This is a genomic window from Clostridium neuense, assembly GCF_045310695.1.
Lineage (GTDB): Bacteria > Bacillota > Clostridia > Clostridiales > Clostridiaceae > Clostridium_S > Clostridium_S neuense.
In genome coordinates, this window is record NZ_JBJIAA010000009.1 from 1 (window position 1) to 57,671 (window position 57,671).

49 protein-coding genes (1 of these 49 running past the window's edge) are annotated in these 57,671 nt (G+C 31.2%); 5 read left to right on the top strand and 44 right to left on the bottom strand.

Features of this window, described 5'->3' with window-relative positions:
- Positions 1 to 195: 195 nt before the first annotated feature.
- The 8 genes from ACJDT4_RS11535 to ACJDT4_RS11570 all read right to left on the bottom strand — a co-directional run bounded on the left by ACJDT4_RS11535 (position 196) and on the right by ACJDT4_RS11570 (position 13,859).
- Positions 196 to 1,425, bottom strand: coding sequence for a deoxyguanosinetriphosphate triphosphohydrolase family protein (locus tag ACJDT4_RS11535; protein ID WP_406787724.1), 1,230 nt, complete (start codon positions 1,423 to 1,425; stop codon positions 196 to 198).
- Between the two features lie 231 nt (positions 1,426 to 1,656).
- A complete protein-coding gene (locus ACJDT4_RS11540) occupies positions 1,657 to 3,429 on the bottom strand; it encodes a glycosyltransferase (protein WP_406787725.1) in 1,773 nt (590 codons plus the stop codon).
- 180 nt (positions 3,430 to 3,609) lie between these two features.
- A complete protein-coding gene (locus tag ACJDT4_RS11545; RefSeq protein ID WP_406787726.1) occupies positions 3,610 to 7,368 on the bottom strand; it encodes a beta strand repeat-containing protein in 3,759 nt (1,252 codons plus the stop codon).
- 90 nt (positions 7,369 to 7,458) lie between these two features.
- Entirely contained in the window at positions 7,459 to 8,775 is a 1,317-nt protein-coding gene (locus tag ACJDT4_RS11550) for a nucleotide sugar dehydrogenase (RefSeq protein ID WP_406787727.1), read from the bottom strand.
- Between the two features lie 102 nt (positions 8,776 to 8,877).
- Positions 8,878 to 11,217: a glycosyltransferase family 4 protein gene (locus ACJDT4_RS11555; protein WP_406787728.1), complete on the bottom strand. Its 2,340-nt coding sequence runs from the start codon at positions 11,215 to 11,217 to the stop codon at positions 8,878 to 8,880.
- 12 nt (positions 11,218 to 11,229) lie between these two features.
- Positions 11,230 to 11,799 carry an acyltransferase gene (locus tag ACJDT4_RS11560; RefSeq protein ID WP_406787729.1) on the bottom strand — a complete coding sequence of 190 codons (570 nt, stop codon included), beginning with the start codon at positions 11,797 to 11,799 and terminating at the stop codon, positions 11,230 to 11,232.
- Complete coding sequence (locus ACJDT4_RS11565) at positions 11,780 to 12,901, bottom strand: DegT/DnrJ/EryC1/StrS family aminotransferase (RefSeq protein WP_406787730.1); 1,122 nt, start codon at positions 12,899 to 12,901, stop codon at positions 11,780 to 11,782. The genes ACJDT4_RS11560 and ACJDT4_RS11565 overlap by 20 nt, the downstream gene beginning before the upstream one ends.
- Positions 12,894 to 13,859, bottom strand: coding sequence for an NAD-dependent epimerase/dehydratase family protein (locus ACJDT4_RS11570; RefSeq protein ID WP_406787731.1), 966 nt, complete (start codon positions 13,857 to 13,859; stop codon positions 12,894 to 12,896). Before ACJDT4_RS11570 ends, ACJDT4_RS11565 begins: the two co-directional genes overlap by 8 nt.
- A gap of 1,207 nt (positions 13,860 to 15,066) precedes the next feature.
- Here ACJDT4_RS11570 and ACJDT4_RS11575 point away from each other — a divergent pair.
- A complete protein-coding gene (locus ACJDT4_RS11575; RefSeq protein WP_406787732.1) occupies positions 15,067 to 16,779 on the top strand; it encodes a methyl-accepting chemotaxis protein in 1,713 nt (570 codons plus the stop codon).
- A 76-nt stretch (positions 16,780 to 16,855) separates the two neighbouring features.
- Here the strand turns inward: ACJDT4_RS11575 and ACJDT4_RS11580 are convergent, their stop codons facing one another.
- From ACJDT4_RS11580 to ACJDT4_RS11590, 3 genes are all read right to left on the bottom strand, one after another.
- On the bottom strand, positions 16,856 to 16,993 hold the full coding sequence (locus ACJDT4_RS11580) for a hypothetical protein (protein WP_406787733.1): 138 nt from the start codon (positions 16,991 to 16,993) through the stop codon (positions 16,856 to 16,858).
- A 206-nt stretch (positions 16,994 to 17,199) separates the two neighbouring features.
- Entirely contained in the window at positions 17,200 to 17,700 is a 501-nt protein-coding gene (locus tag ACJDT4_RS11585) for a GNAT family N-acetyltransferase (protein WP_406787734.1), read from the bottom strand.
- 22 nt (positions 17,701 to 17,722) lie between these two features.
- The gene (locus tag ACJDT4_RS11590) at positions 17,723 to 18,619 is read right to left on the bottom strand and encodes an MBL fold metallo-hydrolase (protein WP_406787941.1); all 897 of its coding nucleotides are present in this window, start codon (positions 18,617 to 18,619) and stop codon (positions 17,723 to 17,725) included.
- Between the two features lie 111 nt (positions 18,620 to 18,730).
- Between ACJDT4_RS11590 and ACJDT4_RS11595 the strand changes: the two genes are divergently transcribed.
- The gene (locus tag ACJDT4_RS11595; RefSeq protein ID WP_406787735.1) at positions 18,731 to 19,816 is read left to right on the top strand and encodes an acyltransferase family protein; all 1,086 of its coding nucleotides are present in this window, start codon (positions 18,731 to 18,733) and stop codon (positions 19,814 to 19,816) included.
- A 151-nt stretch (positions 19,817 to 19,967) separates the two neighbouring features.
- Here the strand turns inward: ACJDT4_RS11595 and purD are convergent, their stop codons facing one another.
- The 8 genes from purD to ACJDT4_RS11635 all read right to left on the bottom strand — a co-directional run bounded on the left by purD (position 19,968) and on the right by ACJDT4_RS11635 (position 27,893).
- Positions 19,968 to 21,218 (bottom strand): phosphoribosylamine--glycine ligase, encoded by a 1,251-nt coding sequence (gene purD / locus ACJDT4_RS11600; protein ID WP_406787736.1) that lies wholly within the window; start codon positions 21,216 to 21,218, stop codon positions 19,968 to 19,970.
- A 21-nt stretch (positions 21,219 to 21,239) separates the two neighbouring features.
- Complete coding sequence (gene purH, locus ACJDT4_RS11605; RefSeq protein WP_406787737.1) at positions 21,240 to 22,739, bottom strand: bifunctional phosphoribosylaminoimidazolecarboxamide formyltransferase/IMP cyclohydrolase; 1,500 nt, start codon at positions 22,737 to 22,739, stop codon at positions 21,240 to 21,242.
- A 36-nt stretch (positions 22,740 to 22,775) separates the two neighbouring features.
- Entirely contained in the window at positions 22,776 to 23,390 is a 615-nt protein-coding gene (gene purN / locus ACJDT4_RS11610; protein WP_406787738.1) for a phosphoribosylglycinamide formyltransferase, read from the bottom strand.
- Entirely contained in the window at positions 23,378 to 24,376 is a 999-nt protein-coding gene (gene purM / locus ACJDT4_RS11615; RefSeq protein ID WP_406787739.1) for a phosphoribosylformylglycinamidine cyclo-ligase, read from the bottom strand. Before purM ends, purN begins: the two co-directional genes overlap by 13 nt.
- Positions 24,377 to 24,398: 22 nt before the next feature.
- The gene (purF, locus tag ACJDT4_RS11620) at positions 24,399 to 25,826 is read right to left on the bottom strand and encodes an amidophosphoribosyltransferase (protein ID WP_406787740.1); all 1,428 of its coding nucleotides are present in this window, start codon (positions 25,824 to 25,826) and stop codon (positions 24,399 to 24,401) included.
- A 95-nt stretch (positions 25,827 to 25,921) separates the two neighbouring features.
- Entirely contained in the window at positions 25,922 to 26,629 is a 708-nt protein-coding gene (gene purC / locus ACJDT4_RS11625; protein WP_406787741.1) for a phosphoribosylaminoimidazolesuccinocarboxamide synthase, read from the bottom strand.
- A gap of 1 nt (position 26,630) precedes the next feature.
- Positions 26,631 to 27,110 carry a 5-(carboxyamino)imidazole ribonucleotide mutase gene (gene purE / locus ACJDT4_RS11630; protein WP_406787742.1) on the bottom strand — a complete coding sequence of 160 codons (480 nt, stop codon included), beginning with the start codon at positions 27,108 to 27,110 and terminating at the stop codon, positions 26,631 to 26,633.
- 321 nt (positions 27,111 to 27,431) lie between these two features.
- Complete coding sequence (locus tag ACJDT4_RS11635; RefSeq protein WP_406787743.1) at positions 27,432 to 27,893, bottom strand: chemotaxis protein CheX; 462 nt, start codon at positions 27,891 to 27,893, stop codon at positions 27,432 to 27,434.
- Between the two features lie 157 nt (positions 27,894 to 28,050).
- Here ACJDT4_RS11635 and ACJDT4_RS11640 point away from each other — a divergent pair, with 157 nt between their 5' ends.
- On the top strand, positions 28,051 to 28,383 hold the full coding sequence (locus tag ACJDT4_RS11640; RefSeq protein ID WP_406787744.1) for a hypothetical protein: 333 nt from the start codon (positions 28,051 to 28,053) through the stop codon (positions 28,381 to 28,383).
- Between the two features lie 104 nt (positions 28,384 to 28,487).
- On the opposite strand, the gene ACJDT4_RS11645 is transcribed toward ACJDT4_RS11640, so the two are convergent.
- The 15 genes from ACJDT4_RS11645 to ACJDT4_RS11715 form a co-directional block, all read right to left on the bottom strand.
- The gene (locus ACJDT4_RS11645; RefSeq protein ID WP_406787745.1) at positions 28,488 to 29,069 is read right to left on the bottom strand and encodes an ECF transporter S component; all 582 of its coding nucleotides are present in this window, start codon (positions 29,067 to 29,069) and stop codon (positions 28,488 to 28,490) included.
- A 168-nt stretch (positions 29,070 to 29,237) separates the two neighbouring features.
- Complete coding sequence (locus ACJDT4_RS11650) at positions 29,238 to 30,215, bottom strand: ABC transporter substrate-binding protein (RefSeq protein ID WP_406787746.1); 978 nt, start codon at positions 30,213 to 30,215, stop codon at positions 29,238 to 29,240.
- 126 nt (positions 30,216 to 30,341) lie between these two features.
- Entirely contained in the window at positions 30,342 to 31,070 is a 729-nt protein-coding gene (locus ACJDT4_RS11655; RefSeq protein ID WP_406787747.1) for an ABC transporter ATP-binding protein, read from the bottom strand.
- Positions 31,051 to 31,821, bottom strand: a complete 771-nt coding sequence (locus tag ACJDT4_RS11660; protein WP_406787748.1) for an ABC transporter permease — start codon at positions 31,819 to 31,821, stop codon at positions 31,051 to 31,053. Before ACJDT4_RS11660 ends, ACJDT4_RS11655 begins: the two co-directional genes overlap by 20 nt.
- Positions 31,822 to 31,943: 122 nt before the next feature.
- Positions 31,944 to 32,177 carry a hypothetical protein gene (locus ACJDT4_RS11665; protein WP_406787749.1) on the bottom strand — a complete coding sequence of 78 codons (234 nt, stop codon included), beginning with the start codon at positions 32,175 to 32,177 and terminating at the stop codon, positions 31,944 to 31,946.
- Positions 32,178 to 32,424: 247 nt separating this feature from the next.
- Entirely contained in the window at positions 32,425 to 33,417 is a 993-nt protein-coding gene (dapF, locus tag ACJDT4_RS11670; protein WP_406787750.1) for a diaminopimelate epimerase, read from the bottom strand.
- Between the two features lie 85 nt (positions 33,418 to 33,502).
- Positions 33,503 to 34,285 carry a hypothetical protein gene (locus ACJDT4_RS11675; protein ID WP_406787751.1) on the bottom strand — a complete coding sequence of 261 codons (783 nt, stop codon included), beginning with the start codon at positions 34,283 to 34,285 and terminating at the stop codon, positions 33,503 to 33,505.
- Between the two features lie 108 nt (positions 34,286 to 34,393).
- Positions 34,394 to 35,140 (bottom strand): elongation factor P 5-aminopentanone reductase, encoded by a 747-nt coding sequence (ymfI, locus tag ACJDT4_RS11680; RefSeq protein WP_406787752.1) that lies wholly within the window; start codon positions 35,138 to 35,140, stop codon positions 34,394 to 34,396.
- A gap of 130 nt (positions 35,141 to 35,270) precedes the next feature.
- Positions 35,271 to 35,906, bottom strand: coding sequence for a tRNA (guanosine(46)-N7)-methyltransferase TrmB (trmB, locus tag ACJDT4_RS11685; RefSeq protein WP_406787753.1), 636 nt, complete (start codon positions 35,904 to 35,906; stop codon positions 35,271 to 35,273).
- 221 nt (positions 35,907 to 36,127) lie between these two features.
- Positions 36,128 to 36,793 (bottom strand): site-2 protease family protein, encoded by a 666-nt coding sequence (locus ACJDT4_RS11690; protein ID WP_406787942.1) that lies wholly within the window; start codon positions 36,791 to 36,793, stop codon positions 36,128 to 36,130.
- Between the two features lie 444 nt (positions 36,794 to 37,237).
- Positions 37,238 to 38,419, bottom strand: a complete 1,182-nt coding sequence (locus tag ACJDT4_RS11695) for a hypothetical protein (RefSeq protein WP_406787754.1) — start codon at positions 38,417 to 38,419, stop codon at positions 37,238 to 37,240.
- 15 nt (positions 38,420 to 38,434) lie between these two features.
- Positions 38,435 to 39,481 (bottom strand): phosphodiester glycosidase family protein, encoded by a 1,047-nt coding sequence (locus ACJDT4_RS11700; RefSeq protein ID WP_406787755.1) that lies wholly within the window; start codon positions 39,479 to 39,481, stop codon positions 38,435 to 38,437.
- 22 nt (positions 39,482 to 39,503) lie between these two features.
- On the bottom strand, positions 39,504 to 40,187 hold the full coding sequence (locus ACJDT4_RS11705; protein ID WP_406787756.1) for a L,D-transpeptidase: 684 nt from the start codon (positions 40,185 to 40,187) through the stop codon (positions 39,504 to 39,506).
- A gap of 198 nt (positions 40,188 to 40,385) precedes the next feature.
- Positions 40,386 to 41,432: a hypothetical protein gene (locus tag ACJDT4_RS11710; protein ID WP_406787757.1), complete on the bottom strand. Its 1,047-nt coding sequence runs from the start codon at positions 41,430 to 41,432 to the stop codon at positions 40,386 to 40,388.
- 11 nt (positions 41,433 to 41,443) lie between these two features.
- Positions 41,444 to 42,508: a phosphodiester glycosidase family protein gene (locus tag ACJDT4_RS11715; RefSeq protein ID WP_406787758.1), complete on the bottom strand. Its 1,065-nt coding sequence runs from the start codon at positions 42,506 to 42,508 to the stop codon at positions 41,444 to 41,446.
- A 436-nt stretch (positions 42,509 to 42,944) separates the two neighbouring features.
- Between ACJDT4_RS11715 and perR the strand changes: the two genes are divergently transcribed.
- Complete coding sequence (gene perR / locus ACJDT4_RS11720) at positions 42,945 to 43,367, top strand: transcriptional regulator PerR (RefSeq protein ID WP_406787759.1); 423 nt, start codon at positions 42,945 to 42,947, stop codon at positions 43,365 to 43,367.
- 73 nt (positions 43,368 to 43,440) lie between these two features.
- Positions 43,441 to 44,391, top strand: a complete 951-nt coding sequence (locus ACJDT4_RS11725; RefSeq protein WP_406787760.1) for a hypothetical protein — start codon at positions 43,441 to 43,443, stop codon at positions 44,389 to 44,391.
- 144 nt (positions 44,392 to 44,535) lie between these two features.
- Here ACJDT4_RS11725 and ACJDT4_RS11730 read toward each other — a convergent pair whose 3' ends face one another.
- The 10 genes from ACJDT4_RS11730 to carB form a co-directional block, all read right to left on the bottom strand.
- The gene (locus ACJDT4_RS11730) at positions 44,536 to 45,252 is read right to left on the bottom strand and encodes a CPBP family intramembrane glutamic endopeptidase (RefSeq protein WP_406787761.1); all 717 of its coding nucleotides are present in this window, start codon (positions 45,250 to 45,252) and stop codon (positions 44,536 to 44,538) included.
- Positions 45,253 to 45,317: 65 nt separating this feature from the next.
- Complete coding sequence (yihA, locus tag ACJDT4_RS11735) at positions 45,318 to 45,899, bottom strand: ribosome biogenesis GTP-binding protein YihA/YsxC (RefSeq protein WP_406787762.1); 582 nt, start codon at positions 45,897 to 45,899, stop codon at positions 45,318 to 45,320.
- Positions 45,880 to 48,162 carry an endopeptidase La gene (lon, locus tag ACJDT4_RS11740; RefSeq protein WP_406787943.1) on the bottom strand — a complete coding sequence of 761 codons (2,283 nt, stop codon included), beginning with the start codon at positions 48,160 to 48,162 and terminating at the stop codon, positions 45,880 to 45,882. Before lon ends, yihA begins: the two co-directional genes overlap by 20 nt.
- A gap of 144 nt (positions 48,163 to 48,306) precedes the next feature.
- Positions 48,307 to 49,995, bottom strand: a complete 1,689-nt coding sequence (gene lonB / locus ACJDT4_RS11745; RefSeq protein WP_406787763.1) for an ATP-dependent protease LonB — start codon at positions 49,993 to 49,995, stop codon at positions 48,307 to 48,309.
- A 138-nt stretch (positions 49,996 to 50,133) separates the two neighbouring features.
- Positions 50,134 to 51,429: an ATP-dependent Clp protease ATP-binding subunit ClpX gene (gene clpX / locus ACJDT4_RS11750; protein WP_406787764.1), complete on the bottom strand. Its 1,296-nt coding sequence runs from the start codon at positions 51,427 to 51,429 to the stop codon at positions 50,134 to 50,136.
- Between the two features lie 29 nt (positions 51,430 to 51,458).
- On the bottom strand, positions 51,459 to 52,040 hold the full coding sequence (gene clpP, locus ACJDT4_RS11755; RefSeq protein WP_406787765.1) for an ATP-dependent Clp endopeptidase proteolytic subunit ClpP: 582 nt from the start codon (positions 52,038 to 52,040) through the stop codon (positions 51,459 to 51,461).
- Positions 52,041 to 52,169: 129 nt separating this feature from the next.
- Positions 52,170 to 53,462, bottom strand: coding sequence for a trigger factor (tig, locus tag ACJDT4_RS11760; RefSeq protein WP_406787766.1), 1,293 nt, complete (start codon positions 53,460 to 53,462; stop codon positions 52,170 to 52,172).
- 119 nt (positions 53,463 to 53,581) lie between these two features.
- Complete coding sequence (locus tag ACJDT4_RS11765) at positions 53,582 to 54,367, bottom strand: sugar phosphate isomerase/epimerase family protein (RefSeq protein ID WP_406787767.1); 786 nt, start codon at positions 54,365 to 54,367, stop codon at positions 53,582 to 53,584.
- 17 nt (positions 54,368 to 54,384) lie between these two features.
- The gene (locus ACJDT4_RS11770) at positions 54,385 to 55,194 is read right to left on the bottom strand and encodes a hypothetical protein (protein WP_406787768.1); all 810 of its coding nucleotides are present in this window, start codon (positions 55,192 to 55,194) and stop codon (positions 54,385 to 54,387) included.
- Positions 55,195 to 55,549: 355 nt separating this feature from the next.
- On the bottom strand, positions 55,550 to 57,671 hold the 3' portion of the coding sequence (gene carB, locus ACJDT4_RS11775) for a carbamoyl-phosphate synthase (glutamine-hydrolyzing) large subunit (RefSeq protein ID WP_406787769.1). Its footprint extends 1,067 nt past the window's final position; the window shows 2,122 of its 3,189 coding nt (coding positions 1,068-3,189); the start codon falls outside the window, past its right edge — the gene reads right to left on this strand; it ends in the stop codon at positions 55,550 to 55,552.

Here is a 57,671-nt window from a genome sequence, read left to right on the forward strand (position 1 = left end):
TTTTTAGCAAAGTAATTTTTAAATCAAATTTTATATCACTTCAATTTATTGTAAGGTTTCTTAAGTTGATGACATTGGAAGCCCAAACCCCGTGTATATACTTTAGTGCTTTTCTAAATTTCCTGCCTTAATTTACAGAATTATTTATTATGGTTATAGAAGGATAATGGGCTGAAGCCCAAACCCCGTGTATGATTACTCAAATTTTATGAGTTCTTGGAAAATTTTTATGGCAAAATTATCGGTCATTCCGGTTATGTAATCAACAACTGCTCTTGTGTATCCTTCCTTAGTGTCAATGTTGTATATTTGCTTATTATTGTAGTTTTTAGGTCTAAGTATATTATCTTTACTAATAGAATACTTAATAAGCCAATCCTTAAAAGAATGGATGAGATTTGGATAGTCCCTTCTTGCTGCTTCAAGTTCTTTGAAAATATTAGAATCTGTATAAAAATTTATAAGCACACCGTATATAGATTTAATTATAAGCCTTACATATTCCTTAAAAGCTTGTAATCTTTTATTGTTATATATGTTTTCGTAATTAAATTCCTTTATAGAGTTTAAAAGTTGAAGGCATTTATTCGAAAACCTAAGCCCTTCTTCAATAGAACTATTTTCACACAGGTCTATAGTAAATTTATTCATAAAGAAGGTATTATTTATATTTTCTACATTAACCGTTGCAAATTCACTTACCATTTTTTTTAATTCCTTGATTTTTTTTATTGATAGTATTTTGAGGGTAAGTGCATCTTCTATATCCCTTCCAAGATAGGATATCTTATCTGATATTTTTACAACACATCCTTCCCAGGTATAAGGTGCATATTCATTTGGTCTTGATATTTCATTTAAATCAATATATTCTTGCCTTGGAAACAATGAATTTTCATTAACCTCACCGCAGTGACTTATGATTCCGTCCCTCACTGCATAAGTTAAATTTAGATTTTCTTCATTTCCCATTTGATCAGTTATTGTTTCAAGTTCATCTACAAATTTAAGACTATTTTTTTCATGCCAGTATGTACCGCTTATTTCTTTTTTTATTATATCTCGTAGTATTCTCTCTCCTTCATGTCCAAAGGGTGCATGTCCCAAATCATGTCCAATAGCAATAGCATTAGATAATTCTGTGTTAAGTCCCATAAATTTTGCTATACTGTAACTTACAGCAGCAACATGATTTACATGCTCTATTCTAGTACATATATGATCGTGATTTGTCGCAAAAAAAACTTGAGTTTTATGTTTTAATCTTCTATAAGCTGTACAATTTAAAATCCTACTATAGTCTTTTTCAAAATCACTTACTATTTCGGAACTCCTTCCATAAGCATCTTCACATCTTCTTACATAGTTATTCCATAAAGGATTTTCATTATTAGCGGCTACTCTTCTAAATTTACCTGATTGCAAAATTCATCCCTCCCTACACATGATTTTTCTATATATTAATAGTATACAAAATTATGTACTATAATATCAAATTAACTAAAGATAAACCACTCTGAAACTTGAAATTTATTTGTACCAAAATGCCATCTTTTGAACATTGAGGTTCACATGAATTTCAGTAACTGAAACGGTTTATCTATAGGTGAAAGATTTTATTTAAATAACTCCTCAAAACCTCTCACCTGTTTTTATTCATATTTCTCTCAATATATCTAGTCCATAATTATCATAAACATCAAAAATTTTTATAGATCTTAATATTTCATTTTTAGCCATTTCAACATACCCATGTTTGTAATATATCTTAGCCAAAATATTAAGAACATCCTTGTCGCTTATTAAATTTAGTAATTCCAGAGACAGTTCAAATTTGTCGAGCTCCTTATTTATTAGCAAAACTTCACAAATCTTAAAAATTGTATTTGTATATCCTTTTTCTTTTTCATCTTCTGACAATATCTTAGTTTCTTTTCCCATAAATAAATTTATAAACTGCTCATATACCTGCACTTCTTTTTTGCTTTCCTCACCTTTAATATTTTCTAAGACCTTTTTTGCCTCATCATACTGCTCTTTTAAAACAAATGCTATGACTTTATTAGTTAAGAATTGAAAATAATAAGGACTTTCTTGTGTTATGCTGTTCATTTTTACGCATTCATCATAGTTTTTAGTCCTTAAAAAGCAATTTGACTTAAACATTTTTAAATCTTCATTTTCTATTCCTGCGTCTTCACATTTTTTCTCATATTCAAGGGCATCCTCATAATATCCCTCATTAAAAAGAACATCTGCTATAATTTGATAAGCCTTAGGATATTCTGAAAAAAGACCCTCAATTATAGCTTTAATTTCTTTTATAGGGCGCTTTTCTTCTTTTAATATATGGCAAATGTTGTAAATACATTCTACAGAATCTCGCTTTACCCTTATTGTATCTTCATAGTATTTAAAAGCACTCGTATAATCCTTGAGCTTCATATAAATATTTGCAAGCTCATATAAAGATTTAAAGCTTTCTGTCCCATATATAAATTTATATTCAGAGGGCGGATTAGCTATTTTAATGCACTCTTCAAGAGCTCTTATTGCCAAAGTATACCTACCTTGAATTTCATATATAAGACCTTTTAAATAATATATATCTGTAGACATACTATAGTATTCTGCCGCCTTATCCGCTAATTTAAGAGCTTCATCATATCTTTTTAAATCTATATTTGCAATAATCATCTTAATCATTAATACAAATGAATATCCTTTATCTAAACTAAAATCCTCATAAGATTTTAGATAACACTCTAATGCTTTTTCGTTATCGCCTAAAGCGTAGTACTCATTTCCAAGATTAAAATAAGCATAGCTATCGTTGGGATCTTTACTTATTTGATCTTTTAAAAGAGTTATATTTCTATTTCTTTTGTCTTTATCCTTTACAGTACTTTCAAGATAACCATAGTGATATACTCTTATTGCACAACTTGCTCCACTACACACATGACTGTTATTCATAAGTTGATTATGAACTTTTCCCTCATAAAAAAAGCCATAATTATTTTTAAACAATCTAGGATTTAAATTTACACTAATATTAGAATTATTAGGTATATCGCCGCAGTAATTTAAAGTTTCAAAATAGTAAATCATATTTTCATTCAATTGCTGCAACAATTCTCTAAATTTAATCTTATCTTCATTACAAAATTCATCGTCAGCATCCATTATCAGTATCCAATCCTTAGTAGCATATTTTAAAGATATATTTCTCGCTTCACTAAAGTTATTATTCCATTTAAAATAATATAATTTTGCTCCAAAGCTTTTAGCTATATCTACAGTTTTATCAGTGGAGCCTGTATCAACTACAATTATTTCATCTACTATATCTTTTACACTATTGAGGCATTGTGACAAATACTTTTCTTCATTTTTTACAATCATGCATAAACTTATTTCATTTTTCATGAAATATACCCCTCCTTAAGCTATACACAATTCCTATAACTACTCTTAATAGAACTTTATAAAATATATAAAACCTAAATACCTCCATTTAAGTTACTCTAAAAAGTGGTACCTCACATTGTTATGTGAGGTATCGTAATTTAGTTAAAATGAATCAATTCTATAAAATTGCTTTTTTTATTAAACTCTACCATTAAATACAATAGTAACATTTTGAGGAGTACCTGCTGATGCTTCAGTGCTTGATGCTCTTACAGCAATATACTTCATATAATAATCGTTTGTTATAATTTTAGGAGTAGTACCAACAAGAGTAGCAGTCTCATTAATCAATGCTAAAGGATACGTTGTTGTAACATCACCATTACTTCTCATGCTAGGAGTTGCTCCAAGTCTTACAGTTACAGGTCCTACTGATGGATTTTTTGTAATATACCATGACGTATCTGAAAAACGTGATACATCAATTAATCCAAACCATGTCGGAGTAGCAGATGTCAAACTTCTAGTTTGAATAGTTGAATAAAATCCTCTGTTAATTAAATCAACTTGTACTGTTGAACTTATGCCACTCAAAGTTCCAACTGCACTTAGGGTACCAATTGCTTCTAATCTTGTTATTGTGCCAACTGAGCTTAATCTCGTTACTGTGCCGACTCCAGCTACTCTTCCAATTGTTGCTACTGATGCTAATCTATCTATTGTCCCTACTGAACTTAATCTTGCTACTGTTCCAACTCCAGCTACTCGTCCGATTGTTGCTACTGATGCCAACCTATCTATGGTTCCTACTGAACTTAATCTTGCTACTGTGCCTACTCCAGCTACTCTTCCAATTGTTGCAACAGAAGCTAATCTATCTATGGTGCCTACTGAACTCAATCTTGCTACTGTTCCGACTCCAGCTACTCGTCCGATTGTTGCTACTGAGGCTAATCTATCTATGGTGCCCACTGAACTCAATCTTGTTACTGTTCCGACTGCACCGATTCTACTTATTGTTGCTACTGAGGCTAATCTATCTATTGTTCCTACTGAACTTAATCTTGCTACTGTTCCGACTCCAGCAACTCTTCCGATTGTTGCTACTGAGGCTAATCTATCTATTGTTCCTACTGAACTCAATCTTGCTACTGTTCCAACTGCACCAATTCTACTTATTGTTGCAACAGAAGCTAATCTATCTATTGTGCCTACTGAACTCAATCTTGCTACTGTTCCGACTCCAGCAACTCTTCCGATTGTTGCTACTGATGCTAATCTATCTATTGTTCCTACTGAACTCAATCTCGTTACTGTTCCTACTGCACCAATTCTACTTATTGTTGCAACAGAAGCTAATCTATCTATTGTGCCTACTGAGCTCAATCTTGCTACTGTTCCAACTCCGGCAACTCTTCCGATTGTTGCTACTGAGGCTAATCTATCTATTGTGCCCACTGAACTCAATCTTGTTACTGTTCCGACTGCACCGATTCTACTTATTGTTGCTACTGATGCTAATCTATCTATTGTTCCTACTGAACTTAATCTTGCTACTGTTCCGACTCCAGCTACTCGTCCGATTGTTGCTACTGATGCTAATCTATCTATTGTGCCTACCGAACTTAATCTTGCTACTGTTCCGACTCCAGCTACTCGTCCGATTGTTGCTACTGATGCTAATCTATCTATGGTGCCCACTGAACTCAATCTCGTTACTGTTCCGACTGCACCGATTCTACTTATTGTTGCTACAGAAGCTAATCTATCTATGGTGCCGACCGAGCTTAATCTTGCTACTGTTCCGACTCCAGCTACTCGTCCGATTGTTGCTACTGATGCTAATCTATCTATGGTGCCCACTGAACTCAATCTTGCTACTGTTCCAACTGCACCAATTCTACTTATTGTTGCAACAGAAGCTAATCTATCTATTGTGCCTACTGAGCTCAATCTTGCTACTGTTCCGACTCCAGCTACTCTTCCAATTGTTGCTACTGATGCTAATCTATCTATTGTGCCTACTGAACTTAATCTTGTTACTGTGCCGACTCCAGCAATTCTTCCGATTGTTGCTACTGATGCTAATCTATCTATTGTGCCCACTGAACTCAATCTCGTTACTGTTCCGACTGCACCGATTCTACTTATTGTTGCTACAGAAGCTAATCTATCTATGGTGCCGACCGAGCTTAATCTTGCTACTGTGCCTACTGAGCTCAATCTTGCTACTGTTCCAACTCCGGCAACTCTTCCGATTGTTGCTACTGAGGCTAATCTATCTATAGTTCCTACTGAACTCAATCTCGTTACTGTTCCTACTGCACCGATTCTACTTATTGTTGCAACAGAAGCTAATCTATCTATTGTTCCTACTGAACTTAATCTTGCTACTGTTCCAACTCCGGCAACTCTTCCGATTGTTGCTACAGAAGCTAATCTATCTATGGTGCCTACTGAACTCAATCTTGTTACTGTTCCTACTGCACCGATTCTACTTATTGTTGCTACTGAGGCTAATCTATCTATAGTTCCTACTGAACTTAATCTTGCTACTGTTCCGACTCCAGCTACTCGTCCGATTGTTGCTACTGATGCTAATCTATCTATTGTGCCCACTGAACTCAATCTTGCTACTGTTCCAACTCCACCGATTCTACTTATTGTTGCTACTGAGGCTAATCTATCTATTGTGCCTACCGAACTTAATCTTGCTACTGTTCCGACTCCAGCAACTCTTCCGATTGTTGCTACTGATGCTAATCTATCTATGGTGCCCACTGAACTTAATCTTGTTATTGTTCCTACTGCACCGATTCTACTTATTGTTGCTACTGAGGCTAATCTATCTATTGTTCCGACTGAACTTAATCTTGCTACTGTTCCAACTCCAGCAACTCTTCCGATTGTTGCTACTGATGCCAACCTATCTATGGTTCCTACTGAACTTAATCTTGCTACTGTGCCTACTGCACCGATTCTACTTATTGTCGCTACTGAGGCTAATCTATCTATTGTTCCTACTGAGCTTAATCTCGTTACTGTTCCGACTCCAGCAACTCTTCCGATTGTTGCTACAGAAGCTAATCTATCTATTGTTCCTACTGAGCTTAATCTCGTTACTGTTCCGACTCCAGCAACTCTTCCGATTGTTGCTACTGATGCTAATCTATCTATTGTCCCTACTGAACTTAATCTTGCTACTGTTCCAACTCCGGCAACTCTTCCGATTGTTGCAACTGAAGCTAATCTATCTATTGTTCCTACTGAGCTCAATCTTGATACTGTTCCAACTCCACCGATTCTACTTATTGTTGCTACTGATGCTAATCTATCTATGGTGCCTACTGAGCTCAATCTTGCTACTGTTCCAACTCCAGCTACTCGTCCGATTGTTGCAACAGAAGCTAATCTATCTATTGTGCCTACCGAACTTAATCTTGCTACTGTTCCAACTCCACCGATTCTACTTATTGTTGCTACTGATGCTAATCTATCTATTGTGCCTACTGAGCTCAATCTTGATACTGTTCCAACTCCAGCTACTCGTCCGATTGTTGCAACAGAAGCTAATCTATCTATTGTTCCTACTGAACTTAATCTCGTTACTGTTCCGACTCCACCGATTCTACTTATTGTTGCTACTGAGGCTAATCTAGCTATTGTGCCTACTGAGCTCAACCTTGCTACTGTGCCAACCCCAGAAACTCTTCCGATTGTTGCCACAGAAATTAATCTATCTATTGTTCCTATCAAACTTAATTTCGCTACTGTTCCTACCGTTCCTAATTTGTCCACAGTTCCAATTCCACTTATTCTACTTAAGCTTCCAATACCAGAAACAATTAGTCTTCCATTTGCATCAACTTCTACCGGTGTAGCTTTACCGGCATTCAATCCATATATCTGTGTTTTTAGCTGGCTAGCAGAGTTTTGAAACACTATGCTATTTGCCATAGTTTATCACTCCCTATTTCTGTTCCAAGTAAAGCAATTTTTAGCTTCATTATATTATAGTTATTAATATACAGATGTGTTAAAATATTTTTATAATAATTCAATATTATATTTATCTAAAACATCGCTCGTTGCATTTCTGGTGTCAAAAACATACTTAGAGTATTTTTGTATAAAATTGTAGTCATAATTACTATGAGCAGTAGTTATAATTACAAGATCACTATCCTCCAAGACTTCTTTAGTAAGCTCTATTCCCGTATATTCTCCTCCGTTATATTTGTACATAGGAATATACGGATCATAAAACTCTACTTTAGCACCTTCTTCTTTAAATTTTTCTATTATTCTAATTGATGGACTCTCTCTGTAATCATCTATATCCTTTTTATAAGCTACTCCTAATATTAAAATCTTTGAATTAACTAAAGCTTTACCAAATTTATTTAATATTTTTACAGCCCTCTCCAAAATATACTGAGGCATATAGTTATTTATTTCACCAGAGGTTTCTATAAGCCTAGTATGATAATCGTATTCTTTAGCCTTCCAGGTAAGATAGTACGGGTCTAGAGGTATACAGTGTCCACCCAGTCCCGGACCCGGATAAAATGCCTGAAAACCATATGGTTTTGTTTTTGCTGCTTCTATAACTTCCCATATATTAATGTTCATTTTATTACAAATAATCGCCATTTCGTTTATTAAACCAATATTAATATTTCTATAGGTGTTTTCAAGAATTTTTTCCATTTCTGCAACCTTAGGGCTTGAAACCTTATAAACTTCACTTTCAAGTATATTTCTATAAAATAAAGCCGCTAGTTCAGTGCTTACACTACCTATTCCACCAACTACTTTAGGTGTATTTTTAGTTTTATACAGCAAATTACCCGGATCAACTCTTTCTGGAGAAAACGCAAGGTAAAAATCACTCTCACATTTTAATGTTAATTTTTGCTCAAGTGTTGGCATAACAAGTTCTTCTGTGGTACCAGGATAAGTGGTACTTTCCAGTATTATAAGCATATTTTTATGCATATTGGCTGCAACAGCTTCCGTTGAAGCTTTAACATAACTTATATCTGGCTGTTGATGTTTATCAAGAGGCGTTGGCACACATATTAAAATAACATCTGCATTGTCTATATATTTAAAATCAGAAGTAGCTGTAAGTTTACCACTATCCACTACTTCCTTAAACACTTCATTCTTTATATCATCTATATAATTTTCTCCTGAATTAACCATATCAACCTTCTTTTGTTGAACATCAAAGCCTATTACTTTATATCCTTTGACTGAAGTTTGTACAGCAAGCGGAAGTCCTACATAACCTAATCCTATTACACCAACTACTGATGTTTTATTCTTAATCTTGTTTATTAATTTTTCCTTACTTTGCAAAATAAAGCACTCCTTTAATAGAAAATTCAGTTAATACCCATATCATAGAATACATGGTATTATATATTATATTTATCTAAAGAGTTTTTGTTAAAAATTTTGCTATTTTCTACTATGCTCATCAATATATTTTTCAAATCTACTTACAAAACTACTAAAGCTTAATTCTTTATTATCAATGGCTCTATTGCTTTGAACATAATTTCTATATTCATCGTCCTTTATTAAATTTTTAGCAAAAGCAAATAAAGCTTCAAAATCATCTACCCTTGGAAATATTTTATCTGCATCCTTGTATAAATATGATATGGTGTAATATCCCGCAATCATTGAATCGAATGCCTTACCATCTTCTTCATTTTCGCAAAAGGTTATTATAGGCAGTCCTGCATAATATGCTTCTTCAACCGCATACCCACCTGGTATATTGTATGAATTCAAATAAAAATCACAGCTTTTTAAATAAGATGAAGCATTTAAATTAAATCCTAAAAAAAATATACTTTTATTTAATAAAAAAACTTCTGGTACATATTTTTTAAATTCACCATATTCACATCCAAAAACCGCAAAGCACACATTATCTATTTCAGAAACAAGCTTTATTACAAATTTCCAAAACAATTCACTTTTATACTTCATACTCCTTCCAACAGATACTATTACCTTCTTATCATTATCAACATGAAGTAAATCTCTTATATTAAGGTTGTTATCCACCTTATCTGTATTTATAGGTGATATAGCATCAAAAATATTTTTGCAGCAGTTATCCTTTTTCATATAGGCATAAACAAAATCAACCTTTCCATCAAAATATGGTTCCGGTTGTTGAAACTGCATCAGTCCTACAGCTTTACATAGCTTCTTTAGCAGTGGAAATATTAAAACACCTACTGGTGCATAATAAATGGACGAATAAACGCAGTAGTTAATATTATTCTCTCTTATAAAATTATAAAATTCTCTCATTTTATCTTCTATAGTCGTCCCTTTAGGCACTAATAAATTTATATTTAATTTAGAAAAACACTCTATGCTTTCCTTGGCATTATTAAACTCAGCTTTATTTAAAAGGCTTAATACTGAGTAGTTATATTCAGCTCCATCGATTTTATTTAAATAATTTATAAAAAACTGAATAACACTCTGCTTTAAATCCAACCCATTTAATATAAAAAGCGTATTTTTATTTTTTACATTTTTATCTGTATTTTTAAAATATTGGTCATAGTATTTGCTGCAAAATTCTTCTCCAATGAGCTCCATTTTCTTATATGAATCGTCATTTATATATTTAAATCTACCGTAGCTGTTAAACTTTCTATACATATTTCCATAATAATAGTTAAACTTACTGGTATAATCATATCTGCTTCTCACAAACCATTCTGATATGCACTTCATATATTCCTTCTCCATATTATTATCAAGCAGAAAATTAAATAGCCTTTCCGAATTTGCTATATCGTCGCAATTTTCTTTAAATTTATTTTTTAGTAGATCTATTTTATTATTGTCCTCAGCCTTTATTAGCTTTTTGATTTTCATGATTTGTCTACTTAAGGAATAATTATATTCAATAAAATCCCTGTATTCCTTAGAAGTATATTTATCCTCAAGAAACATTTGAACTGCTTCGCTTATGGTATTCCATACATATTCCTTAGGATATATTGTTTTAGCCCCAACAAAATTGTGCACTATAGGCTTTATACCTTTAGCCATAGCCTGCATAATGCTCATATTCTGTGATTCTAAAATACTGGTGCATAAAATATAATTCTTATCTTCCAGCCATTTATCTAAATCCTCCTGCCAACCATCATATATTACATTATTCTCAATTGAAAATTCTTTTATCATCTGCTGAAAATACAAGATATCTCTATAATCTTGAAAGTTTCCTGCAATATATAGTTTGTATTTATTATTCTTATCATAAATAGCTTTAAAAGAGTGTAAAAGCAGCATTGGTCCTTTTTTGTAATTAATATATCCTACATAAGCTATATTAAAGCCTGCATTTCTATTCTTAAACTTGTATTTTGATAAGTCTATTCCATTTTCAATTACTTCAGTTTTACTTATATCTAAATTAAATCTTTTAACAGAAAAATCCCTTATATAGCTAGATACAAATATAAGCTTATCTACATTCTTCCAATTTACATTTGAAGGATAGTCTGAAAATGCCTCATAACTATGGAGTCTACATATAATCTTTTTTTCTTTAGCTTCTTGAAGCTTACTTCCATATATTACGAGATCATCACACCATTCAAACCAACAAATGTCTGCCCACTGCACCCCCTCATTAATTTGATTATAAGCTGTAACAATGATTTTTTTAACTTCATATTCGCCTGAAATTTCTGCTATTATATCTGAAAGAAAACTGTCTAATCCTTCTTTAACAAAAAAAGCCACCTTTTTTTTCATTGAACTTCACCTTTAATCCTCACTATTAAAATATTTTATCTTATAGTCACCTGCTTCATTTATTACCTCACCTACAACTTTTATAGGTATACCAAAAGCAACACTATTATCTGGTATATTCTTGTTTACAAAACTATTTGCACCTATTATACAATTATCACCTATTATAATATTTTGCTTTATTACAGACATACTCCCTATATAGGTGTTCTTACCGATGTGCACATCACCTTTTTTAAATGGTAGCTTTCCACCACTCACTACATGCATTGAGGAATCATGGGTATATATATTAACTCCTGTACTAATATTACAATTATCACCTATTTCAACCTTCCCATTAATTCCTTCTATCATGGTGAAGGGTCCAATCCAGACATTTTTTCCAATGATAACCTTACCCATTATAATACTAGTATCATATATGCTGCTTCCCTCTCCACAATTTAAATATTTTGCTTTTTCCCATCTATCAAAAAATAACTCATTAGTTGGTAAAACCCTATTCCAGTTTTTATACATCTCTTCTCTTTTGCTGTGAGTATAATTTTTAAATTCATCTTCAAATTTTATTTTTATCACTCCATAATATTGATTTTTTTATACAGTCACATATAAATTTTATTTCTTTCAAATCAAGCTCCTGATACATTGGAAGTGCCAGACCATTTTCATATGCGTATATAGAATTTTGAAAATCCTTATCGTTAAATTTATACTTATTCCTATAATAGCTCTGGCAGTGTACAGCATAAGCTCCCAAATTGCTTTCTATTCCCTTCTCTTTTAATTTTCCCTTTACAAACTCCCTATTTATGCTCTTATTAAGAAGAATATGATAGGTTTGATAAATGTGTCTGCCATAATTCTTTTCACATGGAAAGGTTAGTAGGGCTTCATCCTTTAAAAATTTATTATATTCATAAGCAATTTGTCTTCTATAATCCATCATTTCTTTAATTTTTTTCATTTGTGCTATTCCTATAGCAGCCTGAATATCTGTCATTCTATAGTTAAATCCAGCTTCGACAAAATCCACTTTTCCATTTATAATTTCTTCTCCATGATTTCTCAAAATTTCAACCTTTTTTGCTATTTCTTCATCATTGGTTACAAGGATTCCACCTTCACCTGTAGTAATTGGCTTTCTTGCATGAAAACTAAAACATCCTATATCCCCTATAGTTCCTACCTTTTTACCTTTATACTCTGCTCCTAAAGCACAGGCTGCATCTTCTATTACCCTTAATTTATACCTGCGTGCTATATCCATTATTTTATCCATATCGGCACTCTGTCCAAATTCCTGCACAGGAATAATTGCTCTGGTTTTTTCTGTTATTTTTTCTTCAAGCTTATCTTCGTCTATACAAAAACTATCCAGATTTATATCCACAAATTTTGTATTTGCTCCTGTAAGCTCAACTGAATTTGCTGTGGCTGGGAACGTAAAATCCGGTACAATAATTTCATCTCCCTTTTTTATACCTATGGCTAAAAGTGCAAGGTGAAGTGCAGCTGTTCCACTACTTACAGCTATACAATACTTGACCTTAAGATAACTTGAAATAACTTTCTCAAATTGCTTTACCTTTTCTCCCTGAACCAGATACCTTGAATTTAAAACTTCTGTTACTTCTTTTATTTCATCTTCTGTTATATATGGAAGCGATAATCTAATCATCTTTCATTCTCCTATACCATTCTATTGTTTTGTTTAATCCTTTCATCAAATCATATTTAGGGCTAAAGCCAAGCAGCTTTACTGCCTTTTCTATACTTGGCACTCTTAACTCAACATCCTCATAATTTTTAGGCACATATATAATTTGGGATTTAGAATTTGCCACCTGTTTTACAAGCTGTGCTAACATACCTATGGTTATAGTACCTTTAGGATTACCTATATTAAATGAATTGCCTATTGCCTTATCATTCTGAAGGCATAATTTAATTCCATCTATAAAATCGTCTATATAGCACCAGGATCTTATTTGATCTCCATCTCCATGGACTTTAATTGTTTCATTTTTTATAGCTCTTGCCACAAATTCATGAATTGCTCCTTCTCCTACCTGACCTGGTCCATATATATTAAATGGTCTTACAGTTACAGTTTTAAGACCATATTCTTTATAATAACTATTTGTAAGATGCTCAGCAGCAAGCTTACTTACAGAATAGGTCCATCTAGCTTCCCCCACAGGTGCCAAGTTCGTTGTGCTGCTTTCATTTACTTTGTAAGCATAAACACCAAAAACTTCACTAGTAGAAAAATCAATAAAGCGCTCTATACTATTTGAGTATTCTTTAACAGCTTCCAGTATATTAAAGGTTCCTATCATATTAACCTTCATAGTATTTACAGGTTCTTTAATTACTGTATCTATACCGGCTATTGCTGCAAGATGAATGATAATATCCGGTTTAAATTTATCCACAACCTTTTTTAAAAATAGAAAGTCTAAGATATCTCCCTTAACCAAAGTTACATTCTTTTTACCAGCTAAAGCTGTGTTTTTTATTGCATTTCTTTTGAAACTATCATATATTAATATTTCATTATCCTCTGATAACTCTGTGCATAATTGTGATCCAATAAAGCCTGCTCCACCCGTTAATAATATTTTTTTGTTTTTCACCTTAATCACACCTTAAAAATAATTTTGCATACATAAGTCACTATATTATATTTAAGAATATATTTTTTTGTGATTTCATAAAAAATAGAGCATATAACATCAAACCTTGAGTTTGAGTTATATGCTCTACGCTTGTCATGAAAGACAATATAGATAAACCGCTTTAAATATTGAAATTCATGTGTACCATAATGCCAAGAAAACGACATTTTGGTACACATAAATTTCAAGTTTCAAAGTGGTTTATCTTTAGTAATTTTACTTACATAACTACTATATTGTTTTTTTCTGTAGCTTTGTAAAGATAACAGGGGTTTTGAATGCAAAAGATATACGACTCATTATCATTCTTATATTTAACTATACCGTATAAGCCTTTCCATTCATTATTATCTTCTATTCTCACAATGCTGCCAACGTTCAACGAAATACACCTCGCTTTATGTAGTCTATAAATATACATACTAACCATAAATACAAATGTTATACATTATCCTGAACTGGCTTAGCTGCATATTCTTATATATGAGGCTGCCATTTTAACTTATATGTTTTATAGCTCATGGGGATTATACTTAAATACTTATGTAAATTAAATTTCAATGTCAGCCATTTATTATAGATAGACAACTTGAAAGTTTGAAATGACTAACACCAAATTTATCCCATAAATCTAAAATTTCACTTAGAGTACAGAGTACAATTGACAGAGGACAGTTAATGATGATTTTTCTCCGTTATCGCTTGGAAAAATCTAAGACTTAATCCTTGCGCATGGCATAAAACATAGTGTTCAGCGCAGCTGAGGCTATTAAGTTCTATGATTTGCCTGAGAAAAATGAAAGGCAAATTCACCTTCACTGTACTCTGTCAATTGTGCTCTGGTATAAGCTATAATTTAACAGTATAAATTTAGTATTATGAATTTAAATCTTCCATGTTGTTTATATATAGCATAAAAAAGCAAATTCTTATTTTACACTTCTTATATTAACCCTTTATGTTTTACATAATTACTTAATTTTTTACCATTCGACATATATTTTAACATAAATATACACAAAAGTATAGTATATAGATATATATCTATTTTTTCCACCATAATATTGACAAAATAGAAGTTAAGCTATAAGATTTAAATGGTTGTAAACATATTTCATTGGTATAAAATTTTATCCCCATAAAAATTTAAGAGGTGTATTTACATATGTTAAAAAAAATCAAGATATCCCAAAAATTGATTGCCCTAAACATAATAAGTATTTTGTTTCTAATATTAGTTGGAATTATAGGAATTGTAAATATGAAAACAATGAACAATAATACCAACAGCATGTACAACAATAACTTGCTGAGCCTTGAAAATCTATATTCCATACAAAATAATATAAATTTAGGCTTATCGAATATGGAACACATTATAAACCCAAACTTTAAAAATGATATAAGTTCTTCTGAAAATAATCTTCAGAATCTTTTTGAAGTAAGCAGTAATACCTTAAATCAATTTGAGACAACTGGTAACCTATCTCAAAAAGAAAAAGAAGATTTAGCAGAAGTAAAAAGACTCTTATCTGACTATAAAGATGTTCGAGATAAAATATGCAAAGCCGCAGAAGGTGGTGACTATAGCTCTGCATCTGAAACATATTCTCAAGATTACATGGGCATAAGAGATCAGCTTATTTCTGCTTTAAATACCGTAATAAGGGATAATACAAATCTCGCCAAAAGCGTTTCAATTTCAAATAAAAAGGTTTATACATATTCCTTTGCTGTACAAGTTATAATTATAGTAATTGCCGCTGTGCTATTGTCCATACTAGGAACTATAATGTCTATATGGCTAAAAAAGAGAATAAACAGTGTTATAGATTTTGCCAATAGTTTATCTAAAGGAGATCTTACTCATAAAATAGAAGTAAACTATGACGATGAAATTGGAACTATGGGAAAATCCTTAAATATAGCTACTGAAAGCATGAGAAATCTTATTTTCGAACTTACAAATGATATGAAAGTTTTAGGATCCTCCAGTGAAGATTTAACTGCTTCAATGGAAGAGGTTTCTGCTAATATGTTCAGCATAAAAGAATCTGCTGAATTAATATCAAATGGCAGCATAAAGCTTAACACTGCTACAAGTGATGTAAGTTCATCCACAAATGAAATTAACAAGCAATCCATTGAACTTAGTAATAAAGCTGTAGATAGCAGTAAAATTTCCTCCGAAATAATGAATAGAGCCGCCGACATTAAAGCAAAAACGGATAGTTCATCAAAGAATGTAATGAATTTGTATTCTGCGAAAAAATCTCAAGTAAAAAAAGCAATAGCTGATATCAAAATTGTAAATGAAATAAACAATATGGCCCAAGACATTGAGGAAATATCAGAACAAACAAATTTGCTAGCCCTTAACGCATCCATAGAAGCAGCACGTGCTGGCGAAGCTGGAAAAGGATTTGTAGTTGTTGCTGAAGAAGTTAGAGCTCTTGCAGAGCAATCAAACAGCACTGTAGCCAAAATAAAATCAAATGTAGAGAAAGCTATAGCAGTTACAGATAATTTAGCCGGTCATGCTAACGATATACTTGAATTTATAAATTCACAAATTATGAGTGACTATAAAATGATAACAGATGTTGGTAATCAGTATGAAGAAGATGCTCAGTTTATATCTGAAATGTCCAATAAAATATCAACTTCGTCTATTTCTATAAAAGACAATATATCAAATGTAAATCCTATTGTTTTAAATATATCCTCTGCTTCTGAGGAATCTTCTTCAAATTCTGAAGAAATACTCGCAAGTATTACAGAAACTAGTCTAGCCTTAGAGCACATGGCCAAACAATCTCAAAAGGCTTCTGAGCTTTCTAAAAAAATTAATGAGATGGCTTCTAAATTTGAAGTTTAATAAAAACAATGCAAAGTAACAATACTTCGTCACATTAAAAAAGTTCTATAAATCTAAGATAAAAAATCCTAAAATCCTAAGATGTTTCAATAACTCGCTTTTGGCTCAAACAAATTGAAACATCTAAGGATTTTAGGATTTTTTTATCAAGATTTATTAGAGCTTTTTTAAACTGTTCCTTAAGCATTGTTACTTCGCTACCACAGTTGTGCAAGGAAAAAATTCCTCCGTACCTACGGAATTTTGGTGTGAATCTTTGTAGCCAATTAAATTTTTACACCATATATTACCTTTATTTTTTATTTATCAACTATGTTTACAACGAATTTCTCGCAGAGAAGCGGAGAAAAACTTTCCTTAAACACCGTGTAATGCGATGCACTTACTTCACATTTCTTAGTGTGGTTGGTATACTCCCTTTCACACATAAATCCAATATCTACAAATGCCATGAAATATATCCTGAAGCTTGCCATTGTTAATTTCTATAATTTTTCTTGATGGTATATTGCTTTCAATGCATGTTATAAATACTTTATCTATTCCCTTTTCCTTTGCCCTTTTTAAAAGTTCTCTTAAAATGATATTTCCATATCCTTTTCCACGTTCTGATGGTCTTATGGCATACCCTATATGTCCACCAACTTTTTTTAAGCTGTCATTCAAAGAGTGCCTAAGCTTACCCATTCCTACAGGTCTATAATCTACATAAAGCCAATAAATAGTCTGCGGCACATATCTTGAACTTAAATTTGTACCCTTTGATAACTCAAAATTTCCTTCCAAATAACTTCTAAATTCACTATAACTTATACGATATCCCTCGTTTATAAAACCATTCTCTCCAGGTCCAATTTCCTTAATCATTGCAAATATTTCTGTACTATCATAAATCGACAATTCCTTTAGCCTAATTTCCATGCCTTTACATTCCTATAGAACTTTATTGAGGCTTTTTAAAATAATATAAATTTCCATCTTCAAGAGAATATTCAAGCAAATTTTTATTGTACAAATACGAAATAAATGCAGATACTGATGCAAGATTTATATAATACTCATTAAAGTCCATAGTTAATTCATTTAAAACAGTTAAATTTTCAAGAAGATTTTCTTTGGTAAGCGGTTGATCTAAAAGCTCTAGTATTTGTTTTTCATATTCATTTATATTGCATAAATTTTTGTCTATAACAGCCATAAATTCTTCCTTTGTAAGAACTTTATCACTATGTCCTATTACAAAGTAATCACCATCAACTTCTCTCAAATAGTTTAAAGTTTCCTTTTCCAAATTCACATCATAAAGATATGGAAGTGAATGCTTCTTGATATTTTCAATAGAGAAAATACCATCTCCAACAAAACAAACCTTTTCGTGTGTAATTACTCCTATTAAATCTACTGTATGCCCTTTTAAGCTTATAACTTCAAATTTTTCATCACCTATTTTATTTTCCCCTTCATTTGTTACAAAATCCACCATAATAGCCTTATTACTCTTGTGCAGCTCTTTTACAGGACTTGCTCCAAAAAGCCCATAGGGATAAAGATGTGGGTTTTCCATATTTATTTTTTCTTTTTCCGAAGAATACACAATACATCCTGGATAGGTATTTTGAAAATAAATGTTTCCACCACAATGATCTAAATGATGATGAGTGTTTATTATGTATTTAGGGTGCAGCCCATTTTGTACTAAAACCTCATCTATTTTTCTAGCATCACTATTATCCTTTCCAGTATCTATAAGAAGACAATTTTTATTTTTAAACACGTATACCCCTATATTGGTTGGAGCATTTATATAATAAGTATTACCTTTTATTTTTGTTAATTCCATATGCTTATTGGACAATATATAAAGTCCAGTCCCCTCCTTTATAATTATTGACTTTTGTAATATATAACCATATAATTAAAATAATGTTAATTTAGAAAGTGAGATGTTACCATGCCATTAGATTTCAAGCTAAGCTTTACTCAAAATGCTTATATCTACTTATTGGCATTTTTAATTGTGCCTTTATTAGTGTTTTATAAATCAATAATATTTAGCACTAAAACCTATAATACTGAATTTCTATCTAAACCATTAACCGATTGTATAAAAGGCTTATGTATTACAGTCATAATTTTACACCACATTGCACTTAGAATACAACCTCCTAAACTGATGTTACCATACACTTTTTTTGGACATCTTGCAGTAAGTATTTTCTTTTTCTTATCAGGATATGGATTAACCATGTCTAAATTACAAAAAAATAATTATCTAAATAATTTCTTTTCCAAAAGGTTAACCAAAGTTTATTTACCATTCATTTTAGTAAACGCTATCACTCTAATATTTGCGTTATCCTTATTCAATTCTAAGTTTAGCCTAATACAAATATTACTTTATCTTTCCGGTTTAAACTTAATAGATTCTACTCAATGGTTTGTAATTTCAATTCTGCTATTTTATATAGTATTCTATCTATGCTTTAAATTTTTAAATGCAGAAGCCGCTCCAAAAGTAATTTTAATTTATTCTTTTGTATATTTCTTTACTTTAATCCTCTTTAGATTTGGTGAGTGGTGGTATAATACAGCCTTCTGCTTTCCTATAGGTGTTTATATAGCTTTAAATTATGATAAATTCATAAGTTTCATTAAAAGAAATTATGCTTTTTTTTCTACTTTAGCATTAATTTGTTTTGCTGTGACATTTTATTTGGGTCACTTCGTTCCATCTGTATTTTCTATTATACTTAACACAATATCCTCAGTATGCTTTGTTTTTGTTATGCTTTGCTTCTTATTTAAAGTAAAAATAACTTCAAAGCCACTTTTCTTTATTGGAGGTATAGCATATGAAATATACCTTATTCATATGAAAATTTTCATCTTATACTTTAACTGTATAAAAATAAAAGGAAGCTATACTGTTTATATTTATCTTGCACTTGTAATATTAGTATCCTTCCTGTTTAACAAATTATTTAAATTAATGCGAAAACCAATACTAACCTCAAACAATAAGATACAAAACATGTAAAAAACTTCAATAAATCTTGATAAAAAAATCGTAAAATACTTAGATATTTCAATTTATCCGAGCGTTTTTCCAGCAAGTTATTGAGATATCTTAGGATTTTACGATTTTTTCATATTAGATTTATTGAAGTTTTTAATGTTTCAAAGAAATGTTATTTCACTTTTCCTATATCATGCCTATAATACATTCCTTCAAACTCAACCTTTTTTATGTCGCTGTAGGCTTTATCTATTGCTTCATCTAAGCTCTTTCCTCTAGCAGAAGTACAAAGCACTCTTCCACCATCAGTTACGTAAGCATCATTTTTAAGCTTAACCCCTGCACAGAAAACTTTATCAGCTACATCATTTATACCTGTTATTTCATAGCCTGTCTTGTAGCTAGCAGGATATCCCTTGGAAGCAGCAACTACGCAGCATGCATTTCCTTCATACCATTGAAGATCAAAGTCTGATAATCTTTTATCTAAAGCTGCGTTTATAATATCTACTAAATCACTTTTCATTAGATAAAGCACAACTTGAGTTTCTGGATCACCAAGTCTAACATTATATTCAAGAAGATAAACTCCTTTTTTAGTTATCATAAGCCCGAAGAAGATTATTCCTGTAAAATCCATGTTTTCTTCTTGTATTCCCTTTAGAGTAGGCTTTAAAATATCCTTATCAAAGCTTTCAAGAACTTCTTTTGTACAATATGGGTTTGGTGCAATAGCTCCCATTCCACCTGTATTAGGTCCTTTATTATCATCAAAAATTTGCTTATGATCTTTAGCTGACACAAAAGGAAGTATAGTTTTACCATCTGTTATGGACAAAATAGAGGCTTCTACACCTTCTAAGTATTCTTCTATTACAACTTTTTTTCCTGAGCCTTTAAAAACATCATCAACCATAAAGGCTTTTATAGTTTCTTCTGCTACAGCATAATCTTCACAGATAACGACACCTTTTCCTGCAGCTAAACCATCTGCTTTTATAACTATAGGATAAGAGCATTTTTTTAAGTAGGAAAGCGAACCTTCTGCATCTGTAAACACCGCATATTCTGCTGTTTTCACATTGTACTTTTTCATGAAGTCCTTTGAGAAAGCTTTGCTTCCTTCAAGCCCTGCAGCATACTTACTAGGTCCAAATATTCTTAAGCCTTCCTTTTTAAATTCATCAACTATTCCTTCTACAAGTGGTGCTTCCGGTCCAACCACTGTAAGCGAAATATTATTTTCTTTTGCAAATTTTAAAAGTTCACAATTTTTATATAATTCTATATTCTCACATTTTCCTTCTTTTGCTGTTCCACCATTTCCAGGGGCACAATAAATTTTCTCCACTTCAGGGTTTTGTGCCATTTTCCAAGCCATAGCATGCTCTCTTCCACCAGCGCCTATAAGTAAAATCTTCATAATAAACCTCCAAAAACTTAATTAATGTTTAAAATGTCTTATGCCTGTCATAACCATAGAAATTCCATATTTATTGCATTCATCTATGGACTCTTGATCCCTTATGGAGCCACCAGGTTGGATTATAGCTTTTATACCGTATTTTGAAGCTTCTTCTACAATATCTCCAAATGGGAAAAATGCATCCGATGCAAGAACTGTAGCTCCATTTCCTCTTTCCATAGCATCCTTTGCTGGCCAGATTCTATTAACCTGTCCTCCTCCTATTCCTTTTGCAGCTCCATTTTGTACAACTACTATAGCATTTGATTTTACATACTTTACAACCTTCATACCAAAAATCATATCTCTTTTTTCTTCTTCAGTTGGTGCTTTTTCTGTAACAACCTTCATATCTTCTATAAGCTTATCATCTGAGCTTTGAACTAAAATAGCTCCGTCAACCTTCGCAAGTTCAAAGTTATCCGAGGGCTTCTTAACAGCTTTTATAACTCTTAAATTTTTCTTTCCTTTTAAAATCTCCAGAGCATCAGAAGTAAAATCAGGTGCTATTACTATTTCAAGAAATATTTTTACCATTTCTTCTGCAGCTTCTTTATCAACCGTTTGATTTAAAGCAACTATTCCTCCAAAAATAGAAGTAGGATCACAATCATAAGCCTTTTTATAAGCCTCATAAGAAGTTTCTCCCATAGCAACACCACATGGGGTATTGTGCTTTAAGGCACAGCATACAAGTTCATCAAATTCTGAAACTACCTTCCAGGCAATATCCATATCCTTTATGTTATTGTAAGAAAGTTCTTTTCCATTAAGCTGCTGAAAATCCTTCATAGCTCCACTTCCTGTTGCTGCTTCATAAAATGCAGCTGACTGATGAGGATTCTCGCCATATCTTAAATCCATTTTCTTCTTATATGGTATAGTCAAATATTCTGGATATTCATCTTCAAGAAGAAATCTACTTATAGCCCCATCATAAGCTGACATTAAATTAAAAACTTTACCTGCAAGCTTTCTTTTGGTAGCATACTCTACTTCACCACTTTTTTCAATTTGCTCCATTACTTCTTTATAATCATTTACATCTGTAAGTACTGTTACGTCCTGAAAATTTTTAGCTGCTGCTCTTATCATTGTAGGCCCGCCGATATCTATAAATTCTACTTTTTCCTGAAATGTAATATCGCTATCTACTTTATCAAAGAAAGGATATAAATTTACAACCACCATATCTATTGGCTTTATGCCTTTGTTATTAATGGCTTTTATATGCTCTTCATTGCTTCTTACAGCTAAAATCCCTCCATGTATGAAAGGGTGAAGTGTTTTGACTCTTCCATCAAGCATTTCATCAAACCCTGTTACCTCTGAAACTTCAACTACAGGAATTCCATTTTTCTTAAGGTATTTAAAGGTTCCTCCTGTTGAAATTATTTCTACTCCCTTTTCATTTAAAAACTGTGCAAGTTCTAAAACTCCATCCTTATTAAAAACACTTATAATTGCTCTTTTTATCATAATTAACTCTTACTTCCTTTCTGTATATAGGGTTAATCAAGCTTTTAACGATACATGTCTTCCAACCTTGTTTATTTTTCCTTCAGCTATAAGTTTAACTGCCATAGGTAACAGTTTATGTTCCTCAACTAAAACTCTCTTTTGTAAAGTTTCAGCAGTATCCTCATCAAGAACCTCTACAGCTTTTTGAAGTATTATTGCTCCTGTATCAGTTCCTTCATCTACAAAGTGAACCGTACAGCCTGAAATTTTAACTCCATACTCTATGGCCTTCTCATGAACCTTAAGCCCATACATTCCATTTCCGCAGAAGGACGGTATAAGTGATGGGTGTATATTTATTATTTTATCCTTAAATTCATGAAGTAAATCACCATTTAATATAGAAAGAAATCCAGCAAGAACTATTAAATCTACTTTGCCCCTAAGTAAATTTAGCACTTCATCAGAAACCCTGCCTTTATATTCTTTTCTATCGAAAACATAAGTTTTTATTCCATGTTTCTTAGCACGTTCTATTCCAAAAGCCCCTTTTTTATCGCTTATGACAGCCGCAATTTTAGCGCCCACTATTTCCTTATTTTCAATTGCATCTATTATAGACTGAAGATCTGTTCCACCACCGGATATTAGAACAGCTATTTTAAACATACTCCATTACCTCCAGCTTTTACACATCCTATCTCATATGCTTTTTCTCCCATTTCCTTAAGAGCAGAAAGTACATCACCTGCTTTATCTTTAGAAACACACAATACAAACCCTATACCCATGTTGAAAGTGTTAAACATATGGTCTTCATCAACTCCAAGAGACATTATATGCTTAAATATTGCCGGAACCTCAAAGCTGTTTTTGTTTACTACAGCTGTAAAATCTCCTTTGAACATTCTAGGTATGTTTTCATAAAAACCGCCCCCAGTTATATGAGCCATACCTCTTATTTCAAACTTTTCTAAAAGCTTAAGCACTGGTTTTACATATATTCTAGTTGGAGTTAAAAGAACTTCTCCCATTGTTTTTCCTTCAAATTCTTCATCAAAGTTAGTTATAAGCTTTCTAACTAAAGAGTATCCGTTACTGTGAATTCCTGATGATGCAATTCCTATAAGAACATCCCCATCCTGAATTCTGCTTCCATCAATTATGTCCTTTTTATCAACTACTCCAACAGCAAAGCCCGCAAGATCGTATTCTCCTTCTTTATAAAAACCAGGCATTTCAGCTGTTTCTCCGCCTATAAGGGCGCACATTGCATCGCTGCAGCCATCAGAAACTCCTTTTACAAGATCCGCTGCTACATCAGCTTCAAGCTTTCCACATGCTATATAATCAAGGAAAAATACTGGCTTTGCACCATGGCATAATATATCATTTACACACATTGCAGTACAATCTATACCAACAGTATCATATTTTTTAGTTGCAAAAGCTACTGCAAGCTTTGTTCCAACTCCATCAGTTCCAGATACTAAAACTGGGTTTTCATAACCTTTTCCTATTTCAAACATGCCTGCAAAGCTGCCAAGATTATTTATAACTCCTGGTATAAAAGTTTTTGAAGCATATTCCTTCATTAACTTTACTGATTTATAGCCTTCCTCAATATTAACTCCACTATCTTTATATGTTACCATTCGTACACAACCTTTCAAAATATTATTCTTCAAGTCTGTCTTTTGCTGCTTCCATAGGTGCAGATACAGGATAAACTCCATTAAAGCATCCAAGACAAAATGTTCTATCTTTATCAAGGGTTTCTAAAAGTGATTCTATACTTAAATATCCAACACTATCAGCCCCTATAAAATCACGTATTTCTTCTACTGACATATGTGAACCTATAAGATCTTTTCTATAAGGTGTATCTATTCCAAAGTAGCATGGGAATTTTACAATTGGTGAAGAAACTCTAAAATGAACTTCTTTTGCTCCCGCTTCCCTTATTAAATCCACAAGTTTTTTACTAGTTGTTCCCCTTACTATAGAATCATCTATAAGCACAACCCTTTTTCCTTCAATCATTGATTTTACTGGATTAAGTTTTACAGACACAGCTCTTTCGCGAAGTTCCTGAGTCGGAGCTATAAAGGTTCTTCCAACATATTTATTTTTAATAAGTCCTAAATCGTATGGTATTCCTGAAGCCTTTGCATAACCAAGTGCTGCTGGTATACCTGAATCCGGAACTCCTATTACAAGATCAGCTTCAACTGGTGACTCTTCATAAAGCTTTTCTCCTGCACGCTGCCTTGCTTTATAAACATCAATTCCATCAATTACGCTGTCTGGTCTTGCAAAATAAATGTACTCAAAAGAGCAGGTTTCACATTTAGTTCTTTCTGCAAAATTTATACTCTTAAGGCCATCTTTATCTATTATAATAATTTCTCCAGGTTTTACATCACGTACAAATTCTGCTCCAATAGTATCAAGTGCACAGCTTTCAGAGCAAAGTACATAGCTTTCGTCATATTTTCCAATACAAAGAGGTCTTATACCATTTGGATCTCTAACTCCTATAAGCTTATCCTTTGTAAGAATTACAATAGCATATGAGCCTTTTACAGCTTGAATAGCATCAACTACAGCATTTTCTATTCCCTTTTTAGCACTTCTTGCTATTAAATTTAATATTACTTCAGTATCTATTGAGGTTTGAAACATAGTTCCACAGTCCTGAAGAAGTTCTCTTATAACATCTGCATTTACAAGATTTCCATTATGCGCAATAGCAATAGAGCCAAGTTTAAAATTGCTTAATAAAGGTTGAGCATTAGCAGCTGTGCTCCCACCTGTTGTAGAATATCTAACATGCCCTATTGCAGCATTTCCGTTCATGGAATCCAAAATTTCAGTATTAAATACATCCGATACAAGACCCATATCTTTATAAACTTTGATTTCATCACTATTAGAAACAGCAATTCCAGCACTTTCCTGCCCTCTATGCTGAAGTGCATACAATCCATAGTATGCTAAATGCGCTACATCAATATTTGTATTTGAAAAAATACCAAATACACCGCATTCTTCTTTGAACTTATCTATATCTTCATGTTCAGCTGTATACTGCATATTTTTCATACCTATCTCCTTCTTACAATTTATAGTCAAGCCTAATATAGACTGAAGTACAAAAATAACTTCAGCCTATAACAAAACAGATAGAGCAATCTATTCTATTTACCGCTTATTCTCTTTAATATTTCAACATATGCTTCCTTTACATTTCCTAAATCTCTTCTAAATCTATCTTTATCAAGTTTTTCATTTGTTTTTTCATCCCATAATCTGCAAGTATCAGGGCTAATTTCATCTGCAAGAACAACTTCATCATGAAATCTTCCAAATTCAATTTTAAAATCTATTAGTTTTATTCCTTGCTTATGGAAAAATTCTTTAAGTACATTGTTTACAGTTTCAGTCATTGCATAAATTTTCTTTAATTCATCAAAAGTTGTAGCTCCGATTGCTACTGCATGAGTATCATTTATAAGTGGATCACCAAGTTCATCATCTTTATATGAAAGTTCAAAAACTGTTGTTTTAAGCTCTGTTCCTTCTTCAAGTCCAAGTCTCTTAGCCATGCTTCCTGCTGCTACATTTCTTACTATAACTTCAAGAGGTACTATTGAAACTTTTTTACAAAGTTGTTCTCTATCGTTTAATTTCTCCTCAAAGTGAGTTTTAACTCCATGTTTTTCTAAAAGTTCAAATAACATTGAAGTAATAGTGTTATTAAGTACTCCCTTTTCATCTATCTGACCTTTTTTTTCTCCGTTGAAAGCTGTTGCATCGTCTTTATAATATATAACTACTTTATCCTTATCATCTGTAGCGTATACCTTTTTAGCTTTTCCTTCGTATAACATTTCTCTTTTTTCCATGTTAAAATTCCACTCCCTCTTCATTGTCTTTTATAAATTTTTCTTTCATATCTTTTCTGAACTTTATAAGCTTTTCTTTAATCTCTGGATATTTTAAAGCAAGCATCTCAACTGCAAGCATGCCTGCATTATAACTATTATTAATTCCTACAGTAGCAACTGGTATACTTTTTGGCATTTGAACAATTGAAAGCAAAGCATCTAATCCATCTACTGCAGCATTTATAGGAACTCCTATTACTGGAAGTGTTGTTTGAGAAGCAATAACTCCTGGAAGATGTGCAGCAAGTCCTGCCCCTGCAATTATACATTCAAAATCTTTTTTTTCTAGCTCATTAATAACTTCACTTAATTTTTCTGGCACTCTATGTGCTGATAAAACATATGCTTTATATTCTATTCCAAATTCACTAAGTGCATTAGCCGCACCCTTCATCTTATCGGTATCTGATTTGCTACCAAATATTATAGCAACTTTCATTACAATTGCCTCCTTATATGAATTTCCTTTGTCACTTTAATTTCATGTTAGCATAATATTTTTCATAAGTCAATAACATTATCTCTATATATTTTATTAATGTTCGTACTATATCAGTTATGTAAGCATATTTTGTTATTATTGTTCGTGTTTTTATGTATATAGAAAACTCATCTCTCCTCTTTCAACGTTCCATTATCAACTGATATATATTCACACAACCAACATATTCAAAAACAGATTTCAGCTAATTACAATAGTTGAAATGGTTTATTTATATAAAAAAAAAGCCGCAAAAGAAAACTTTTGTGACTTTTTTTATTAAGCTATAGAAATGTCAAGTTCAAGTGTACCGCCGATATCAAGCGTTAATGGTATACATATTGTTTGATTAATATAATTCATCTTTGCATCTGGTCTATTTATTTGCATAATTGGAGGTGTTATATCTATCTTTGTATTTTGATGTGAAAAATGTATACCCGACTGACCAGCTATCATATTACAAACTTCTGAAACAGCACTGGCTGTAATTTCGTTAAGCTCGTCCACAGGAAATCCTCCCATCATTCTCGACGCAATGCTCATGGCTGTACCTTTATCAAAGCCTAAAACAATATTACCCTTTACATCTCCTATAACCCCTATAGTTATAGTGATATCCTTAATCTCAGCAAAACCATGCTTTAAAAAAAGCTTTTCTTTATTTACGGTAATATTGCATACTTGTTTTAAAATGTCAACACTTGACATAACGAATGGATTTATGTATTCAACTTTCATAATTTATATATCACCTCTAAAATAATTATGCTTAATATAGTGATTATATTATATCAGATATCATCTGCATATACCAATTAAATATAATTTAAAAGTAACATTTTTACTTTTATTCAATATTATAATATAGTGTATTTAAATTATTTGGAGGTTACTTATGAATTCAGATAACGAGATTAGGAATGACAATAAAGGTAATGAACCTTGTGAACATGACGAAGAAGATTTAGAATTCCAGCCAATGCCATACTGCCCTTTTATGATGAGCAACATGGGCCCTGCAATGAGCGGTGAATATTCTAATCCCAATACTATGATGATGCCTTCCTACGATGATGACGATTCTGATTGGGAAGACGATAGTGATGATTCTGATGAATATAGACACAAACATCATCATCATCACCGCAGACCTTATTATCCATGTTTCTATCATAATTGTCATAAGCATGGAAATCATCATAATATGCCATGGTGGTGGATGTATTAGTTTATAGCAAGGTATACTTTAAATAATGGTAAAATTCAACCTTATTTAAAAAATCTATAATAAAAAATGCACTGGGCTTAGCTATACAGTGCATTTTTTTTACATTATATTTTAAGTTTTTTTGCAATCATAATAATAGGTAGTGATACAACCAAAGCAATTCCTGCAGATATAAAACCATTTAAAACCAAAAGCAAAAGTGTTTTTACTGCTGCATTATAGCTTATGTGAAACGCATTTGCATAAGCTTTCATATAAAAAATATATATCATACCTAAAACTCCAATAGTATTTGTAAAGGAACCAGCAACAATTCCTAAAAATGCGCCTACTTTTTCAGATTTTCGCTTAAATAGCACATATACATAATAAGCAACAACTCCAATTAATATTCTTGGTAAAACTGATACCACAGGATTAAAAAATATAAAGGACGCAGGTGTAGGTGTATTTATAGCCTGTATAATGCTAAAAACCCCAAACAACAGTCCTATAAACCCACCAACTATAGGTCCTCCTACTATGGCGCCTATTATAACTGGGATGTGCATAATCGTCGTATTAAATGGCGGTATTGGGATAAACCCCAGTCTAGTTGCCCCTAGCACAATTGTTACAGCAAACAACATTCCTATCATAGTAATTTGTCTTGTTGCAAGCTTCTTTCCATAGATTTTTTCCATCATTACTATTACCTCGCTCTCATTCCTTTTTTGGATATAAGTCGAAATCTTAAATATTTAATTTTGACTTATGGATATACTAATTTACGAAATAAATTTTAATTAAGCATATCCTTAGTTCAGTTTTATATAAATTAATAAATACTGACTTATAAAAAATATAAACTATGTTTACTTTATATTAACTATCAGACTCTTTATATCAATATTCTTCTTAAGCATACCATTTTTTACTAAAAAATCCTTTGTATCATTTAAATCTTTTATATCTTTATCGGTAACCTTAGGATTAAAATCATATAAATCATACATGGCTTTTACCTGCTCAAGAGATAATTTTGTTTCTTCACTAGTTAAGCTGTATGCTTTATCCTTACTGTTTTCCATAAAGCTTAAACTTTTATCATGAACTTTTAAGTATCTTTTTGCTATATCAGGATATTTTTTAAGGAATTTTCCAGATACACCTATTACTATAGTAGCATCAAGTATACCTTCTCCAGTAGTTACTACATGTGCACCGTTCTTTTTTGCATTATCAACAGATGGACCAGCTACCAATGCCGCTTCTGCACTGCCAGACAACAATGCTGATACACCATCAGGTATGCCCATGTTTATAAACTGAACATCGCTTGCTTTAAGATTTTCTTTTTCAAGTGCACCTAAGAGAAGTTGATGAAGTATTGTGCCTTTAGGTCCAACTACCTTTTTTCCTTTTAAATCCTTAACACTCTTTATAGATGGATCCTTTGCCATTATTGTAAATGCTTTTGGCGCTCTACTATAAACACCTATTATTTTAATATCAACACCATTTGCTGCTGCCAAAATAACCGAAGTTGCCCCTATTGCATTACAAAAATCAAGTGAACCTGCTGCAACTGCCTCCGTCATTTTAGAACCTTCTGTTATTTCTGGATAAGTGATTTTCATATTGTCTTTTGAAAACTCATTTTCAAATAGCTTTTCCCTTTTCTCAACTATAGAAGGTACGTTTAATGGTGATTTTACATAAGATATGCTTATGCTTTTTGGAACATCTTTCTTGGATCTCGTCTCGGAATTTTGAGTAGTACCGCATGCACTAAATAAAGTTGCTATCATTGAAACTACAAGCAGCATACTCAACTTTTTTAAAATCTTCATACTTAATCCTTCCTCCTTATATTATATATATAATGAAACCATATCCAACAAACCTCAAAGGAATTGAAGGATTGGATAACATACAAGCTCTATGTATAAGTAAACAACTTTTTGCACCCAAGTAATTTATTTATAGATATTTAAAATACTTTTTTTATATTCTAAAAACTTAGCATCCTCAGGATTTCTATAAAAATCTAGGTCAATTTGAATTTCTTCTGTTATTATTCCATTATTCATAACAGCAACTCTCTGCCCTAAATATACAGCTTCTTCTATGTCATGAGTTACAAATATAAATGTTTTACCACTCTTAATAAAGATATCTACAAGCTCATTTTGAAGTTTCTTTCTTGTAAAGGCATCTAATGCTCCTAGTGGCTCATCCATAAGTATAATTTTCGGATCAAAACACAAGGTTCTTCCAAGCGAAACTCTTTGAGCCATTCCACCTGAAATCTGGCTTGGATAAGCTTTTTTAAAATCAGCAAGTCCCAAAATTTCCAATGTAGCTTGAACTTTATCCTTAACATATGATTTATCCTTACACTTTATAAGGGAAAATGCCAAATTTTGTTCAACAGTAAGCCACGGCATAAGTCTTGGCTCTTGAAATACAATTCCTATCTTTTTCTTACTTCTATCTTTACAATTTATAAATTCAATTTGTCCCTCTGTTTTACTCTCCAGCCCAGCAACTATTCTAAGAAAAGTTGTTTTTCCACATCCACTTTTTCCTACCATAGTTATAAAGCTTCTGTCCGGTATATCAAGATTAATATCCTTTAATACTTGAATTTTTTTATTTTGAAATTCAAAGGTCTTTGATAAATTTTTAACTATCAACCCTGCCATAATCTATTTCCTTTCCATATTTGTTAACTAGCCTATACGTTACTTTCATAAGTATATAATCAATAGCATAGCCAAATATTCCTATAGATAATATTCCAACTATGACAATATCAGGTCTTGAAAGCTGTTCTGCATCAACTATCATATATCCAATGCCAGAAGAAGCGGCTATAAGTTCTGCTCCCATAAGTGCTCTCCAGCTATATCCAAGTCCAAGCTGAATGCCTGTCATTATTGATGGTAATGCCTGAGGAAATATAATTTTAAAAAATTTATCTTTATTAGTAAAACCAAATGAATCTCCCACTTCTAAAAGCTTTTTATCATAATTGGTAACACCATTTAAAGTATTAGAGAAAATAGGAAAAAAAGTAGCAAGAAAAATAACAAATAACTTTGAAGCTTCACCAATTCCAAACCATAATATGAGAATTGGTATAGTAGCAATAGGTGGAACGTGCCTCATAAATTCCATAAAAGGTTCTACATATGGAATAGCTTTAGGCTTGGCTCCAATAAGCACAGCTAATGAAAAAGAAATAGTAAATGTAATTATAAATCCTATAATTACTCTTTCTAAGCTTATTATCATATTTTTTGCAAGTTCGCCAGACTTTATCATCTCTAAAGCAGCTAAAAATACTTTTTGGGGAGATGGTATTATGTACTCATTAACTATATGTAAGTTACTTATAATAGTCCATATAATTATTAATATTGCAGGCAAAATTAAGCCCTTTAGCTTTTTCATGATTTTCTCCTAAATTCTTTGTTTAATATTTAACTTGCAGCTATATCTTACTACTAATACTTTCCTTTGTAAAGATTAAATTGCGAGGTAGAAATACTTCGATCCCACAATACTTTTACATATTAAATATTTATAGTCAAATCATTTCCTGTTAATTTTATTATAGTTCTTTTATTTACTTTTGAAACTCTAATTATTACAAGTCCACCACCTAATGTACATCCCTTATTTGCAACATATACACAAGGAGCATAAACTGTAATTTTCTTATCCTCAATATTAAAATCGCAATCTATTTTAGGGCTTATAATTTTATAACCATCTCTAATCATCCAATATACATTTATAAATTTCATATTTCCCCCTTTTAAACTACATCTATATACCGTTTTTTAATATGGTTTTAAGGCCTTTTTAAAAAATCATAAAAAAAAGCACTGACAAATAGCCAGTGTTTAAACATTTTATATAAGGGAGATCATTCTATACAACGATAGATTCTAAGAAAAAAATTAACTTCTTAGAATAATTTAATTATATAATAGAAATATTTATTTTGTGTTTATATTATGCAAATATTTTGTAAACAGTCTCTATATTAAATTATTGTTGCATGCACTTCCTTGTATATATAAAGAATTCATCATAATCTTTTGTTTCTTCAGCATACATTTTTCCATCGGTAGCAATATCACTTATTTTACCATCTTTAAATTCCATGGTGCCTTTAAATACAAATGTAGCATTTCCTATAAATTCAACCAAATAACCGCCGTCTTCCTTCTTATGAACTATAGAATTTATCATTCCACCATCATTAAATATAGAAATTTTCTTGTCAAATTCAACTTTTCCACTTAAGCAAGTTGCAACACTTGAAGCTGTCATAGCTGTTCCACAAGATTTTGTAAGCCCTACTCCTCTTTCATAGGTTTTAACATATATATCTTTTTTATCAAAAACCTTAACAAAACTTACGTTAACACCCTTTGGCAATAATGATTTTGTACTATTGCCCTTTAACCCAACCTCAACAAGTTCTTCTGTATCTATTTCATTTACCATAGAAATCAAATGTGGATTTGTTATACTTACAGCTGCAAACTTTAACTTCTCCGATAATTCCGGCAGCTTTTCAAAAATAACACTGTCCTTTTCAGAATTCATAGGCAACGATTTAGGATCGAGTGAAATGGAATCTATGAATATTTTTACAGTCTTTACTCCCTTATACACTTCTTCTTCTTTTTGAACTACATATTTTGCTTTCATAGTTTCTATTTGAACTTTATCCCTCTTAAGCATGTCTATAACATATCTTCCAACGCATCTTAATCCATTGCCACACATCTCCGCTTCAGAACCATCTGAATTGAATATTCTCATTTTTGCATCACTTACGGTACTTTTTTGAACAAATAAAATTCCATCACCACCGACAGATGCATCTCTATTGCATGCTAATATAGCTAATTCTTTTCTCTGAGCTTCACTAAAACTATAATCATTATTATACTCATCAATTAGTATAAAGTCATTTCCAGTTCCATGACACTTCAATATATTTATCTTCATATAAAACACGTCCTTTTTCATTAAATATACACAAAATATTATAGTAATTATTATATCATCATCACTACAATAAAACCATATAATATTATTTCAAACGAGCATATAGCTAGTTTTGAGCTTCAATGTGTATATTTATATCCAAATTACCAGCCTTATCGTGATTCAAACTTACAACATGCTTATCTATATCTGTTTTTTCAAGATAATCTTTAAAAGAATCGGCTATTAAATATGCATCACTGCCTTCATTAATTTTAAATGTCATATTAACAAAGGATGCTTCTCTTTCTATTTTAATAGCCATGTCATTAAATTTATCAACATCCTTTAGCTTTTTAGGAGTAGACTTAGTTCCTTTTACCGAATCTACTGCCTTAATTGCCTGAACTATCTTATCATTTATATTGTCATAAGTATAACTAACATCACTTATATTATATTTTTCAATTACATCAGCAGCATTTTGCGAAAGCTTGTCACTATTTGATGTTAATATAATAGAATTAATTTTCCCCAGCTTATAATTATCGACGGTTTTAAAAACATAATCAGACTTATTAATATCCTTTGGAACATCAATTAAAATATTTTTATTGTTATATTGGATTAAAACACTCTCTTCATTTTGAATACTGTAGATTTTTATCTTTTTTGAATCGTAATTCGCAGCTTCTGCCTTTTCATTTTTATTATAACTTTTATTATCAGAAGCATATTTAGGTCTATCAGGAGATACCATGCAGAATCCAGTAATTGCTCCAGCTAGAGATAAAATAATCACAGCAATAAATAGCTTTTTTACCTTTTTATTTAATATTTTAATTACAATAGATATCATGCTAAAAACTATAAAAATAAGTGAGCTAATTATAAATAAAATTACTGCCATAACCACACCCCTAAACTTGTAATGTTTACTATGATTATTGACAGTAATCACTAATTATATTCACTCACTCTACTTATTACCTTTTAAATATACTTACATAGCATCAAGTTATAAAAATCCACCATCAACAGTTAAAACTTGTGATGTTATATATGAGGCTTCACTGCTTACTAGAAATACTACTGACTTTGCAATTTCCTCTGTTTTTCCAAATCTCATCATTGGTATTTCATTTTTAAGTTCTTCTCTCTCTTCTTCTGAAAATACTTTATTCATCCTTGTATCTATAACCCCTGGTGAAATAGCATTAACCCTTATTCCAGATAAAGCCAATTCCTTTCCTAAAGCTTTCGTAAACGAATCAATAGCTCCTTTTGAAGCAGAGTATAAAACTTCACATGAGGCACCTACACTTCCCCATATTGACGATATATTTATTATAGAGCCCGATTTTCTTTCAAGCATATCTTTTACTACATAGCTTGTGCAATTATAGACACCTTTAAAATTCACATTCATTATTTCATCATAATCCTTTTCTGTCATATCCATAAAGAGTCCTATTTTTGATATTCCAGAGTTATTTACAAGTATATCTATTTTGCCAAAGCCTTTAATAATATCTTCAATCATATTTTTAACTTCACTATTTATACTTATGTCACATTTGAATATACTTCCACTTCCGCCTTTTTCTTTTACCTCATTTAAAGTTTCCTCTGCACCTTTTTTATCTTCTTTATAATTTATAATAACAATCACACCATGCTTTGATAGTTCTACAGCTATACTTCTTCCTATTCCTCTTGATGCTCCTGTAACAAGTGCAATCTTCCCTTTTAAATCTTCATACATAACAAAATCATATCCTTCAAACTTTAATTATTAAAGATAAACCACTGTGAAACTTAAAATTTATTTGTACTAAAATGCGGTCTTCTAGGTGCTATAGTACACATGAATTTCAATGGTTGAAGCGGTTTATCTATAAAAGTTTAGCTATTAAAAACTTTATTTTCACTCCCTGGCTTGAAAACTTCTTTTCGTATTCAGTTTCTATATTTCCTTCAAAATCACTATTATGCAAATCATAAGTACTATATTTTATCTCAAAACCACATTCTGAAAAGTAATCCAAGGATTCTGTAAATAATTCATCATCATCAGTTTTAAACCAAATTTCACTATTTTCTCTTAAGAATTCCTTGTATTTAGTTAAAAATTTAGTATGTGTAAGTCTTCTTTTCTTATGCCTATCTTTAGGCCATGGATTGCAAAAGTTTATATATATTCTGCTTATCTCGTCCTTATCAAACACATCATTTATAAATGCTATTTGAAGAGGAACTATTATAGCATTAGTTATTTCATTTTCAACTACTTTTCTAAGCGCAAGAACTAAAACTTCATCTTTAAGATCTATAGCTATAAAATTTTTATCTAAATTACTAGCTGCAATTTTAGAAATAAATTCTCCACGTCCGCAGCCAAGTTCAAGATATATATCATTATTGTTTTTAAAAACTTCCTTCCATTTCCCTTTATACTCACTTGGATCAGTTATGCATAATGGGCTTTCTTCCATCTCCGGTCTTGCCCACCATTTTTTCCTAAGTCTCATTTATCATTCTCCTTAATATATTTAGTACATAAAATTAAATCAAATTAAAATTTTCCGTAATATTTATTTTCAATAGGATATAAAGCTCCATATCCGCTGAATCACATTTGGAAACATATTAGTTATATGAACATCCCTTCAGTTGACAACTGATATATATTCATATAACCAACATGTTCCAAAATAGAATTCAGCTAATTTTAATATTCCAAGTTGTCTATCTATATTAATGCTCCTATCCTTAAAAATAAATTAGCTATATATTCAGATGGAATGCCTATAATAAAAGTTGCTAGTGACTCTCCCCCAAATATCGGCATGACTAGTGCAATTAATATAAGCATTTGATATCTATATAACGAATCTGCTATATTGTAGAAAGCTTTTGGGAATAAATCTCTTAAAACATGAAATCCGTCTAAGCCTGGTATAGGAATTAAATTAAACAAGAAAAACATACAATTTATTGAAACGACATACTTTGCCATCAAATAAATTATAACGACAATTTCATTAAAAGGTAAAAATCTATTAATTACCCCTACTATTAATGCGAAAATAAATGCAACTAAAACATTAGCTAACGGACCTGCTATTGATACCTTTAAATCATCCTTATAATAATTTTTATATGCATTAGGGTTAGTTTCAACAGGTTTAGCCCAACCAAAACCAACAAATACTATCATTATAAATCCAATTAAATCAATATGAGCTAATGGATTAAGTGTTATCCTACCTTGAAATTTAGGTGTTTTATCTCCTAATTTATCAGCTACAACAGCATGAGCATATTCATGAAATGTAAAAGCTATAAGTACTGCTGGCATCATAAGTAGCTTTGCAATTGCTATCTGCCTTAACGTATCCAAATCAAATCCCTCCATTCTCATTTGAATATAAAAATACATGTAATTAATTATATCAGATTAATTAGAAAATGAAAAATAAAATGCATGTATTTTAATTAAAAGTTCACGAAAATGAAGTAAAATAAAATTGATAGAGTTTATACCCCTACCAATTTTATTGCATTGCGTTTAGTTGATTCTTACTTATTAAAAAATATTTATTTCAATTCTGTGGCTTTATTTACAAAGCAGTTTATTTAGTTATAGAAGGATAATGGGCAAAGCCCATACCACTGATGCTATAAAAGTAGATATAGTTTTTTATTCATTAGAATTCACTCACTTAATATTTTCTACATTTAAAATTATATGTTAATAATATTAAGTAACTGTCATTTAAGCTTATATTAAAAATATATAACAAATCTTTCAAAATACAAAAAGAGTCCATATAACCAGACTCTTTTTGTATTTGTAATTTTATTTAAGTTTTGTCTCTATAAGTTTACCCTTATCTGCATCAAAACTAACAACATCGTCATCAGACATTCCTTCATATTTACCATCAAATTGAGTTTTCTTTTTGGTTTTAATATTTTCCACTTTACCCTTAAGATTATCTATAACATACATATTTCCGGTATTTGGAGAAATACTAATTGCTTTAGGATCTACAGGACTTGATAAATTAATTTGCTGCCAATCTGCTGTAAAAACATCATCATTTTCTCTTGATTTACCTGATATATTGCTGCTTTTAATTCTTGAACGCTTACTGCTAGTACCACTGCTATCATTACCGTCATCATCATCTTCTTGATTTCCAGAAGCTATAGATGCATAATAAATAGTACTAATCTTACCATCAACTAATTTTCCTATATATGCATATTTACCATAAACTGAAATAAGCTTATAATTATCCACACCATCTATCTTTATCTCTTTAGTTTCTGTATGTTCCCTATTCTCATCCTGCCTACTAATGTAAACTTTCTTATCAAATTCATCCTCGTATACAAGCTTACTTTCATCTTTAAATATATAATAATCACCTACATTTTTTATAGGAAGCTCCATTGGCTTCAAGCCATTAGTAGTATCTAAAGTACTAAAATATCTTCTTTCCGAGTTCTTACTAGATGCAGCTTTAATGTAAATAAGAGTTGTAATATTATTTTGCTTCATGCTTAATATTGCACTTTTATTAAGATAATATGTTCTCTTGGTATTATTTGAATCTCGATTTTCCTCTTTATCATTAGTATCTGGATAATATGTATACATTTTAAAACTTAAATTATCCTGATCAAGTTCAAGTACTACAAGAGAATCACTAGTGCTACTCCAATCAACGCAAGCATTGTCAATACCTACGTCTAGCTTTATAGCATTACTTTTTCCTGTAAGCATATTTACAACATAAATAGAATTTCCCGAATAATAATATGCATACTTTCCTGTATATGAAGGAGTTATATTTTGGGCATCTTTAGGAATTGATACTGAAATAATTTCATCCTTATGTTCAGGAATTTTTGCTACTTTATAGGTAACCCCTGCAGCACTTTTAAAATGATATTTATCAAAATAATATAGTACACCAGTTTGAACAATTATGGAAACAATTATCCATATAATCAAATTTCTAAGTTTTTTCATATGAAATCTCCTTTGCTAGGGTGCTACATAAAATATATCAGGGACTGCTCTCTCACCAGTAGCACTAGATGGTTTATTAATCACTTCACCATTATAATACATAGTAGATGATCCTCCACCGTCCATGCATACAGCATTAACAGCTCCAAGTTGTTTCATAAGCTGCTGAGCTTCTGGAAGTGTAGCTCCCATCTTCATAAACCCATGTCTACCATCTATAACTAGAAAAATTATACTTTTATCTGATCTCTGTCCTATAACAGTTCTTGGCTGAGGACCTACCATATTAGTTCCACTTTCAATCTTATCTTGTCCATCTTTAATTAAATATGGATCTGAAGATACCGCCTCAGTAACTCCTCTATCTATAAGCTCATTTGGAGATTCACTTGTTCCAACTTTCATATTCCCATCTTTATCTATGCTTACAACCCCATCCACTTTTTCATCTAGCTTCGTAGAATCTGTTGGATAAACTATCTTCCCATTAGAAATAACAACCCCTGCAGGAGTACCGCCTGGTCCATTTCCTGATGGATCTACAAACATACCTCCATTTACAGCCGCAGCAGCATTGTATTTCCTTGCCATGTCATGAGTGGTTTGTCCTACATATCCCATGTTGCCTGTAGCACCAACCTTTACTCTCCTAGGATCTGATATTATAAGAGCATAAGCATTAGTATAATTGCCACCCGATACCGGTTTAATATCTGTTACTAAAGCAATACCTGTCTTCTTATCTGGATTAACGTTTATAACCTTAGTTTTAGCATTTTTCATATCAGAAGCAGCAGCTTTACTTTGTTCTTTTAGTATTTCCGCTATGTCTTTATCACTAAAAAACAGCTTGGCTATATATTGCTTTGTTCCTGACCCCATTAAAATAGAAATGACATTATTTCTAAAATTTTTAAATGGTCCATAAAATCCATATGGCAAAATTGTCAACCCGGTAAATACGATCTCAAATATAATAAAAAATATAAATGTTTTTAAGAAACTTCTTTTCTTTTTTTTCTTTTTTTGGCCTCTTCTTTTTCTTTCTTGTCCCTTTTCCATTATATTTCCTTTCTAACTAATTCTACTTTATAGTAACCATAGTGCCTCTTGGTATATTATCATAAATCCATTTAGCATCTTTTATAGATAATCTCACGCACCCATGCGAAGCCTTAGTTCCAAGCTTTTGAATCTCATCAGTTTCAATAACTTGATTCTTATCGAAAGGTACACTATGAAATAGGTAATTGCCCATAAACTGAACCCAATAATACGCTCCCTCTTTATATTTTTCACTGTAAAAAGAATATCCTCGCTCTTTTATAGTGTATTCTCCCTTCGGAGTATCATATCCATTCAGACCTGATGAGCATATAAAATCTTCTACTGTTTTATTTTTTGCATCATATACATAAACTCTTTGTTTACTCAAATTAACTTGAATTTTAAGTGGCTTCTCTGCTTGATCTAACGCCACCAAACTTTTTTTATCATCAGCATCTTTATTTGCAGTGCTATCATTTCCTAACTGCTGAACACTTTTTAGTTTTACAGCTTTATCCTTTTGAATATCAACTTCAGTATTCTTATATACACTAGTGGTTTTAGATTTTAAGCTTCCACTTGCATACTTGTCCTTAAAAATTAATGCCTTACCTAAAAAATAGGATGCAGCATATATAATTGAAATTAAAATCATCCCGCTTAGCACAATAAATATTTTTTTACCTTTTCCTTTGTATTTACTATCAGCTTCGTTAACCAATTTATTAACTCCCCCTAACCCTATAATACATAAAAAGCCTTTATCTTACAAATATAGACTGCTTATTTTCCCACATATAATACAAAAAATTCCATTCTTATTACAGTACCAGACAATTAATATAATAATAACTATAAAACTCATTTAAGTCAAGATTAGATACACATTGTTACAAAAATGAAACATTCATATAAAATCCTAGTTTATACTCTTTAATACTATCTTAGAGTTACTTATAGAAGCAATTTTATCATCATATATTCCTATAAAGCTTCCATCATAAGTGGAATACTTTCCGTCTCTTAGATTTTTAACCCTACTGCTTACTTTATCTATAAAATATATCTTTCCATCACCCATGACCTGGAGATTTTGAGTGTCATATAGATAATCAAGATTGACTACCTTCCAAGTTCTCTGGGGTTCTGCAAGCTTGCCATAATAGATTTTGTTCACCTTTCCAGTTTTATTTCCAACATATATATTATTATCAGTATCAGTCCCTAAAAGACTAAAGCGAAGATTGCCATTAATATTTATAAATCTGCAACTTGTATTTGTTCTTACTCTAGAATTAATTGTATCCTCATAAGCAAGTTGATCATCTCTTGAGGCTACCTCTATTTTTCCTATTCTTTTAACGACAGTATTAAGCTTTGTCATAGTTTCATTAGCATCTATCCTGTAAATTGTGGACAACCCATTTGCATATGTAACCTTTGCATACATAACATTAGTTAAAGTAGACATGACCATAGACACCTCATTTTCACTAATTCCAGCTGGTATTGAATCAGTTCTCTGAGTGTTATAATCCTTTATTTCTTCTTTAAGCTGGCTTTCTGCGTCATAAGAAAAAAATCTTATGTTTCTATTCTCTCCTGCTTTTATTTTCTCTGCTATTATCATTCTATTGCTATCAGGAACCCATTTATATGATATACATTGAACCCCCTCGCCAAATGTTAATTTTCTATCCTTTCCTGTACTAGTATCAACCACCTTTATTACTCCATTATCAAAATAAGCTGTATAACTGCAATCATATGAGAGAGCTATATTCTTAGCATTTTGGGGAACTATTATATTTGGCTTTACTTCATTCTTTTTGTATATACTCATTCCTTCTGTTATCTCAACATTGTCTCCACTAGAAAGATAATATTTATCTAAATAAAAATATAAACAGAGCTGAAGAACAAGCGATATTATAATCCATTTAATAAATATTTTTGATGCTTTCATTGTTATTACCTCTACTTTTCAACATATATTGCTGTTGATATTGTCCTTTCCCCAAATTTATCGCATGGATTGTTTATTACCTTACCATTCGAATACATTGTAGTTGATGCACCGCCATCCAAATTCACTGCATTATAGGCGCCTTCCTTTGCCATTATTTTTTGTACATCCCTCATGGAAGCCCCCAGCTGAAGTCCCTGCCTTCCATCAATAACAAGTAAAAGAATGGCTCCATCCTTTTTCCTTTGGCCTATTGCTGTTCTTGGCTGTAATCCCTGACTATCTATACCATTTCCACTTGTATCATCTTTATTTTGTATTGCTCCATTAATAATTAAATCAGGTCCAAAATTAATAGCCTCAACAACTCCCTTTTGTCTTAATTCAGCTATTGAATAATTTCCAACAACTAAGATTCCACCTTTAGTTATGCCGCATATTCCAACATATTTTTGATTTTCATCTGCATTTTTAGGATATACAACCTTTCCTTTACTTATTATTATCCCTATTGGAAATGCTCCTGTTCCCGTCCATAACTTTGTGGAATTAGCTCCCTTATCTTGAAATCCACCGCCATTTATAGCTGCGACTGCATTATGATTTTTAGCAATTTCGCTGGTCTTTTCTCCTTGGATTCCAATTTTTGATGAATATCCTATTTTTACTTTATTGGGATTGCTTACTATAAGTAAAAGCCCATTAAATCCAGTTGACTTAATATTTTTAACTACTATACTATCATCATTCTTTTTTACATTAATTTGACTTAAGTCTTCACTCTGGTAATTTGACACTGCAGTACTATCTCCATTTAAAATTTTCTGTATTTTAGCATCTGATAAAAACATTGTAGCTAAAAATTGATGCGAAAAAGTACTCATTGCAGTTCCAACAATAGTTTTTTTCAAATTGCTAAAAGGACCATAGTACACTATCCAAGGTGCCGTTAAAAATGCAAATAATATTTGAAATATAAAGAAATATACAATAAACTTAGTTTTGCTTATCTTCTTTTTTAATTTTCTTCTTTTGAAGTTCTCATTCTCACTATATGATGATTTGCTCAAAGACATATTTATCCTCCTTATAGTTATATATCAGTTCACATCTTTAGTAATTTAATACATTTTATATTTTACAGCATTTTTTTATAAATTCCCAATAAAATTTTTTATATGAATCATAAAATTGATTTAAATAAAAAAAAGAACAGTTTAAACTGCTCTTATAAAGGATATATCTATTTATAATTTAAAGTTCTAAAAAGCTTTATATAAATAGAATACCTACAAAATAAAAATAAACATGGATTAATCTAATTGTTAAATAATTAACACTATCAAAATATATTTTATCATATTTTTAAAATAAATCAACTTATATATATGTAAAGTTTTATAATAAAAAATGTTTTTGCCTATAATATAACTTATTCTGCTGATTTTTCTTTTGACAGTCGATAATTTTTATTATATAATATTAATAACTAAAAGATAAAGGGTGGTGTTTATGAATAGCATAGCTGAAACATTCAAAGAAAAAAAACTTAAATTAACTCCTCAAAGAATAGCTGTATACAAATATCTACAATCTACTACTGAACATCCTTCTGCTGAAACAATTTACAAGGCCCTTCAAGAAGATTATCCAACTATGAGTTTAGCTACGGTATATAAATCTTTAAAGACTCTTGTTGACGTAAATCTTATACAAGAATTAAATGTTGGTGAAGGGAATTTTAGATATGATGGTAATGTTCATTCTCATCCTCATATACAATGTTTAATTTGTGGTAGAGTAGATGATATTTGTGATATAAGCTTTGAAGACTTAAATGAAAAAGTAACTTCCTATACTGACTACGAAGTCGTATCAAACCAAGTATACTTTTACGGAGAATGCAAGGAGTGCAAAGCAAAAAAAACGCTTTAATTAAAATTTCATGCAAAATATTTATTAACCCCGCATATAATTAAATATGTTAATTATATGCGGGGTGATTTATTTGAAGTTTAATGTTATTTTCTTTAAGCGAAAGCATCTGTACTACATAGTTTTTTTTGTTTCCTTAATTACTCTATTTATATTATTCATTTTGTCCAAGCAGTCAGTGTCAACTTTTAATATAACTTCTAAAAATACAGTAATTAAAGACTATGATGTAAATGGTGATGGCAGCAATGACATTATCTACATAAAAACAAACAACGATAAATATTTTATACAGATCAAATGCAAGGATAAAAACTATATATTAAAACCAAATAAACTTGTAAAAACTATGGGATCTTATAAAAACTACTGGCCTATTACCCTTACACTTGCTGATGTAACAAGGGACAAAGTAAATGAAATTTTTGTTCAAAGTTCACAAAATGATACTCCAATACAACATATGTTTATATGGGATAATAACACTTTTAAAGACGTACTTTATAATTACAATAATATAATTGGTTTAATAGACAGTCATAATAACGAAACACCTAAAATAATATCTGCTAACTTTTTTAATAATAAAATAGATTTTTCAAACTTTATTCTCATTAGAAACAAATTAAAAAATTACACAGCCAGCTACAAAGAAAATTTTATAGGGAAAGACACCATAGCAGCACTTATATGTAAAATACAGACTTTATCTCCTGATGAACTAAAAGATGAAAATAAAATCTTCTCTTCTGATTCCTGGAGCACATTTGTTCAAATATACAATAAACTAATTAAAGATAATAATACCTATGCCTTTGAAGATGGGTCATTTAAAGATACTCGTTATAACAAGGATGGAGAAATTTCTGAAATAAAATGGATTCTTAACTTTAAAGGCACCTCTAAAACAAATATAAACGAACTGAGAAATTATTCATTGAGCGTTACACTTAATGCTTCAGAAAAAGATAAAGAAAATGAATATTACTTTAAAATATCTAATCTAAGTTTAAGTTCAAATTAAACAATAAATCATTAAAAAGAAGGGACCGCAATCAAGCGATCCCAATGGGGATGGGGGGTTTTAGTATAAAATAATTTTTTATACTAATGGAGTTTCATTTCTCCATTCACTCTTTATGATAACCACTTTTACTAATTTTATTCACTATTTTATTTTATCAGCTAAAATCGATGCAACTGTTATAAAATTAAATAAAGAATGATTTAAAACAGAGTACCAAAAACCCTTTTTATGAATTAAGTAGCAATTCTCCACAGCAAGAGCAAATAAAACAGGAAATGCCTCCAAATTATAGTGTAAAATTGAAAACAATATGCTTGAAACTATACATCCCAAATATACTCCAATCTTGTTTTTAAAAATTTTTTCAAATAAAACAAATCTAAATATAAACTCTTCTAGTATTGGAGCAAAAATTACGCTTACAGGCACATACCTAATTAAAGCAAAGAGCCGCATATTTTCCATATCCTTTACAATTTCCTGCTGCTGTCCAGCAACATTAAATTTTGAAAAAACCCATTGAAAGATAATTACCACTGCAATGTTTATAACATAAAACAATATAAAATATTCAAAAGCTCTTATAAAATTAGTCTTTCTAGGACTAAAATTATAAATATTATAATCATCCTTATAACCATCAATTCTCAAAATTAATACAGATAAAACAACGAATATAAATGGAAAGAGGTTGTCCATAAAACTGGATGTCAAAATAATTCCTACAACATATATTATAATGAAGAAAAACTTCAGATAGTTTTTGCAGTTGGTATTACCTAAATACTTGATAAAAACCACTATGGGAAGAACATAAATAAAGGATATTATAAACACATCGACTAAAATTTCAACCATTTTAATACCTCGAAATAATAATTTAAATATAAAGCAGGAAATTATATAAATTCCTGCTTACAATTTTATTCTTCATCAAACAAATTATCTAGAACTTCTTGTTTCCCAGCTTTAGTAAGAGACGAAAAGAAATATATCTTTTCATTGCTTTCTAACTTCAGCGTATCTCTTATTATTTTTTCATTCTTAGCTTTTTCATTTTTGGTTACTTTATCACTTTTAGTAGCCACAACCATGCACCTATAACCATAATATTTAATCCACTCGTACATAGTTATATCGTCTTTCGTAGGTTTATGCCTTGAATCAACTAATAATACAACCTTATAAAGCTGTCTTCTACCAACCAAATAACCTTCTATAGTAGTTGCCCAATTTTTAAGTTCACTCTTTGAAACCTTTGCATAGCCATAACCCGGCAAATCAACAAAATAAAACTCATTGTTAATCATAAAAAAATTAACTAATCTTGTTTTACCTGGCGTTGAACTAACCTTAACTAATTTTCTCCTATTGGTAAGAGAATTAATTAAAGAAGACTTGCCAACATTCGATCTTCCTACAAATGCAATTTCCGCCATATTGTTAGAAGGAAATTGTGTATTTCGCGCTGCTGAAATTATAAATTCAGCTTGTTTTATTTCCATTATTAATACCACCTATTAAAGCATTTTCTAATACTGTATCTATTCTATCTGCAGGTATAAAATTTAATTTTCCTCTTATAGATTTTGGAATTTTTTTAATATCCTTTTCATTTTCCTTAGGTATTATTACAGTATCTACCCCTGCACGATATGCTGCCAAAGTTTTCTCCTTAAGTCCACCTATTGCAAGTACCCTACCCGTTAAGGTAATTTCTCCTGTCATTGCTACATTATGCTTAACCTTTTTACCACTTAATGCTGATACCATAGCAGTTATCATAGTCACCCCTGCCGATGGTCCATCTTTAGGAACTGCACCCTCTGGCACATGAACATGAACATCTTTTTCCTTGTAAAATTCGTCTTTTATGCCGTACTTTTCAGCATTTGCTCTAACGTAACTGTAACCTGCCTCTGCTGATTCTTTCATTACGTCTCCAAGCTGACCTGTTAATTGAAGTTTACCATTTCCAGGCATAATTACTACCTCTACAGGGAGTGTATCTCCACCATAAGCAGTCCATGCCATTCCTGTAACAACTCCAACTTTATCTTCCTCATCGATTTTTTCAAACATATATACATCTGTTCCTAAATACTTTTTTACTGCATTTGTGTTTATGTTTATAACCTTTTTATCTTTTTCAACCATTTCTGTTATAGATTTTCTTACAATAGTTCCTATTTTTCTCTCTAAATTTCTTACTCCAGATTCTCTCGTATAATTTTCAATAATGTAATATACTGCAGAATCCATAAACTTTATCTTATCTTCATCTAAATTATGCTGCTCAAGCTGCTTTCTTATAAGATAATTTTTTGCTATATGAAATTTTTCCTCGTAAGTGTACCCTGATACTTCTATTATTTCCATTCTGTCTAGCAAAGGCATTGGTATAGTATCTAAAGTATTAGCTGTAGTAACAAACATTACGTCAGACAAGTCGAAATCAAGTTCAAGATAATGATCTCTGAAGGTACTATTTTGCTCACTGTCAAGAACTTCAAGGAGCGCATCCGCAGATTCTCCCTTATAATTTGAACTCATCTTATCTATTTCATCTAATAAAAACAATGGATTTTTAGCTTTTGCCTGCTTCATTCCATAAATTATTCTTCCTGGTATTGCTCCAACATAAGTTCTTCTATGTCCTCTTATCTCTGCCTCATCATTTACTCCACCTAAGGACATTCTAACAAAATTTCTATTTACAGCATGTGCTATAGATTTAGCAATAGAGGTTTTACCTACTCCCGGCGGTCCTACAAGACAAAGTATAGGTCCCCTTAGAGAGCCACTCATTTTTTTAACAGCGAGATATTCTATGATTCTATCTTTTACATCCTTTAATCCATAATGCTCCTTATCAAATACCTCTCTAGCTCGTTTAATATCCAGATTATCTTTAGTTTTTTTGTTCCATGGGAGATCTAGAATCCAGTCAATATATGTTTTTATTCCTCCCCCTTCTGGAGAATAGCTTCCGAGATTTTCTAATTTTTTAAGTTCATATAAACTCTTTTCCTTCACTTCTTTTGGAAGCTTTGCTTTAGAAATTTTTTGTTTATATTTTTCTATTTCTTCCTTTTCTTCATCCTCTTCTCCAAGTTCCTCTTTCATGGCCTTTATTTGCTCTTTTAGATAATACTCCTTTTGAGTTTTATCTATTTTTGCCTTTACCTTGCTGCCAATTTGTCTTTCCAGTTCTAGTATCTGAAGCTCGTTTTTTATTATTGTAAGTACAACTTCTAATCTTTCTATTGGATCACATGCCTCAATCATTTTTTGTTTATCTTCAAAATTTATTAATAAATATGAACTAACAATATCAGCATATCTTCCAGGCTCATCAATATCCTCCATTGATACCAATGTATCCTTAGGTATGGCTCCTGACAATTGTATGTACTTCTTAAAAGATTTTTCCACAAGCCTTATAAGAGCTTCTGCTTCATTCTTGTCATATTCTTGATTGTCATCACTAATAATCTCAATGTTAGCCTTTATAAATGGTTCTTTTTCTAAATACTTCTTTACTTTTCCACGATATAATCCTTCTACTAAAACCCTAACAGCATCTCCTGGAAGTCTAAGTATTTGCTTTATACTGCAGACCGTTCCTATTTCGTTTATATCATCTTCATTCGGTTCTTCTACCTTTGCATCCTTTTGAGAAACCAAAAACACTCTTTGCTCTTTTATCATGGCATCCTCTAATGCAAGAATAGATTTTTCTCTACCTACATCAAAATGTGTTACCATATAAGGAAATACTACAAGCCCTCTTAATGGAATTAAAGGAAGAATTTCTTTCTCTTGTTTCACATTTCTCCCCTGCCTTTCAATCTGTAATAAAATATAGTCAATTTAATATATTATAAACATAAAATAGTAACTTTTCAAATTTTAAATTACGAAATTATTCTTATTTATCCCCTTTGCAGTAAGTATTTCTTGCTCATTTCCAATAAAGTTTTCAACATTTTCATTTTGGATTAAAGCATAGTTAAAAACCTCTCTTATGTTTTTAACTGGTATTATTCTTATATTTTTATAATTTTCTAATATACTTTCATAATTTGCATCAGGAATTAAAACAGTAGAAACTCCAGCCTTTTGAGCAGCACTTATTTTACTATTTATCCCTCCGACAGGCTTTACATCACCATAAAGTGTTATTTCTCCAGTCATTGCCACCTTGTTATCCACACTTAAATTTTTTATAGCACTATATATTGCGCAGGAAATGCTTATTCCAGCTGAAGGTCCATCAACAGGAACTCCACCAGCAAAATTAACATGTATATCATAGCTATTAACATCAATTCCAAACACTTTTTCCAGCATAGTAAGTGCATTCTCAACTGAACATCTTGCAGTACTCATTTTTTTTATTTTTCTATTATTTGCATTTATTTCTTCTTCTTCAACTATACCTGTAGCTTTTACTCTTCCATTTCCACTGCCAATTTCGATAGCCGTAGCTTCAATTTCCATAAGTACTCCACTGTTTACTCCATAAACACCAAGCCCATTCACATATCCAACTCTTGGTGAATCACTTATTTTACCTTCAATACGTGGTGAATATTGACCATTTTCTACAATCCACTCTATTTCCTTAGCAGTAATAGTGGTATTACTTTCATTTAAAACAATTCCCGCACTTAGCTGAACCATATTTACTGTTTCTCTTCCATTTGAAGCATACTTACCAATAAGTTTAAGAGCATCATCGTCAATATTTACATTAATTTTTTCAACAGCATTCTTTGCTATGAGCTCAATTTCATTTTCCTTCAAACTTCTAAAGAATATTTCTACACATCTTGACCGAATAGCGGGATTAATTTCATCTGGTCTTCTTGTAGTTGCTCCTATAAGTCTAAAATCTGCTGGCAATCCATTTTCAAAAACTTCTCTTATGTACTCCGGCATATTGCTACTCATAGAATTATAATATGAACTATCAAAAAATACTTTTCTATCTTCTAATACCTTTAAAAGCTTATTAAGTTCAATTGGATGTAATTCTCCAATTTCATCTATAAAAAGTATTCCTCCATGTGCTTTAGTTACAGCTCCAGGTTTAGGCTGTGGTATACCAGCAACTCCAAGCGCACCAGCTCCTTGATATATAGGATCATGTACTGAACCTATAAGCGGATCAGCTATACCTCTATCATCAAATCTTACTGTAGTTGCATCTATCTCTACAAATTTAGCTGCATCAGAAAATGGTGAATATGAGCACTTTTTTGCATATTCGAGCACCAATCTTGCTGCTGCCGTCTTCCCTACTCCTGGCGGTCCATATATTATAACATGCTGTGGATTAGGTCCGCATATTGCTGCCTGCAGTGCTTTTATCCCCTTTTCCTGTCCTATTATCTCTTCGAATTTACTAGGTCTACTTTTTTCAGATAATGGAACAGATAAATTAACTTTTTTCATCCTATTAAGATTATCCATTTCTTTCTTACTACTTTTATCAATAACAACTTTATTGGTCTGCTGTCCTTTTAAGGCATTAAAGAAATATAATCCTATTATTACTGTAAAAACTATTTCAATTATCATTAATATTGCAGTCATAAAATACGCCTCTCTTTTTATTTATATGATGAAACCATACGCTATTTTATATCTACAATATTATGTGATATTTTGTTATTTAATATACAGTAAAAGCAAAGGAGCAGTTAAAAATTTAACCACTCCTTTTATAACAAATTATGCAGTTTCTATACCTTTTTTATTTTTCAACTCATCAGCCTTCTTAGGAGCAGAAATCTTTTTAGCACCATCTGAAAGTACAAGATCAAGTTGCTTGCTCTTTACAGCTTCTTCAGTAACTAATACTTTTTCAATATCCTCTCTAGATGGAATATCAAACATAGTATCCTTTAACATTTCCTCCATGATTGCTCTTAAACCTCTGGCACCAGTATTTCTCTGGATAGCTTCTTTAGCAATGGCCTTAAGTGCATCATTTTGAAATTCAAGTTCTACATTATCAAGCTGGAACAATTTTTTATACTGTTTAACAAGAGCATTTTTAGGCTGAGACAAAACCTTTATGAGTGCATCTTCATCAAGTGCACTAAGAGTAACTATTATAGGAATTCTTCCTATAAATTCAGGTATCAAACCAAATTTCAAAAGGTCTCCTGGCATAATCTCCTTAAGAAGCTTTCCTACATCCTTTTCATTCTTTGATTTAACATTTGCCCCAAATCCAATAGTACTTACTCTTGTTCTTTTTTCTATAATTTTATCAACCCCATCAAAAGCTCCTCCACAAATAAATAATATATTTGTAGTGTTTATTTGTATAAATTCTTGATGCGGATGTTTTCTTCCTCCTTGAGGTGGAACTGAAGCTACAGTACCCTCAAGTATTTTTAAAAGTGCTTGCTGAACACCTTCGCCTGAAACATCCCTTGTTATAGATGGGTTTTCGGATTTTCTAGCAATCTTATCTATTTCATCAATATAAATTATACCCTTTTCAGCTCTTTCAATATCATAATCTGCATTTTGAATTAGCTTTAACAAAATGTTTTCTACATCTTCGCCAACATATCCTGCTTCTGTTAAAGTTGTAGCATCAGCAATTGCAAAAGGAACATTTAAAAACTTCGCAAGTGTTTGTGCAAGTAAAGTTTTTCCAGATCCAGTTGGTCCAAGAAGAAGTATATTACTCTTTTGAAGTTCTACATCGTCACTAGCAGCATTAGAGTTTATTCTCTTATAGTGGTTATAAACTGCAACTGATAACGATTTTTTGGCCTCTTCCTGACCAATTACATACTGATCAAGATAATTTTTTATCTCTGTTGGCTTAGGTAAAGCTCCTACATCAATCTGTGGATTTTCTTCAAATTCATCTGCGATTATTTCAGAACATAATTCTATACATTCATCACATATATAAACACCTGGTCCTGCAATTAATCTTCTAACTTGATCTTGGCTTTTACCACAAAATGAACAACGTAATTGTTTTTTATCATCAAATTTTGCCATCTCATCACCTCTTTCAAAGGTTATTTGTTTTAGTGACTAGTAATCACATCATCTATAAGCCCATATTCTTTAGCTTCATATGCATCCATAAAGTTATCTCTTTCTGTATCTTTTTCTATCACTTCAAGAGGCTTCCCTGTTCTTTCACTATATATAGTATTTAGCTTCTTTTTTATGTGAAGAATTCTATTAGCATGAATTCCTATGTCAGTAGCCTGACCTTGGAATCCTCCAAGTGGCTGATGTATCATAATTTCACTATTAGGAAGTGCAAATCTTTTTCCTTTAGCACCTGCTGTAAGTAAAAATGATCCCATCGAAGCAGCCATTCCTATACAAATTGTAGAAACATCGCATTTTATATATTGCATTGTATCATAGATGGCCATTCCTGAAGTTATTGAACCACCAGGACTGTTTATGTAAAGATAAACATCTTTATCAGGATCTTCACTTTCCAAAAACAATAACTGTGCAACTATCAAACTAGCTGATGTATCATTTACCTCTTCACCAAGAAAAATCACTCTGTCTTTAAGTAATCTTGAATATATATCGTAAGACCTTTCACCTCTATTAGTTTGCTCGATTACATAAGGAACTAAACTCATACAAATCCCCTCCTACTAATTTAAGAATTATGATTTTATTTAAAATTAATTGCCAAGAAATATCCTGGCAATTAAGTCCTTTTATATATTATGCTATATTTTCAACTTTCTAATCAACATAATTATATTTTAAGCTATAACTTTAGAATTTTTTACTAATAAATCAATTACTTTGCTGTTAACAACATCCTTTTCTATTATAGATCTTTGAGCCTGTAATAGTAATTCTGCCATCTTATCCAACTCTTTATCAGTATATTGTTTTGCATATTCCATAGCTTTTTCTTTTAATTCTTCTTCAGTTGCCTCAATCTTTTCAACTTCGGCAATTTTTTCTATAACTAATTTTGTTCTTACTCTTTTTTCAGCTGTTTCTTTCATATAGTCTCTAACTTTTTCTTCTGAACTATTTGTAAATTGATAATAAGATTGAAGATCTAACCCTTGGTATTTTAATCTTGATTCTAATTCTTTAAGCATTCCATCAGTTTCATTTTTTATCATTACTTCTGGAATATCTATTTTTGCATTTTCTGCTGCTGCATCAACAACACTGTCTTCAAACTCAACCTTAGCTCTTTCAGCATTAGCCTCTTCAATTTTCTTTTTAATGTCAGCTTTTACTTCTTCTAATGTATCAAATTCTGAAATTTCTTTTGCGAATTCGTCATCAAGAGCAGGTATTTCTTTTATTTTTATTTCCTTTATATCAACTTCAAATCTAGCTTCTTTGCCATTTAATTCTTCTTTTCCATATTCTTCAGGGAATGTTACATTTACAGTTACATGATCACCTTTTTTAGATCCAATTAACTGTTCTTCAAAATTATCTATAAATGTACCGCTTCCTATTTCAAGTGAAAAATCATTTCCTTCTCCACCTTCGAAAGCTTCATCTCCTATGTATCCTTTAAAGTCAATAACTGCTAAGTTTCCTTTTTCTATTGCTCCATCTTCTTTTGTTTCAATTCTTGCATTTTTTTCTTGCATTTTCTTTAATTCGTTTTCTACATCTTCATCTTTTACTTCGTGATCAGCCTTTTTAACTTCTACGCCCTTGTATTCTCCAAGCTCAACTTCAGGTTTAACAGTAACCTTTGCGGAATACACAAAATCTTTTCCTTCTTCTAAAGTAACAATATCTATCTCTGGATAAGCTACAGGATCTATGTTATTTTCTTCCACTACTTTAGGATATGTAGCATCTATACAATAGTTAACTGCATCTTCATAAAATACTCCAACACCGTAATATTGTTTTATTATCTGAAATGGAGCCTTTCCTTTTCTAAATCCAGGTATATTATACTTCACACGATTTTTATTATATGCTTTCATAATAAATTCTTGAAATTTTTCTGCTTCAACTGTTATATCGAATTTAATAATATTTTTCTCTGTTTTTTCCACATTAACGTTCATAATGAATATTCCTCCTAATTAAAGTACCTTACTTAATAACTTAAATATTATAACATATAAAAATAGTTATTTACAATTAATTTTTTAATTCATATTAATATATTATAGCATAATTTATATTATTTTAAAAACTTTTCTAATTTTTTCTTACATTCTTTTAGCTCTCCATAGGATTCATAGTTTTCCCTATAAACCTCCACTATACCGTTTCCACAATAATTATTTTTCTTAAGTGCATTAACTATTTTTGAATAATCAACATTTCCTCTTCCTGGAAGAAGACATGTGTTTTCTCTATCTCTATCATTTATATGAAAATTCACTAGCTTTTCACCCATCACATTTATATACTCATAAGGTTCTATACCAGCTCTATAAGCCTGCTTTATATCAAGCGTAAAAAACAAATCATATTTGCAAGTTTCTTTTAAAAATTTTAAGAAATCCAAATTTGATGACATACACCAGGATACATTTTCCTGTGCAAGCTTTATATTATTTTCAAGAGCTATATATGTAAGTTCATTATAAATGTCAGAAACTAACTTTTTGTTAACAGTATTTATATCTTGATATCTCATTCCATGAAAAGTATAGCAAATTGCACCAAGCCTATTTCCAGCCTTACATACTTTTTTAAAGTTTTTAATCATATCCATTCTTCTTCTTTTATAAGCATCAAAAATATACGGTTCAAAGGATGAGGAAAAGGCATGAACCGAATTTATACTTATATTATAAGTACTTTTTTCATAAATAAGCTTATCTATAAATTCTTCAGAGTACTCTGAAAAGCTATTTAAAAAAATTTCAGCACATTCAAATCCAAGCTTACTTATAATTTCAAGTGAATCTTCCGTATCCACATTAGGATAAAAAACCGCTGACGATAATCCTATTTTCAAGCCATTTCAACTCCCGTCTAGTTTGTAGTTGTTCCATCCGCCTTCATGTACTGAGTGGTGCCATCCGTAACTATTTCTATACCTTTATCTGTTACATTATTAATTTTTACATCATTTCCATGTAAATTAGTATTTGCATAACCTTTATCACTGATTGTTGTTCTCCAAATATATTTATCGGTTCTATTATCAAACCAAGGAAGCTGTGATATATAAACTATTGTATTATCATCTATGAATTTAGGTGAAGCACACCAAATATAATTCTGATTAGTCTGAATTATATTATCCTTAGAAAAAGCACTTCCATTAGTTGATGTATATGTTTTATATGTTATATCTGAAATATTTCCATTAGAGTCAACATAGTACATATTTTGCCCAGTCTTTTCATATATAATTAAATTCTGTGCTGAAGGACTTATATTATATTCTCCATCAACACCATTTAAATTAACAGCTTTTATTTTTTTAGTTTTTCCTTCAGTATTGTATGTCACAATCACCTGCTTTCCATCAGCTAATTTAACATTAACTGCTTGATCTTTACTTGCATTTTTATTAGGTTTAACTTTTGAATTGCCCTTAGTAGTTTTATTAACACTCTTGGATGTTTTTTTATTAGAATCTTCTTTTTGCGTTTGCTCCTTTTCAAGTTTAGCTGCAATTTTTTTAAAGCTAACTTCATTAAAGTTAACTCCAAGATACACTTTTACAGCTAAGTAAACACCTAAACAACAAACCAAAAAAATTATTATTTTTTTTCTTCGCTTTCTTCTTCTCACTTGTCTGTCATATTGATTACTAAAAATACTAGGTCTAGCCAATTTTCAAACCTCCTAAGTAATTATCAATTTTATTATAACGCAAATTGAACCAATTTAGTAATAATTTTTTATGAATTTGAGTATTTTTGAAGTAATAAGGATAAATGACTTGAAAGTTTAAAATAGTCAATGTTATAATTTCACAAGTAATATTTAAGATGCTTTAATCAGTTGACAGTTAAGTATGATTTATCTTTCGCTTTTCTCAGATAAATCTTTGATTATAACTTAAAATAAAACCAAGGGGTAAATCTTTAAAGCTATAACAAATTGAAATTTGCAAGCTTTTAAAAAATTCACCCCTAAAATTTACAAAACTTTATTTAGTAAATCTGTTGAAAATTAATCTTTATATCTATTTGAAGTATTCTTTCATTGGCAGATATTTTATTTCTCTTTTTTCCTTTTTAACCTTAATTGCAGTTATGAAGGCTTTAGCTGTATCTATGCAAGTAAATACTGGCACTCTATATACAGCTGCTTTTCTTCTTATCTTAAAGCCTGTAGTTCCAACTACATTTCCCTTTGTAGGAGCATTTATTATAAGATTTATTTTACTGTCATCTATAAGCTGCATAAGCTTATTGTAATTTATTATCTCACATTCTATTCCACTTTTAGCTAGGTACTTTCCTGTTCCACTTGAAGCATATATTTTATATCCAATTTCACTGTACTCTTTAACTAGAGCTATGCTTTCCTTTTTATCTACATCTTTAACAGATACATATAAATTTCCACTAGTAGGTATACTATAACCTGCTGCTCTAAAGCCTTTGTATATTGCTATATCAAAATCTTTATCCACACCCATAACTTCACCTGTGGAACGCATCTCAGGTCCAAGGTATGTGTCTACATTTGCAAGTTTTTCATTCGAGAACACAGGCACCTTTATTGCGTAGAGTTTGCTGTCTCTCTTCAAATCAACACCATATCCTAAATCCTTAAGTTTTTTGCCTATCGCAATTTCCACTGCTAATTTGACCATTGGTACCCCAGTAACCTTACTTAGTATTGGCACTGTTCTAGAGGCTCTAGGATTTACTTCTATTACATATACTTTATTTCCATCATACACATACTGTATATTCATAAGTCCCTTAACATCAAGTGCTTTTGCAAGCTTCTTAGTGTAATTTATAAGAGTATCAACCACTTCTTCCGGAAGAGTATGATATGGATACATAGTTATACTGTCACCTGAATGTACTCCAGTTCTTTCTATATGCTCCATAATTCCTGGCATAAGTATATCTTTACCATCTGATATTGTATCTACTTCTATTTCTGTTCCTTTTATATATCTGTCAATTAATACAGGATGTTCAGTGGAAAGTGTTACTGCTTCTCTCATGTATTTTTGAAGCCCTGCAAGATCATATACAACCTGCATTGCACGGCCACCAATTACATAGGATGGTCTTACTATAACAGGATACCCTAGTTGTTCTATTGCATCATAAGCTTCTTCCATACTTGTTACAGCAGTTCCTTCTGCCTGAGGTATATCAAGCTGCTTTAAAAGCTTACTGAATTTTTCTCTATCCTCTGCAAGGTCTATAGATTCAAAGGAGGTTCCAAGTATTTTAACTCCTCTTTTAGCAAGCTTGCCTGAAAGATTTATAGCTGTTTGACCACCAAGCTGAACTATAACACCTTCTGGTTTTTCCTTTTCTATTATATCCATTACGTTGTCTATATAAAGTGATTCAAAGTAAAGTTTATCCGCAGTATCAAAATCCGTACTTACAGTTTCAGGATTGTTGTTTATAGTTATTGACTTATACCCTGCTTCCTTTATTGCCCATACGCCATGAACACAGCAGTAATCAAACTCTATTCCCTGTCCTATTCTTATAGGTCCAGAGCCGATAACTACTATTTTTTTATCGTTTGTAATCTCATCTTCATCTTCATCCTCATAGCAGGAATAGTAGTAAGGAGTTTCTGCTTCAAATTCACCGCTGCAGGTATCGACCATTTTATATACCGGTTTAACACCTTTAGCTATGTTGTAAATTTCATCCTCAGAAATTCCAGTAAGTCTTGATATTTCTGCAACCGGGAAACCCATTTTTTTAGCTTTTATTATACTTTCAGACTTATTTGTGTTTTCTTTATCTTCAAGTTCTTTTTCCACATTAACTATGTTGTTAATTCCATTTAAATACCAATTATCTATTTGAGTTACGTTGTGGATTTTACTTATTTCAACGCCTCTTCTAAAAGCCTCAGCTATGGCAAATATTCTCTCATCATCCTGCTTTTTTATCTTTTCAATAAGCTCTCTAACTGTAGTATATCTAAACTTTTCAAGCCTAAGACCTGTCATTTTTCCTTCTATTGATGTTACAGCCTTCAAAAGAGCATTTTCAAAGGTTCTATCTATTGCCATTACTTCTCCAGTAGCTTTCATTTGAGTTCCTAAATGTCTTTCTGCAGTGTTAAATTTATCAAAAGGCCACTTAGGTATT

Coding starts and splice junctions, on each gene's coding strand:
- ACJDT4_RS11645 (WP_406787745.1), bottom strand. CDS start 29,069: ATGATGGAAAAAATCTATGGAAAGAAGCTTGCAACAAGACAAATTACT.
- ACJDT4_RS11675 (WP_406787751.1), bottom strand. CDS start 34,285: ATGGCAGTAATTTTATTTATAATTAGCTCACTTATTTTTATAGTTTTT.
- purC (WP_406787741.1), bottom strand. CDS start 26,629: ATGGAAAAAAGAGAAATGTTATACGAAGGAAAAGCTAAAAAGGTATAC.
- ACJDT4_RS11585 (WP_406787734.1), bottom strand. CDS start 17,700: ATGGAAATTAGGCTAAAGGAATTGTCGATTTATGATAGTACAGAAATA.
- purF (WP_406787740.1), bottom strand. CDS start 25,826: ATGAAAAATATGCAGTATACAGCTGAACATGAAGATATAGATAAGTTC.
- ACJDT4_RS11565 (WP_406787730.1), bottom strand. CDS start 12,901: ATGATTAGATTATCGCTTCCATATATAACAGAAGATGAAATAAAAGAA.
- ACJDT4_RS11655 (WP_406787747.1), bottom strand. CDS start 31,070: ATGGCAGGGTTGATAGTTAAAAATTTATCAAAGACCTTTGAATTTCAA.
- ACJDT4_RS11710 (WP_406787757.1), bottom strand. CDS start 41,432: ATGAAAGCATCAAAAATATTTATTAAATGGATTATAATATCGCTTGTT.
- purH (WP_406787737.1), bottom strand. CDS start 22,739: ATGATAAAAAGAGCAATTATAAGTGTTTTTAATAAGGATGGAGTTTTA.
- clpX (WP_406787764.1), bottom strand. CDS start 51,429: ATGGCAAAATTTGATGATAAAAAACAATTACGTTGTTCATTTTGTGGT.
- ACJDT4_RS11555 (WP_406787728.1), bottom strand. CDS start 11,217: ATGAAAAAAAAGGTGGCTTTTTTTGTTAAAGAAGGATTAGACAGTTTT.
- ACJDT4_RS11665 (WP_406787749.1), bottom strand. CDS start 32,177: ATGAAATTTATAAATGTATATTGGATGATTAGAGATGGTTATAAAATT.
- ACJDT4_RS11690 (WP_406787942.1), bottom strand. CDS start 36,793: ATGGAGGGATTTGATTTGGATACGTTAAGGCAGATAGCAATTGCAAAG.
- purN (WP_406787738.1), bottom strand. CDS start 23,390: ATGTTTAAAATAGCTGTTCTAATATCCGGTGGTGGAACAGATCTTCAG.
- lonB (WP_406787763.1), bottom strand. CDS start 49,995: ATGACTGCAATATTAATGATAATTGAAATAGTTTTTACAGTAATAATA.
- ACJDT4_RS11715 (WP_406787758.1), bottom strand. CDS start 42,508: ATGTCTTTGAGCAAATCATCATATAGTGAGAATGAGAACTTCAAAAGA.
- lon (WP_406787943.1), bottom strand. CDS start 48,162: ATGGTAACACATTTTGATGTAGGTAGAGAAAAATCTATTCTTGCATTA.
- purD (WP_406787736.1), bottom strand. CDS start 21,218: ATGAAGATTTTACTTATAGGCGCTGGTGGAAGAGAGCATGCTATGGCT.
- ACJDT4_RS11595 (WP_406787735.1), top strand. CDS start 18,731: ATGCCATTAGATTTCAAGCTAAGCTTTACTCAAAATGCTTATATCTAC.
- ACJDT4_RS11540 (WP_406787725.1), bottom strand. CDS start 3,429: ATGAAAAATGAAATAAGTTTATGCATGATTGTAAAAAATGAAGAAAAG.
- ACJDT4_RS11545 (WP_406787726.1), bottom strand. CDS start 7,368: ATGGCAAATAGCATAGTGTTTCAAAACTCTGCTAGCCAGCTAAAAACA.
- tig (WP_406787766.1), bottom strand. CDS start 53,462: ATGAACGTTAATGTGGAAAAAACAGAGAAAAATATTATTAAATTCGAT.
- ACJDT4_RS11650 (WP_406787746.1), bottom strand. CDS start 30,215: ATGAAGATTTTAAAAAAGTTGAGTATGCTGCTTGTAGTTTCAATGATA.
- yihA (WP_406787762.1), bottom strand. CDS start 45,899: ATGGAAATAAAACAAGCTGAATTTATAATTTCAGCAGCGCGAAATACA.
- ymfI (WP_406787752.1), bottom strand. CDS start 35,140: ATGTATGAAGATTTAAAAGGGAAGATTGCACTTGTTACAGGAGCATCA.
- ACJDT4_RS11700 (WP_406787755.1), bottom strand. CDS start 39,481: ATGGAAAAGGGACAAGAAAGAAAAAGAAGAGGCCAAAAAAAGAAAAAA.
- ACJDT4_RS11575 (WP_406787732.1), top strand. CDS start 15,067: ATGTTAAAAAAAATCAAGATATCCCAAAAATTGATTGCCCTAAACATA.
- trmB (WP_406787753.1), bottom strand. CDS start 35,906: ATGAGACTTAGGAAAAAATGGTGGGCAAGACCGGAGATGGAAGAAAGC.
- ACJDT4_RS11660 (WP_406787748.1), bottom strand. CDS start 31,821: ATGAAAAAGCTAAAGGGCTTAATTTTGCCTGCAATATTAATAATTATA.
- clpP (WP_406787765.1), bottom strand. CDS start 52,040: ATGAGTTTAGTTCCTTATGTAATCGAGCAAACTAATAGAGGTGAAAGG.
- dapF (WP_406787750.1), bottom strand. CDS start 33,417: ATGAAAAAGGACGTGTTTTATATGAAGATAAATATATTGAAGTGTCAT.
- ACJDT4_RS11590 (WP_406787941.1), bottom strand. CDS start 18,619: ATGGAATTAACAAAAATAAAAGGTAATACTTATTATATAAATGCTCCA.
- purE (WP_406787742.1), bottom strand. CDS start 27,110: ATGAAAGTTGCTATAATATTTGGTAGCAAATCAGATACCGATAAGATG.
- perR (WP_406787759.1), top strand. CDS start 42,945: ATGAATAGCATAGCTGAAACATTCAAAGAAAAAAAACTTAAATTAACT.
- ACJDT4_RS11640 (WP_406787744.1), top strand. CDS start 28,051: ATGAATTCAGATAACGAGATTAGGAATGACAATAAAGGTAATGAACCT.
- purM (WP_406787739.1), bottom strand. CDS start 24,376: ATGGTAACATATAAAGATAGTGGAGTTAATATTGAGGAAGGCTATAAA.
- ACJDT4_RS11730 (WP_406787761.1), bottom strand. CDS start 45,252: ATGGTTGAAATTTTAGTCGATGTGTTTATAATATCCTTTATTTATGTT.
- ACJDT4_RS11695 (WP_406787754.1), bottom strand. CDS start 38,419: ATGAAAAAACTTAGAAATTTGATTATATGGATAATTGTTTCCATAATT.
- ACJDT4_RS11635 (WP_406787743.1), bottom strand. CDS start 27,893: ATGAAAGTTGAATACATAAATCCATTCGTTATGTCAAGTGTTGACATT.